At 68.6% G+C, this 56,111-nt stretch carries 58 protein-coding genes and 5 pseudogenes (1 of these 63 running past the window's edge); 36 read left to right on the forward strand and 27 right to left on the reverse strand.

Annotated elements, in window-relative coordinates:
• The first annotated feature begins 752 nt into the window (after positions 1–752).
• The 10 genes from ACSMXV_RS00005 to ACSMXV_RS00050 all read left to right on the forward strand — a co-directional run bounded on the left by ACSMXV_RS00005 (position 753) and on the right by ACSMXV_RS00050 (position 6,725).
• Positions 753–1,100: a hypothetical protein gene (locus tag ACSMXV_RS00005; protein ID WP_473175626.1), complete on the forward strand. Its 348-nt coding sequence runs from the start codon at positions 753–755 to the stop codon at positions 1,098–1,100.
• Between the two features lie 83 nt (positions 1,101–1,183).
• A complete protein-coding gene (locus ACSMXV_RS00010; protein WP_473175627.1) occupies positions 1,184–1,558 on the forward strand; it encodes a hypothetical protein in 375 nt (124 codons plus the stop codon).
• Between the two features lie 158 nt (positions 1,559–1,716).
• On the forward strand, positions 1,717–1,995 hold the full coding sequence (locus ACSMXV_RS00015) for a hypothetical protein (RefSeq protein WP_473175628.1): 279 nt from the start codon (positions 1,717–1,719) through the stop codon (positions 1,993–1,995).
• Between the two features lie 204 nt (positions 1,996–2,199).
• Positions 2,200–3,204: a DUF932 domain-containing protein gene (locus tag ACSMXV_RS00020; protein ID WP_473175629.1), complete on the forward strand. Its 1,005-nt coding sequence runs from the start codon at positions 2,200–2,202 to the stop codon at positions 3,202–3,204.
• Positions 3,205–3,478: 274 nt separating this feature from the next.
• Positions 3,479–3,649 (forward strand): hypothetical protein, encoded by a 171-nt coding sequence (locus tag ACSMXV_RS00025; RefSeq protein ID WP_473175630.1) that lies wholly within the window; start codon positions 3,479–3,481, stop codon positions 3,647–3,649.
• A gap of 666 nt (positions 3,650–4,315) precedes the next feature.
• Complete coding sequence (locus ACSMXV_RS00030; protein ID WP_473175631.1) at positions 4,316–4,612, forward strand: hypothetical protein; 297 nt, start codon at positions 4,316–4,318, stop codon at positions 4,610–4,612.
• 83 nt (positions 4,613–4,695) lie between these two features.
• Positions 4,696–4,974: a hypothetical protein gene (locus ACSMXV_RS00035; RefSeq protein WP_473175632.1), complete on the forward strand. Its 279-nt coding sequence runs from the start codon at positions 4,696–4,698 to the stop codon at positions 4,972–4,974.
• A 195-nt stretch (positions 4,975–5,169) separates the two neighbouring features.
• On the forward strand, positions 5,170–5,733 hold the full coding sequence (locus tag ACSMXV_RS00040; protein WP_473175633.1) for a cysteine hydrolase family protein: 564 nt from the start codon (positions 5,170–5,172) through the stop codon (positions 5,731–5,733).
• A gap of 323 nt (positions 5,734–6,056) precedes the next feature.
• The gene (locus ACSMXV_RS00045) at positions 6,057–6,284 is read left to right on the forward strand and encodes a hypothetical protein (RefSeq protein ID WP_473175634.1); all 228 of its coding nucleotides are present in this window, start codon (positions 6,057–6,059) and stop codon (positions 6,282–6,284) included.
• A 78-nt stretch (positions 6,285–6,362) separates the two neighbouring features.
• The gene (locus tag ACSMXV_RS00050) at positions 6,363–6,725 is read left to right on the forward strand and encodes a hypothetical protein (protein WP_473175635.1); all 363 of its coding nucleotides are present in this window, start codon (positions 6,363–6,365) and stop codon (positions 6,723–6,725) included.
• Between the two features lie 593 nt (positions 6,726–7,318).
• Here the strand turns inward: ACSMXV_RS00050 and ACSMXV_RS00055 are convergent.
• Together ACSMXV_RS00055 and ACSMXV_RS00060 are read right to left on the reverse strand one after the other, a co-directional pair.
• A complete protein-coding gene (locus ACSMXV_RS00055; RefSeq protein ID WP_473175636.1) occupies positions 7,319–8,050 on the reverse strand; it encodes a 5-formyltetrahydrofolate cyclo-ligase in 732 nt (243 codons plus the stop codon).
• 286 nt (positions 8,051–8,336) lie between these two features.
• Positions 8,337–9,242 carry a helix-turn-helix transcriptional regulator gene (locus ACSMXV_RS00060; RefSeq protein WP_473175637.1) on the reverse strand — a complete coding sequence of 302 codons (906 nt, stop codon included), beginning with the start codon at positions 9,240–9,242 and terminating at the stop codon, positions 8,337–8,339.
• Positions 9,243–9,434: 192 nt separating this feature from the next.
• Between ACSMXV_RS00060 and ACSMXV_RS00065 the strand changes: the two genes are divergently transcribed.
• Genes ACSMXV_RS00065 through ACSMXV_RS00095 form a run of 7 tightly spaced genes read left to right on the forward strand, consistent with a single transcriptional unit; the run spans position 9,435 to position 14,140 of the window.
• Positions 9,435–9,875, forward strand: a complete 441-nt coding sequence (locus tag ACSMXV_RS00065; protein ID WP_473175638.1) for an ATP-binding protein — start codon at positions 9,435–9,437, stop codon at positions 9,873–9,875.
• A 44-nt stretch (positions 9,876–9,919) separates the two neighbouring features.
• Positions 9,920–10,447, forward strand: coding sequence for a hypothetical protein (locus ACSMXV_RS00070; protein ID WP_473175639.1), 528 nt, complete (start codon positions 9,920–9,922; stop codon positions 10,445–10,447).
• Positions 10,444–10,590: a hypothetical protein gene (locus ACSMXV_RS00075; protein WP_473175640.1), complete on the forward strand. Its 147-nt coding sequence runs from the start codon at positions 10,444–10,446 to the stop codon at positions 10,588–10,590. The genes ACSMXV_RS00070 and ACSMXV_RS00075 overlap by 4 nt, the downstream gene beginning before the upstream one ends.
• A 27-nt stretch (positions 10,591–10,617) precedes the next feature.
• Positions 10,618–12,411, forward strand: a complete 1,794-nt coding sequence (locus tag ACSMXV_RS00080; protein ID WP_473179196.1) for an albusnodin/ikarugamycin family macrolactam cyclase — start codon at positions 10,618–10,620, stop codon at positions 12,409–12,411.
• Positions 12,404–12,691, forward strand: coding sequence for a PqqD family protein (locus ACSMXV_RS00085; RefSeq protein WP_473175641.1), 288 nt, complete (start codon positions 12,404–12,406; stop codon positions 12,689–12,691). The genes ACSMXV_RS00080 and ACSMXV_RS00085 overlap by 8 nt, the downstream gene beginning before the upstream one ends.
• Complete coding sequence (locus ACSMXV_RS00090) at positions 12,688–13,107, forward strand: lasso peptide biosynthesis B2 protein (protein WP_473175642.1); 420 nt, start codon at positions 12,688–12,690, stop codon at positions 13,105–13,107. The genes ACSMXV_RS00085 and ACSMXV_RS00090 overlap by 4 nt, the downstream gene beginning before the upstream one ends.
• 19 nt (positions 13,108–13,126) lie before the next feature.
• Positions 13,127–14,140: a protein-L-isoaspartate O-methyltransferase family protein gene (locus tag ACSMXV_RS00095; RefSeq protein WP_473175643.1), complete on the forward strand. Its 1,014-nt coding sequence runs from the start codon at positions 13,127–13,129 to the stop codon at positions 14,138–14,140.
• Between the two features lie 546 nt (positions 14,141–14,686).
• Here the strand turns inward: ACSMXV_RS00095 and ACSMXV_RS00100 are convergent.
• Positions 14,687–15,498 (reverse strand): IS5 family transposase gene (locus tag ACSMXV_RS00100; protein WP_473175644.1). Its coding sequence is split into 2 segments (ribosomal slippage): positions 14,687–15,156 and positions 15,156–15,498, totalling 813 coding nucleotides; the frame shifts between segments, so codons are not numbered across the junction.
• 124 nt (positions 15,499–15,622) lie between these two features.
• The gene (locus ACSMXV_RS00105; RefSeq protein WP_473175645.1) at positions 15,623–16,618 is read right to left on the reverse strand and encodes an ArsR/SmtB family transcription factor; all 996 of its coding nucleotides are present in this window, start codon (positions 16,616–16,618) and stop codon (positions 15,623–15,625) included.
• 231 nt (positions 16,619–16,849) lie between these two features.
• On the opposite strand from ACSMXV_RS00105, the gene ACSMXV_RS00110 reads away from it, so the two are divergent.
• Positions 16,850–18,172 carry an amidase domain-containing protein gene (locus ACSMXV_RS00110; protein WP_473175646.1) on the forward strand — a complete coding sequence of 441 codons (1,323 nt, stop codon included), beginning with the start codon at positions 16,850–16,852 and terminating at the stop codon, positions 18,170–18,172.
• A 27-nt stretch (positions 18,173–18,199) separates the two neighbouring features.
• Here ACSMXV_RS00110 and ACSMXV_RS00115 read toward each other — a convergent pair.
• A pseudogene (locus ACSMXV_RS00115) lies at positions 18,200–18,337 on the reverse strand (IS256 family transposase); the annotation flags it as partial.
• A 230-nt stretch (positions 18,338–18,567) separates the two neighbouring features.
• Here ACSMXV_RS00115 and ACSMXV_RS00120 point away from each other — a divergent pair.
• Positions 18,568–18,921, forward strand: a complete 354-nt coding sequence (locus tag ACSMXV_RS00120; protein WP_473175647.1) for a hypothetical protein — start codon at positions 18,568–18,570, stop codon at positions 18,919–18,921.
• 110 nt (positions 18,922–19,031) lie between these two features.
• Entirely contained in the window at positions 19,032–19,937 is a 906-nt protein-coding gene (locus ACSMXV_RS00125) for a helix-turn-helix transcriptional regulator (protein ID WP_473175648.1), read from the forward strand.
• 175 nt (positions 19,938–20,112) lie between these two features.
• Here the strand turns inward: ACSMXV_RS00125 and ACSMXV_RS00130 are convergent, their stop codons facing one another.
• Both ACSMXV_RS00130 and ACSMXV_RS00135 read right to left on the reverse strand, forming a co-directional pair.
• The gene (locus ACSMXV_RS00130) at positions 20,113–20,286 is read right to left on the reverse strand and encodes a hypothetical protein (RefSeq protein ID WP_473175649.1); all 174 of its coding nucleotides are present in this window, start codon (positions 20,284–20,286) and stop codon (positions 20,113–20,115) included.
• Positions 20,287–20,789: 503 nt separating this feature from the next.
• Entirely contained in the window at positions 20,790–21,350 is a 561-nt protein-coding gene (locus tag ACSMXV_RS00135; protein WP_473175650.1) for a peptidoglycan-binding domain-containing protein, read from the reverse strand.
• 654 nt (positions 21,351–22,004) lie between these two features.
• Between ACSMXV_RS00135 and ACSMXV_RS00140 the strand changes: the two genes are divergently transcribed.
• Positions 22,005–22,220, forward strand: coding sequence for a transposase family protein (locus ACSMXV_RS00140; RefSeq protein ID WP_473179197.1), 216 nt, complete (start codon positions 22,005–22,007; stop codon positions 22,218–22,220).
• A gap of 248 nt (positions 22,221–22,468) precedes the next feature.
• Here ACSMXV_RS00140 and ACSMXV_RS00145 read toward each other — a convergent pair whose 3' ends face one another.
• Both ACSMXV_RS00145 and ACSMXV_RS00150 read right to left on the reverse strand, forming a co-directional pair.
• Positions 22,469–23,581 (reverse strand): hypothetical protein, encoded by a 1,113-nt coding sequence (locus tag ACSMXV_RS00145; protein ID WP_473175651.1) that lies wholly within the window; start codon positions 23,579–23,581, stop codon positions 22,469–22,471.
• A gap of 376 nt (positions 23,582–23,957) precedes the next feature.
• Positions 23,958–24,113, reverse strand: coding sequence for a hypothetical protein (locus tag ACSMXV_RS00150; protein ID WP_473175652.1), 156 nt, complete (start codon positions 24,111–24,113; stop codon positions 23,958–23,960).
• A 543-nt stretch (positions 24,114–24,656) separates the two neighbouring features.
• Between ACSMXV_RS00150 and ACSMXV_RS00155 the strand changes: the two genes are divergently transcribed.
• Together ACSMXV_RS00155 and ACSMXV_RS00160 are read left to right on the forward strand one after the other, a co-directional pair.
• The gene (locus tag ACSMXV_RS00155) at positions 24,657–25,070 is read left to right on the forward strand and encodes a GFA family protein (RefSeq protein WP_473175653.1); all 414 of its coding nucleotides are present in this window, start codon (positions 24,657–24,659) and stop codon (positions 25,068–25,070) included.
• 82 nt (positions 25,071–25,152) lie between these two features.
• The gene (locus ACSMXV_RS00160; RefSeq protein WP_473175654.1) at positions 25,153–26,196 is read left to right on the forward strand and encodes a phosphotransferase; all 1,044 of its coding nucleotides are present in this window, start codon (positions 25,153–25,155) and stop codon (positions 26,194–26,196) included.
• 3 nt (positions 26,197–26,199) lie between these two features.
• Here ACSMXV_RS00160 and ACSMXV_RS00165 read toward each other — a convergent pair whose 3' ends face one another.
• Both ACSMXV_RS00165 and ACSMXV_RS00170 read right to left on the reverse strand, forming a co-directional pair.
• Positions 26,200–27,237: a glycosyltransferase gene (locus tag ACSMXV_RS00165; protein WP_473175655.1), complete on the reverse strand. Its 1,038-nt coding sequence runs from the start codon at positions 27,235–27,237 to the stop codon at positions 26,200–26,202.
• Positions 27,238–27,240: 3 nt separating this feature from the next.
• Complete coding sequence (locus ACSMXV_RS00170; protein ID WP_473175656.1) at positions 27,241–27,387, reverse strand: hypothetical protein; 147 nt, start codon at positions 27,385–27,387, stop codon at positions 27,241–27,243.
• Positions 27,388–27,398: 11 nt separating this feature from the next.
• Here ACSMXV_RS00170 and ACSMXV_RS00175 point away from each other — a divergent pair.
• From ACSMXV_RS00175 to ACSMXV_RS00185, 3 genes and pseudogenes are all read left to right on the forward strand, one after another.
• Positions 27,399–27,992 (forward strand): annotated as a pseudogene (locus tag ACSMXV_RS00175) (transposase); the annotation flags it as partial.
• A 154-nt stretch (positions 27,993–28,146) separates the two neighbouring features.
• On the forward strand, positions 28,147–29,652 hold the full coding sequence (locus tag ACSMXV_RS00180; protein WP_473179198.1) for an ISL3 family transposase: 1,506 nt from the start codon (positions 28,147–28,149) through the stop codon (positions 29,650–29,652).
• A 38-nt stretch (positions 29,653–29,690) separates the two neighbouring features.
• Positions 29,691–30,401: pseudogene (locus ACSMXV_RS00185) on the forward strand (IS256 family transposase); the annotation flags it as partial.
• Between the two features lie 183 nt (positions 30,402–30,584).
• Here the strand turns inward: ACSMXV_RS00185 and ACSMXV_RS00190 are convergent.
• Positions 30,585–31,265 carry a class I SAM-dependent methyltransferase gene (locus ACSMXV_RS00190; RefSeq protein ID WP_473175657.1) on the reverse strand — a complete coding sequence of 227 codons (681 nt, stop codon included), beginning with the start codon at positions 31,263–31,265 and terminating at the stop codon, positions 30,585–30,587.
• Between the two features lie 286 nt (positions 31,266–31,551).
• On the opposite strand from ACSMXV_RS00190, the gene ACSMXV_RS00195 reads away from it, so the two are divergent.
• Positions 31,552–31,965 (forward strand): NUDIX domain-containing protein, encoded by a 414-nt coding sequence (locus tag ACSMXV_RS00195; RefSeq protein ID WP_473175658.1) that lies wholly within the window; start codon positions 31,552–31,554, stop codon positions 31,963–31,965.
• 70 nt (positions 31,966–32,035) lie between these two features.
• Here the strand turns inward: ACSMXV_RS00195 and ACSMXV_RS00200 are convergent, their stop codons facing one another.
• From ACSMXV_RS00200 to ACSMXV_RS00240, 9 genes and pseudogenes are all read right to left on the reverse strand, one after another.
• Positions 32,036–33,157: a hypothetical protein gene (locus tag ACSMXV_RS00200; RefSeq protein ID WP_473175659.1), complete on the reverse strand. Its 1,122-nt coding sequence runs from the start codon at positions 33,155–33,157 to the stop codon at positions 32,036–32,038.
• A 90-nt stretch (positions 33,158–33,247) separates the two neighbouring features.
• A complete protein-coding gene (fxlM, locus tag ACSMXV_RS00205; RefSeq protein ID WP_473175660.1) occupies positions 33,248–35,329 on the reverse strand; it encodes a methyltransferase, FxLD system in 2,082 nt (693 codons plus the stop codon).
• A 24-nt stretch (positions 35,330–35,353) separates the two neighbouring features.
• Positions 35,354–36,094, reverse strand: a pseudogene (locus ACSMXV_RS00210) (lanthionine synthetase LanC family protein); the annotation flags it as partial.
• A 215-nt stretch (positions 36,095–36,309) separates the two neighbouring features.
• Positions 36,310–38,865, reverse strand: coding sequence for an ABC transporter permease (locus tag ACSMXV_RS00215; protein ID WP_473175661.1), 2,556 nt, complete (start codon positions 38,863–38,865; stop codon positions 36,310–36,312).
• 93 nt (positions 38,866–38,958) lie between these two features.
• Positions 38,959–39,768, reverse strand: coding sequence for an ABC transporter ATP-binding protein (locus tag ACSMXV_RS00220; protein WP_473175662.1), 810 nt, complete (start codon positions 39,766–39,768; stop codon positions 38,959–38,961).
• A 348-nt stretch (positions 39,769–40,116) separates the two neighbouring features.
• Positions 40,117–40,242, reverse strand: a pseudogene (locus ACSMXV_RS00225) (IS5/IS1182 family transposase); the annotation flags it as partial.
• Between the two features lie 526 nt (positions 40,243–40,768).
• Complete coding sequence (locus tag ACSMXV_RS00230) at positions 40,769–41,305, reverse strand: SUKH-4 family immunity protein (protein WP_473175663.1); 537 nt, start codon at positions 41,303–41,305, stop codon at positions 40,769–40,771.
• A 124-nt stretch (positions 41,306–41,429) separates the two neighbouring features.
• Complete coding sequence (locus ACSMXV_RS00235) at positions 41,430–41,615, reverse strand: hypothetical protein (RefSeq protein ID WP_473175664.1); 186 nt, start codon at positions 41,613–41,615, stop codon at positions 41,430–41,432.
• Between the two features lie 160 nt (positions 41,616–41,775).
• A complete protein-coding gene (locus ACSMXV_RS00240; RefSeq protein WP_473175665.1) occupies positions 41,776–41,988 on the reverse strand; it encodes a hypothetical protein in 213 nt (70 codons plus the stop codon).
• Between the two features lie 294 nt (positions 41,989–42,282).
• Between ACSMXV_RS00240 and ACSMXV_RS00245 the strand changes: the two genes are divergently transcribed.
• The 7 genes from ACSMXV_RS00245 (at position 42,283) to ACSMXV_RS00275 (ending at position 44,361) form a co-directional block, all read left to right on the forward strand.
• Complete coding sequence (locus ACSMXV_RS00245; protein WP_473175666.1) at positions 42,283–42,639, forward strand: hypothetical protein; 357 nt, start codon at positions 42,283–42,285, stop codon at positions 42,637–42,639.
• 3 nt (positions 42,640–42,642) lie between these two features.
• The gene (locus tag ACSMXV_RS00250; RefSeq protein WP_473175667.1) at positions 42,643–42,855 is read left to right on the forward strand and encodes a GNAT family N-acetyltransferase; all 213 of its coding nucleotides are present in this window, start codon (positions 42,643–42,645) and stop codon (positions 42,853–42,855) included.
• An 84-nt stretch (positions 42,856–42,939) separates the two neighbouring features.
• Positions 42,940–43,155, forward strand: a complete 216-nt coding sequence (locus ACSMXV_RS00255) for a hypothetical protein (RefSeq protein WP_473175668.1) — start codon at positions 42,940–42,942, stop codon at positions 43,153–43,155.
• Positions 43,145–43,381 carry a hypothetical protein gene (locus ACSMXV_RS00260; protein WP_473175669.1) on the forward strand — a complete coding sequence of 79 codons (237 nt, stop codon included), beginning with the start codon at positions 43,145–43,147 and terminating at the stop codon, positions 43,379–43,381. The genes ACSMXV_RS00255 and ACSMXV_RS00260 overlap by 11 nt, the downstream gene beginning before the upstream one ends.
• 123 nt (positions 43,382–43,504) lie before the next feature.
• Positions 43,505–43,762 carry a DUF6093 family protein gene (locus ACSMXV_RS00265; protein ID WP_473175670.1) on the forward strand — a complete coding sequence of 86 codons (258 nt, stop codon included), beginning with the start codon at positions 43,505–43,507 and terminating at the stop codon, positions 43,760–43,762.
• A gap of 11 nt (positions 43,763–43,773) precedes the next feature.
• Positions 43,774–43,938: a hypothetical protein gene (locus tag ACSMXV_RS00270; RefSeq protein WP_473175671.1), complete on the forward strand. Its 165-nt coding sequence runs from the start codon at positions 43,774–43,776 to the stop codon at positions 43,936–43,938.
• Positions 43,939–43,947: 9 nt separating this feature from the next.
• Complete coding sequence (locus ACSMXV_RS00275; RefSeq protein ID WP_473175672.1) at positions 43,948–44,361, forward strand: DUF6093 family protein; 414 nt, start codon at positions 43,948–43,950, stop codon at positions 44,359–44,361.
• Between the two features lie 360 nt (positions 44,362–44,721).
• On the opposite strand, the gene ACSMXV_RS00280 is transcribed toward ACSMXV_RS00275, so the two are convergent.
• Positions 44,722–45,099 carry a VOC family protein gene (locus ACSMXV_RS00280; RefSeq protein ID WP_473175673.1) on the reverse strand — a complete coding sequence of 126 codons (378 nt, stop codon included), beginning with the start codon at positions 45,097–45,099 and terminating at the stop codon, positions 44,722–44,724.
• Positions 45,100–45,245: 146 nt separating this feature from the next.
• A complete protein-coding gene (locus tag ACSMXV_RS00285) occupies positions 45,246–45,818 on the reverse strand; it encodes an HAD family hydrolase (protein WP_473175674.1) in 573 nt (190 codons plus the stop codon).
• 83 nt (positions 45,819–45,901) lie between these two features.
• Here ACSMXV_RS00285 and ACSMXV_RS00290 point away from each other — a divergent pair, with 83 nt between their 5' ends.
• Positions 45,902–46,129: a hypothetical protein gene (locus tag ACSMXV_RS00290; RefSeq protein WP_473175675.1), complete on the forward strand. Its 228-nt coding sequence runs from the start codon at positions 45,902–45,904 to the stop codon at positions 46,127–46,129.
• Positions 46,130–46,579: 450 nt separating this feature from the next.
• Here the strand turns inward: ACSMXV_RS00290 and ACSMXV_RS00295 are convergent, their stop codons facing one another.
• The 4 genes from ACSMXV_RS00295 to ACSMXV_RS00310 all read right to left on the reverse strand — a co-directional run bounded on the left by ACSMXV_RS00295 (position 46,580) and on the right by ACSMXV_RS00310 (position 50,284).
• Entirely contained in the window at positions 46,580–47,200 is a 621-nt protein-coding gene (locus ACSMXV_RS00295; RefSeq protein WP_473175676.1) for a hypothetical protein, read from the reverse strand.
• A 403-nt stretch (positions 47,201–47,603) separates the two neighbouring features.
• Positions 47,604–48,137, reverse strand: coding sequence for an SMI1/KNR4 family protein (locus tag ACSMXV_RS00300; protein WP_473175677.1), 534 nt, complete (start codon positions 48,135–48,137; stop codon positions 47,604–47,606).
• 102 nt (positions 48,138–48,239) lie between these two features.
• On the reverse strand, positions 48,240–49,007 hold the full coding sequence (locus ACSMXV_RS00305) for a transposase (protein WP_473175678.1): 768 nt from the start codon (positions 49,005–49,007) through the stop codon (positions 48,240–48,242).
• Positions 49,008–49,246: 239 nt separating this feature from the next.
• The gene (locus ACSMXV_RS00310) at positions 49,247–50,284 is read right to left on the reverse strand and encodes a phage baseplate protein (RefSeq protein ID WP_473175679.1); all 1,038 of its coding nucleotides are present in this window, start codon (positions 50,282–50,284) and stop codon (positions 49,247–49,249) included.
• Positions 50,285–50,757: 473 nt separating this feature from the next.
• On the opposite strand from ACSMXV_RS00310, the gene ACSMXV_RS00315 reads away from it, so the two are divergent.
• Positions 50,758–56,111, forward strand: partial view of an RHS repeat-associated core domain-containing protein gene (locus tag ACSMXV_RS00315; RefSeq protein ID WP_473175680.1) — the 5' portion only. 1,036 nt of this gene lie beyond the right edge of the window; 5,354 of the gene's 6,390 nt are visible here — the first part of the coding sequence; it begins with the start codon at positions 50,758–50,760; the stop codon falls past the right edge of the window.

A 56,111-nucleotide genomic window follows, 5' to 3' on the forward strand; every position in this document is an offset into this window, starting at 1 on the left:
CCGCAGACACGCCGCGCCGCCGCTACGCGGCGGGCTAATTCCCTTGCCACGCAAGGGAATTGATATGCCGTCACTCCGTGACGGCGGCTCAAATCGCTTCGCGATTCGGCCCGACGGAATTCGCTCCGCGAATTCCTGAAAAGCGCAGCGAGGCGGGTGGCGGGGCCGCTCTTCTAGATTCCACAAACAGTCAGAAGCTTTCTATCCCTTCCCTCATTTGACTTCCGAGTCGGAATTCACGGGGTCCTCCGAATCTCTTTCGGAGTAAGACACATGAAAGCTCGTCAATTCTCCCTGGATTCCTCCCCGTTTTCGATCCGCGAGAAACGTACGCCCCTCGCACCATTCCCGGCAACCCATGACCACACCTTCACCCGCACACGCCCGCAGGCCACCGCCACAGCCCCAGTGCGCGCCTGCGCCCGGCGCGGAGGCCACCGCCGACGCGCAACCCAAGAACCCGGTCCCGAGGCCGCCGCGCCGCCCATGCCCGCCCCCACCTCTTCTCTCATTCGGGCAGGGAGTAGCGGCAGCAGAGGGGGTGTCAGCTCCCCGACCATGGCCGATGGTCCGTCTGACCTGGGACGACCGGAGGCCGGCCGCCGGGCAGGGTCAGGAGATAGCGCAGGAGCTAGCGCAGGAGTTTGCCGCGTGGGGTGGTACAACAGATCAAGACTGTTGTATTATGGAACATGTCGAAAGGTGGCTCCCTACCGACACCGCTGAACGTTCGTCAACAGAAAGGCGTAAGCGTGGAAATCGTCATCAGCGCAGGCAAGGTGACTCCCAGCACGGACGAATTCACGACCCCTCAGGCTGCAAAGGCCCGCCGGATCGCCAATTTTCTCCCGCGCCCGGAACTCCTCCGAGACGCCGTTATCGTGCACAACCAGGACGACAACACCACGTCCATTCGGTTCGATACCACGGCCGGTCCCATCCGTGTTCTTCTGCCCGTCGCTCAGGGTTTTGAGTTCCACATCATCCACGACAGCGACACCGGGCCCCGCATCCTCGGAACCTTCCGGGGCGCATCCCTTTCGGTGCGTGCCGTCGCATTCCGCATCAGTGAATTCCTGCGGACGCGCGGACTGAAGTAAAAGGCAGTTTCGGGGGCCCGGTCCACCGGGCCCCCGGGACAAGCCCAGCACCTACACCAACCGGAGGGACAGTCACTGTGAGCATGACGAGCGTTGAGCCCGCCCGCCGCGCCGTTCCGGCGACCGACGGCGAGCGAGAGCAGATGGAGGCCGCTTTCCGGGCCGCGTTGGAGCAGCTCCCCACGAACACCGGTTTCCCGTACGACGTGCGCGAGTTGGCCCCGCCCCTGTTCGAGGTGGGATGGATCTCTGGCGTACGGACCGGGCCCGCACTGGCCGACGTGCCGTTGCCGCCCCACACGTTCGGTACGGCCCTGACCAACCTGACCACCGCCGTGAACGCGGAGAGCGGCCTCAGTATCGGGCAACTGGTCAGCTACCACGGGTCGCAGGAGCGCGCGCACGGTCGGTACTGGGTGACACGGATTGACCGCCAACTGGACCTACGGGGCCCGTGAGTCCGTGCTGTACCGCCTCAGCGAGTACAGGAACGGCGCATTCGTCACCGCACTGACCGGAGTGCACACACGGAGGGCGTCACGGCCCTGCCTCAGCACTTCCTGATGTGAGCCCGTACGGAGGGGTAGTGATCATGAGCAAGAGCATCGTCGAGTAGTTGAAGACCCACGCGCGCGCCCATGTGGTCGAGCAGGATGGGCGCGACCGGACCAGTGCCATGCGCTATAGCGCACAGGTCAAGTACCTCGCAGTCGGTGACACACTCGCCAGCTTTGGCAAGGTGCTGAAGTGGTCGGAGACCGGCACGGCCGACGGATGGCGGATATTTCGCATGGTCACCGAGCGCCCGCAGCACTACCCGGTCAAGACCAACGTGTTTGAAGTGCCGGAGTACGTCTACTTCGGCGTTGCCTCCCTTGCCGAGCAGGAGGAGTGAGCGGGATGCGCCCCGCGCGGGCAACCTGATGCGGCACAGGCCGCCGCGGTCGTAGCAGCAGGTCGTAGCGTCGCCCGGAAGGTGGGGCGCACCGGAGATTTAATCGGTTGCCCCGCCTTCAAGATTAGGTATTATGGAACCAGTTCGGGAGGGTTGGCGCCCTACCGGGCCCGCCGAAAGTTCGTCACCAGAAGGGAAGCCCAAGTGGCTCACGAGATCGAGCAGTTCACCGACGGCACCGCCGCTTTCGCATCCGCCAACACGAGCGCCTGGCACAAGCTAGGCACCGTCACCGACGGCGCGATGACCGCCGAGGAGGCCATGCGCATCGCGTCTCTGTCCGGCTGGAACGTGCGTCTCCTGCCTCTGACCGCGACCGAGATCACGGCCGACGGCACCACGCCGGTGGAGGTCCCGCAGCACTTCGCGACCGCGCGCACGCACCCGAAGACCGGCCGCACGCAGACGCTCGGAGTGGTCGGCAGCGACTACCACCCCGTGCAGAACGAGGAACACGCTGAGTTCCTCAACCTGCTGGCCGACGAGTCCGGCGCCCACTTCGAGACCGCCGGATCGCTCAAGGAGGGCCGTCAGGTGTTCCTGACCATGAAGATGCCCGATTCCCTCACGATCGGCGGGAACGACGAGGTTGATCTGTACATCGCGGCGTTCAACAGCCACGACGGAGGCTCCGCGTTCCGGATCGTCGTGACGCCGGTCCGGGTGGTGTGCGCGAACACCCAGCGCGCGGCGATCCAGGGGGCCCGTTCCTCGTTCGTAGTGCGGCACACCGCCGGAGCCAGGGCCCGGATCGCGCAGGCCCGTTCCGCGCTCGGTCTGACGTTCCGGTACGCCGAGGAGTTCGAGAAGGCCGCACAGCGCATGATCGAAGCCGAGATGACGCTCAGCGAGCTGAAGTCGGTGGTCGACGAGCTGTGGCTGGTCAAGGACAGCGACAGCGCCCGCACCAAGACGAACCAGCGGCAGCGGTGGGGGGCGATCTCCAACCTGTTCGAGCACGCCGACACCCAGGCCGGTATCCGGGGCACGCGATGGGCCGGATACAACGCGCTCACCGAGTACGCCAAGCATGTGGCCCCGGCCCGGGGCAAGACCGACGCCGAGAAGGCGGCCGCCCGCGCCGAGCGGGTCATCGGCGGAGCGGCGAACGACCTGATGGAGAAGGCATTCGCCCTCACCACGGTCTGACCCCCTGAAACCGGGTGGGCACCCCGACTCCCCCACGGGTGCCCACCCGGCCCCCACGGGCCCGCAGCGGCCGCCCCTCCCGGACGCGGAGCGCTCACCCCGACTCAGGAGCGCGGAGCGCTCCCCGCCCGCCCCTGCCGCGTAGCGGCAGCGCGTCGCGTCTGCGGAGCAAACCGCGCGCCAAGAACACGTCCGCCCCTTCCTGCGCCCAGGCCGCGCCGGCGGATGCCTATCAGCCAGGCCACCCCACCCACCGCCCCACGGAAGGCCGTTCATGAGCATCCCGAAGTGGAAGATCAAAGGCATCGTTGACGACTTCGACGAGTGCGGCCGTCGCGGCCTCAAGCGCACGGTCGCGCTGATGCCGCTGGACGCCGACGGGACGAGGACGGCACCGCCGAAGACGTCGTGTACTACGGCACGTCCTGCGCGGCGACCGCGCTGAGCTGGACGCAGGGCAAGGTGACCCAGACCGCCCAGGCCGCCCAAGCCGAGCGGGACCAGCGCGACGCCTACGCGCGCCGGATCATCAGCATCTACGCCCCGGTGGAGTTCGCCCCCGTGCGCGACAAGGCCCGCGTCTACTACGGCCGCAACCAGCGCCAGCGGGACATGGGCGTGAAGGCGACCGAGGAAGTAGCGAAGCTGCTGGCCGAGGCCCGCGCGACGCTGGCCGACACCACGACCGGCCCGGCCTGCCCGTCGCGGATCGAGGACTTCCGCCGCTACATCGTGATCTTCACCAGCGACCGGCACATCCACCTCGTACGGCGCGTGCCGGAGGACGAGGCCAAGCGTCAGGCGCAGGCCACCGCCGCCCAGCGCCGCGTTCGACGAGATCCGGGGCAGCGTCCTGGTCGTCGCCGCCGTGGACGCCGAGGCCGCGCGCGAAGTTGCGTACGCCGACGACCTCACCCGCGAATGGAACACGAAGGCATGGCAGGCCGCCCATGCCTGAGCCCGAGCCCCGGTTGTACATCGGAAGCCACGTCACCTACAGCGGCCGCTTTACCGAGTTGCACGACCGCCCCTGTACCTCCTGCCGTGCACGTGGTTCGGCCACTGCGACGCCTGCTGGGAGCACGACGACGACTTCGGCGAGCGGCACCCGATGGAGCGCGACCACTTCATGGTGGTCGACCTCACGGCCGCTCGCCGGATCCACCGCGCCGACCGGGCGAGCCTGACCCGGATCGCCCACGTCTGGCCCGAGGACGCCGTTCCGTTCAACATCAACGGCTACTGGTACGCCGCCGCGTACACCACGGCAGGCGGAGGCGTCCGGGCCCGGACGGTGCACTTCTACACCGCCGAGCACTTCATGGGGCGCACTTGGTGCCACTTCCAGGAGCCCGCGCCCGACGTGCGCCGCCTGGACGAGCAGGCACGCCGCCGCCCCGTCATCTGACCGAACCCCGCGCGCCACGGCTGCGGGGCACCCCGCCCCGCCGCGCGCAGCCAGCCCCCACCCGTCGCCCCGCTGGAGCCACCGTGACGAGCCCGCACCCCGACCAGCCCTCCCGCGCCGACCGCCGCACCCTGCCCTATCCCGGAGACGAAGCGATCGCGGCCGCCCGCCACCGCGCGCACCTCGCATTTGCCCAGCTCTTCACCGCCCTCGGTGCCGGACGTCACCGCCTGCACTACGCCGCGTTGGACGTCGACGGCCGGTACGCCCTGGCCAGCGTCGACGTCACGACCGCCCCCGCATGGCGCCTGGACGCCGACCCGGACGAGTTCGCCGCCATCGAGGCCGCCGTGGCTTCGTAACTGACAGGCGACACCACTTATCACCGAGTTTGGACAGCACTTGGTGATCACAGGGCAAGAAAATGTCGATGAGAACCGACACCAGTCATGGGCGCACTGCGGCGCGACGCTGATGAGGATCTCCGAAACCTTCACCGCGGCTCGGTTGGTCCACCAGACTTGCTCTTGGTTCCCAACGGAGAAGGGACGGCAAGCATGGCAAACAGCGCACTTCTGGTGATGGACGTCCAACGGGACGTCGTGGCCATCGCCGACGACGGTTCCGGATATCTGCCGCGCTTGCGCAGCGCGATCGACGGTGCCCGGGCTGCCGGCATCCCCGTGATCTACGTGGTGATGGGGTTACGGCCAGGCGATCCGGAAGTCAGCCCTCGCAACAGGGTGATGACAAACGTCGTGCGGGCCGGCCTGTTCACCGAGGGGGCCCCTGGCACAGAGATTCATCACGATGTTGCGCCCCAGCAGGACGACGTGGTGGTCACCAAGAGGCGGGGGAGCGCGTTCTCGGGCAGCGACCTCGACTTGGTACTCAGGGCTCGCGATATCGACAGCCTTGTTCTCACCGGCATCGCCACCAGCGCTGTAGTGCTGTCCACCCTGTGGCACGCCATCGACCTGGACTTCGGCCTCACCGTCCTGGCGGATGCCTGCCTCGACACCGACCCCGAGGTGCACAAGATGCTCACCGAAAAGCTGTTCCCGCAGTGGGCAGATGTTGTCACCGTCGAGGACTGGCTCAAAGCCATCGCACCGCAATAGCGGGAGGCCGTCCGGACCCTCGCGTGCGGGGCAAGACGGCATGCATCGCCTCCCGCCAGCCGGGGGAGGTCAGCCAGCGGCGTTCTGTGCTGCTGCTCGGCCCGGTTCGACATCCCCGCCCGGGCATCGCGGCGGATCGCCGCGTACAGATCGACCTTGGACTTCGGTGGCACCGGCGCCCCTCACCACGCAGAGCACTCCAAGCGTCCCACCGCAAGCACCCAAGTGGTGTCGAAACTCAGCGATATCGCTCTCCGCCAACACCGGGCGGTGTCGCCGCCGATCGACAACCGGTGTCAGGACTCACTGATAAAGCCACCGCCGTGACCGCCGCCCTGGAAGGCAGCTGCACCGCCCTGGCCACCCTGGTCGTGCAGACCGATCAGGAACCGGGCCCGGTCGTCTGCGGGTGGCGCATCGATAACGGATGGCTGCACGGCATGAAGCCCGCCACCGTGCAGGCCGCCGTCCGGCCGTGCGCGAGCAGCCCCGCACCCGTCGCCCGCGCGTACCCCGCGCCGCTCCTGCCGGACCCCACCGGTACGGACTGAGCCGACCACCGGCCCCCGCCCCGGGGCCCGGCCCTCCGCCGACTCCCGCTTCCCATACGCCCCGTGAGGAGACGCCCTGTGATCACCATTGCCACACCGTCCGGCACCGTCCGCGCCGTCCCATCCGAGGTGGACCCCAACGGCGCCGTGCGCTACACGCTCACCGGCGCGGCCAAGGGGACCGTCCACGTGACCGCGATCCACAACCCCAGCCGGTGGGACCAGTTCGACGCCATCCGGGCGAGTCTCGGATCCGTCAACGACATGCGCGAGCTGCCCGCCGAGCCGCTGGTACGCGTCCGTGGCCGCGCCTACCTGGGCAGCATGGTCCGGCTGCTGGCCCATCCCGCCGACGTGCCCTGGGGGTGGCAGGGACCCACCCCGTCCCTGATGGACACCGACGACCGCGAAGCCCCCCCCGGCACGCCGCCCAGATCCTGACCGCCCTCATGCGCGCGTGCGCCAGCGACTTCGCCGCGCGCAGCGACCTCACCCGCCTCCAGCGCGCGGCCCGACGCCACGAGACCCCGCAGCTGCTGAAGCGGCACCGACCTCCTCGCCCTCCCGTGGGAACGCGCCTTCGCCCTCGCTGGCGTCGCCGCCGTGCTCTTTGTTGCGACCTCCCTCCTGGCGGTCGGCACCGGCAGCAACGGGCCTGGCATCACCGAGTCCCTGAACATCAATTCCGTGATCGAGGAGACCACCAGGTGCGGCAATCCGTGGCGACAAGCCGGTCCGGGCCGTCACCATCGCGGCCGCGGAGATGTACGGCGAACTCCGCGCCACCCGCGAAAGCGTCAGCCGTATCGAAGGCAAACTCGACGGCCTCTCTGGTATCGACGAACAGCTCGACGACCACGAGGAACGCATCCGCCGCATCGAGTCCCGGCAGTGGCCCTGGCCCACCATCGCCGCACTCGCCGCCGTAGCCGCGGTCCTCGTCGCTTTCCTACAGCCCACACTCAGACAACAGCGCGCCCCCGCCTCCGGCCAAGTCCCGGAGGCGGGGCGCGCTTTCGTGTGCTCTCGGCGTCTCAGCGCCCGCTTGCCGGAGCCCGAGCAGCGAGTACCGGAATGGCAGCGATCTTCTCAGCGTCCAAGTGCTCCCACACCAAACCGGTCGGCCGGTGCGGTGACGGGCAGGAAATGATCTCCTCTGGTGTGACGATCAGGTCCACCCCGAAGTCGTGGCCGGTCGCCGGAAGCTCCTCGTCCAGCACTTGGAGGGAGTGGACCGTAGACACGACTACCGTTCGCTCGCTGATCAGTCCGGCCTCCATCAGGAAGGCGAACTCAAGATCCGAGTATCCGGCGCCCTTGCCGATGCGTACGCCTGCGCGGTTCACCGCGACGCTGCCGACGACCACCATGTCGACGGGCTGAAGCTCGGCGACGTCGACCCGCGGAGCTACCGTCGCCGCGACCTTGCTGGAAGCCGCCTCCCGCGCCGGAACAGGAAGCTCTGCGGGGTCGAGCAGGTAGAAGGGGCGCGGGTCTGCGAGCTTCGGCACCGCCATGAACACCGTCTTTCCCTCGGCCAGCGCCCGGGCGCGCACCGGCAGCTGGGCCTTGTCCGGCACGGCCTTGACGAAGCGCGCGCTGTGCCAGACCGGGATCTCGGCGAGGCGGTCCGCGGCGGCTTCGGAGCCCTTGAAGTTCGGGATGCGGCCGTGGGACGTGGCGTCCAGGACGGCGCCCTGCGCATCGAGCAGATCCCAGACGCGCTCGCGTACCCGCTGCTTCTCATCGTCCACATATGTGCGCATGTCGGGCTCCTTTATGCCGTGGTCACGTCGCTTCCATCAGCGCCATCAGCCGGTCCTGGGCCTCCTGCACCGCTGGTTCGTTCCGCCAGGGACGAAGTTCTCGGGCGGCTCGGAAGACGATGTTCATCCCACCACCTCCTCGCGTGCCGTGCAGTTCGTTTACAGCGTCGTTGAACGCGGCGAGCGCGGCGTCCAGGTCCCCCCTGCCGGATCCAGGCCAGCGTGAGATTGCCGAGGACGATCGCCCGGGACTTGCGCCGGTCGTGGAGCTCGGCCGCTGTCTGCGTCAGTAGCTGTTCGGCCTTGCGATAGTCGCCGAGGGAGAGGTAGCAGGAGCCGGCCAGGCGGCCGAGGTGGGTGGGCGAGAACAGATCATGGGCCGCGTCTGCACCGTGTGCCTGTTCAAGGTGCCTCTCGGCGCCCGCCAGGGCACGCTCGCACTCGCGTCCTTCGCCGAGGTAGGCGTGGGCCTCCGCAGCGTGCAGCATGGCCAGACCAGTGAGGACGTGGCTCGTGTATCGGACAGTACGGGCGGCTTGCAGGGCGAGATCGAGTCCTTCTCTGTAGTCGCCGGCTCCGTACAAGGCCACGTAGCAGGTACGTAAGAGCGCGTGCCCTTCCGCGTTCGGGTCGCGCAGGTGGCGTGCCACCTCGACGCTCTGCGCGTAGTACGAACGGGCTGTCGCGTGGTCCCCCGGCGTTGGGAGGCATCCCAGACGAGCTGCCCCATGAAGGTCGCGGCATCCGCCTGAAGGACACGCATCTCCCGCTGTACGCGGCCGGCCGGCGCTTCACCGGCGAGGAAGGCGACGCGGCTGGCGTGTTCGCCGGCGTGGGCCAGCAGAGTCGCGGAGGGCATCCGGTCGTAGCGCTCGCCCAACGACTGTATGTTGTCCCGCAGTTCGGCCACCGTCGCGAGATCCACGCGCGAGGGATAGCGCATGGCGTACTGCGTCCGCTCGGCGGGGTCCTGCTCATCGGCCGACGACACCACGAGGAGATCGCTCAGCTCCTCGGTGCTCACTTGCAGCACCTCCGCCAGACGCGGCCGGATCCACGGCTGGGGTGCCGCCTTCCCCGACTCCCAGCGCGCGACAGTAGAGCGCTCCACGCGCAGCGCTTCCGCCAGGCGCTCCTGCGTGAGGCCCACCGCTCGGCGGCGGCGCATCAGGCCGTGCCGTTTCAGGGCCATGGGCTGGCTCTCCCCGCGTAGTTCGTCGCGATGCTCGAAGGCGAAGCATCACAGGTCATGCCCGGTAATGCGTCACGAATGCCTCATCCGTGCGCCAATTCTGCTCTGGTTCCCGGCCGCAGGAGGCGGTTCCGTGGAGCTCCACCGCACGGACCAAGGACCCACGCACCGCATCCCGGGACGGAGATCGTCATGGCACCAGCCACACACGGCCCCTGGCAACTCCTGCAGCAGCAACGGGTATTCGGCCATGAGGCGGCGTCTGTGGGTGCGGCACGGAGGTTCGCCGAGTGCACACTCGCCGGCTGGGGGATCGCCGACCGAGTCGACGACGTGCGGCTCTGCGTCTCGGAGCTGATCACCAACGCCATGGTGCATGGCGACCCCACCGCTGGCGACATCCTCGTTCGGTTCAGCATGAGAGACCTCCTGCTCCGTGTCGAAGTGCATGACACCGTGACGGCATTGCCCGAGCAGCGCGCCCCGGACGACGGCAGTGACACCGGGCGCGGGCTCCTGCTGGTGGCCGCGTGCGCCGATGGCTGGGGCGTCGAACCGCATACCAGCCACAAGATCGTGTGGGCGGAGTTCAAGGTCGACGCTGCGGCGAAGATCGGGGGGATCGCATGCTGACTCCCGAACGCATGAGCAACGCCCGAGGAGGTATCGGGGTCCCGATGCTCAGGCTCACGACCCCGCTGACCGCTCGAACGTGGATCGGAGCCGACTCGGGCGGGTACGCGATCGGCTTCGCTCTCGTAGCCCATCCGCCCGCGCGCTGGCTCGATGCCACCCTTGTAGACATCAACCGCCGTATGCGCGCGCTGGCCTCCGCCGCCGGACTGCGCCCGCCCGACCGGCCCGTAGCCGACCTGGGAACCTGCCTGACGGTACGAGGCGGCTCCGTACAACTACGGTTCGACCGCATTCGTCAGCGCCTCGCCCTGCCTGCACACGAGAACTGGAAGCGGCTGCTCCTCACCCGCCCTGAGATCGCGCTCATCATCGGCCTGGCCCCGCTCGACGTCAGCGCCACCGCGGACGAAGCCAGTCGCTATCTCGACCACGGACTGACCAACGGCTACCTCATGCTCGGCCGCGTCCACGCCGAACACCCCATGCGTCCGCCTCCGCGCCGCGCCCTCGTGACCGGCGCCGAGACGGCAGCCCCATCCCAATCCAGCGACGAAGGGAAGCCCAGATGATCGACCACACCGAGACCGCAGAGAGCACCGAGCCCCGCCCGCGCTACACCGCCCCGCAGCTCATCGAGCTCGACGCGGTGTCGAAGGTGACGCTCGGCAAGTACGCCGAGGACAGCGCCGACCAGGGCCGTTACTTCGAGTAGGCCCGACGAGCGGTCCGGGGCGGATCCATCTGTCCGGCTCCGCCCCGGGCCCCACAACCAGCAGAAGGGGAAGGCATGTTCCATCCGAGCAGCCTCCGCACAGAGATCGACGCCTCCGAGCCGCGCCGGGTTGTGTTCGAGGGGGACACGCGCCTCACGGTCGTGGGCCCGTGCTTCGCCGACGCCACGCAGCTGCGGGACGGTCTGCGGCACGTCCGCGCCGGGCGGTGGGCGGCACTGACCAGGTGGCCGGGCAGCTACTGGGCGGTGGCTCAGCACGGGCAGACCACCGCGGTCATCACTGATGTCGCGGGAACACGGCCTGTGTACCTGGCAGAGACAGAAGGAGAGAGGACCTGCTGGTCGGTCTCAGCTCGGGCTCTCGCCGCACGCATCGGCGCCGGCTACGACTACGCGACGCTGACGGCACGCCTCCTCTGCCCCACCGTCCCAGAGGTCGCAGAGGACGGGACGGCGTTCACCGGCGTGCGGCGAGTGCCGGGCGGCCATGCGCTCGTCATCCAGGGGGACGGCTCGCACACTGTCACCGCGTACGAGCAGCCTCGCCGACTCCCTTTCGCCGAAGCAGCGCAGGAACTCCGCGAGGCACTGGTCACCGCCGTACAGGCCCGCGTGCAGGCGGCCGACAGGCCAACCGCCGACTTCTCCGGCGGTCTGGACTCCACCTCCCTCGCGCTGCTGGCCACGGGCATGGCAGACATGGAACTGCCCGCCGTCACCCACGCCGACGCCACCAGCCGCAACGAGGACGTGGTCTACGCACAGCGCGCCGCCGCCAGCCGACCCGGCCTGCACCACGAGCTCGTCACCGACGCCGAGGGCCTGTTCTTCGCCGATCTCCTCGACGCCCCCGCAACCGACCAGCCGTTCCCCGACGCCGCGCGCTGGCGCATGCGCGCCGCTTATCAGCGCCCCTGCATGGAGTACGGCAGCGACCTGCACCTGAGCGGTTCAGGCGCCGACACCCTGCTGTCCGCATCCCCGTACTACCTCGCCGACCTGGCCCGCGAACGCGAGACTGCGGCCCTCCTCCGCCACAGCCTGGCCCGCGCCCGACTGCGTCACCTGCCGCTGTACGCCGTCGTCACCGGCGCCGTCCGCCTCTCCAGGACCACCCATTCCCTGGCCTTGCAGCGTCTTGCCTACGACATCGCGGCGAACCCTGTGACGCGCCCCGATCCGGCCGCCCGACTTCACTGGGTCCGTGCCTCCGGTATCCACGCCTGGCTCACCCCGGACGCCCGACGCCACCTCGCCCTGCGCGCCGCCGAGGCGGCCGAGCGCTGCTCCGTCGAGCCCCAGGACACCAGCCGCCACCGGGCGTGGGCGGAGCTGCGCGAGTTCGGCACCTATGAGGCCGAACTGCGCAACCAGGCAAACGGTATGGGGCTCATCCACCAAGCTCCCTTCCTGGACAACGCCGTTGTACGCGCGGCCATGGCCATCCCCGTCGCAGCTCGTGCCTCCACCACCGCCCAGAAGCCACTGCTCGGCGCTGCACTCGGCGGGCTGGTGCCCGAGTGGCTGCTGGCACGCCGCACCAAGGGCGCCTACGACGGCAACGCGTACACCGGACTGCGCCGCCACGCCGACGTACTGCGCGGCCTGCTCACCGACAGCCGACTCGCTGCCGAGGGGTGGATCGCCGCCCCGGCGGTCCTCGCCGAACTCGATCGCCTGGCCGCTGGCGTACCCGGCAAGCTCGCCGCACTCGAAGCCCTCGTCACCACCGAACTCTGGCTGCACCAGCAACGCACCGCGAAGCCGGTCAACCGCCGCGCGGAGGTCGCCCATGCCTGACCTGCGCCCCGCGCGGACCGTCCGCGCCACCATCACCGACCGTGGCGCCATGCTCCTCGACCTACGCGGGCGGGGTCGTTGGTACGCGCTCACTCCGTCCGGCGCACAGTGGTGGCGTTACCTCGCTGAAGGCGCCACAGTGCGCGAGGCCGCCGACCGAGTGGCTGAGCTCTTCGGAGCCGCCCCGGAGGAGGTACGCGCCGACATGGCCACTCTCGCCGAACAGCTCCTCGCCCGGCGCCTGTTGCAGCCTCCAAGGCTGAAAGGGTGGCATCGATGAGCATCCCCATGGCTGTACCCGCCGAGGTTCCGCGTCCGCCCCTGGCCGACCGGCTCACCGCCATCACGGCGCTCGCTCTTGCCACAGCCTTGGTGCAAGCTGCCCCGCTGCGGATCACACTCGCTGTCGCACACCTCGCCAAGCGCACCACCCGCCGTGCCTCAACCGCAGCGGAGGCCGAGCACACGATCGCGGCCCGCGACTGGGCAGCCCGCTTCTTTCCCGGGCGCGCGGCCTGCCTGGAGATGTCCCTTGCCGCCCACCTTGCCTCCTGCCTACGCAGGCGAGCCGTGGACTGGTGCATAGGCTGCCGCTTCGACCCCTGCGCGTCGCACGCCTGGATCGAGGCGGACCAACATCCCGTCGGCGAGCCTGACACCCCCGACCGCCCCTTCCACGTCACCCTCCGCGTCTGACCGTAAGGACCCTTCTCAGATGACCGCCACCCACAGCGGCCCCGACGCCGTCGACCGTGCCGCCCAGGCCGTACCCGTCTCCCGCTTCCACGGGGCCGACGGCACCGCCGTACGCCCCTGCACCCCCGCCGCCGTCACGCACCGGCACCTGCGCATGCTCGACGTCCCGCCGGGCGCCAACATCCTGGAGATCGGCATCGGCTCCGGCTACTCCGCCGCCCTCCTCGCCCAACTCGCCGGATCCGACGGACAGGTCACCGCCCTGGACATCTCCCGAGAACTGACCGACCGCGCCCATGCTCTCTACGCCCAGCACGGCGACCGTGTCACCGCCCTCACCGCCGACGGCATGCTCGGCCACCCCGACTGCGCCCCCTACGACCGGATCTTCGTCGGCGCCACCCCACCCGCCGTCCCCGCCGCCTGGCTCGACCAGCTCGCCCCCGGCGGCGTCTTGTTGACCGGGGTCAAACTCTCCGCTCTCCCCGGCTCCTACGCCGTCACCCACATCACCGCCGACGCCCCGGGCCGCCCCCACACCGCCACTGTCCAACACGGCGGATACACCCCTATGACCGCCGATGCCGGCCCCGACGCCTGCACCCCCGTCCACGCCCCGGACGCCCCGCACCACTGCCTCGCCGCCCCGGACATCAGCGAGGAGACCGCCCAGAGCCTCCTCGCTCTTCTCCTCGCAGCCCCACACGCGGAAAAGACCCCGGCCACAGACGATGAGTACTTCCACCTCAAGAACTGGCTGATCGCCGAGAACCCGCCCGGCCTCCTTGAAGCCACCACCGCCCACGGCACCGGCATCGGCTTGGGCATCCGCACCGCTGACGGCACCTACACGGTTGCCCTCGCCACCGACACACACCTTCACGCCGACGCCCAGGTCTCGCCTGCCCTCGACGCCCTCCGCGCTCTGATCCACCGCTGGCAGCACGCCGGCGCGCCCCGGACCCACCAGCTTCCTGCCCACCTGATCCGCACCGGTGAGTTCTGGAGTGTCCGTCTGGGCCGCACTCCGTAATGCGCTTCGGCCCGTCGGAGGAATGGGCTCACTCGAACCAACTGACCGGCGGCAGTACGGCCACGCCCCGCCCGGCGACGGGCGGGGCGACGCGGATCGGGCTACCGACCGGGCGGCGCAGATGGTCCGCCGCCAGGAGCTAGGCCACGAGCACGTCGAGGCCCAGCTCATCGCGCTGGGCGCTCCGGTGTCGCGGGCCGACTGCAACCCGGCCGTCTGGCTCCGAGAGGCCCTGGCTGCTGTCGGCGCCCGCAACATCCGACACCGCGGCGCGCACCGGCCTCCCTGCCCCGACAGCCCGTGCCCCAAGCGCCCCGACCCGCTTCCGCGCGGACTGGCGCATCACCGACCTGATGCGTCACGCCGAAAACCTGCGGCGCGCCCGACCCCGGCGTCGTCTGCCCGGACGACGGCCCGGAGTTCACCGCCCTGCAGGAGTAGGTGCGGGCGGCACTGAAGAAGGAACCCTGCAAGGAACCCGAGCTGGCCCGCCGCGGCGGCCGCGCCCTGTGTGACGGCTGCACCGCTCACAACTAAGACGGTGTCCTATGTGGTGAGGCGGACCAGTCGCTTGTAGCAGCACAGGGCTGCGGCGAGGCCGAGAAAGGCCAGGTAGTTGCGGGAGTGGCGTTCGTAGCGGGGGCTGAGTCGGCGGTAGCCAGACAGCCACGAGATCGTCCGCTCGATCACCCACCTGCGGCGGCCCAACCGTTCGCTGGACTCGATGCCTTTGCGGGCGATGCGCACGCCGATGCGCTTGCCTCGTAACCATTTGCGCAGGTGGGGGATGTCGTAGGCCTTGTCGGCGTGCAGGCGCTGGGGCTTGAAGTGGCGACCGCGGTGGGGGTCGTGTCTCGTTTGGTGACCCTCGGGCTTCAGTGCTTCGCTGTCGTGGGTGTCGGCGGCCGAGACGCCGACGAGAAGGGGCAGTCCGTTCGCGTCCGACAGGATGTGCATCTTGGAACCCGGCTTGCCCCGGTCCACGGGGCTCGGACCTGTGAGTTCGCCCCCTTTTCAGCCCGCACGTGAGCGGAGTCGAGGACCACGCGCGAGACGTCGATGAGGCCGGCGTCATCGAGTCGGTGCAGCACCGCCTCATGCAGCCGGCCCCACACCCCGGCCCGCGACCAGATCACGAACCGGCGATGAGCTGTCGACTTTGATATCCCGAAACACGGCGGCAGAGCCCGCCAGGCGCAACCGCTGACCAGCACATAGATGATCGCCGCGAACAGCGTCTCATCAGGCGTGTCCTGCGTTCCGCCGCCCTGTGGCCGCACCTTCGACGGTGGGATCAGCGGCTCGGCGATCTCCCACAGCCCGTCCGGAACAATCCAACTCCACGTACCCCGCCCCATAGACAGCCCAACGAGCGATCACCACATAGGACACCGTCTTAATACCGATCTTGCCTCAAGGAACCAGATGCACCTCGGGTCGCAGGGCTGGCGTGGTTCGCGGGGTGTACTGCTGCCGACGTGGTCACCGGAGGGCTGGAGTGTTGGCGCGGAGCAGTGCGGCTCCGAGAGGGGTGAGGGTGTGTAGTACGGATGCGGCGTGGCGGTGGCTGGTGATCAGCCCTGCGTCCCGCAGGGCGGTGGCGTGCTGGCTGGCCGATGATGCGGAGACGCCGGTGGCGCGGGCGAGTTCGCCGGTGGTGGCGCCGGTGGCGACGGCGCGCAGGACGGCGGCGCGGGTGCGGCCGAGCAGGGTCGCCAGGGGGGCGCCGGAGCCGAGGTCCCCGGGGAGCGCGGCGTGGTGGGGCTCGTGGCTGAGAGAGTAGATCAGGACGGGATCCAGCGCGGTGTCGCCGAAGGCCACCGGATTCCCCCAGCAGAAGTATGACGGGACCAGGAGGAGCCCGCGGCCGTTCAGGTGCAGGTCGCGGTCCTCGGGATAGACGGTGTGCAGGACGGGGCGCTGCCATCGCAGGCTAGGCCCCAGATTCTGGAGGATTCCGTCGATCCCGCCGTCGAGCACGGCGCGTGTGCGGGCGGACCGTTCGGCTTCTATGCGGCCCTGGATGTGGTCGTTGTACGGGCGGATGACCGTGTCGTGGTAGGTCCGTATCGCCTGTACCAGTTCCTCGCGCATGCCCCCCTCCGCCAGCCGCGGTGCCCAGGTAGGGGCTCCGCTGGTGCGAGCGAGGATGCCCGCCTCGTCCAGGACCCGGCGCTGCGGGGTGGCCAGGATGGCCTCCAGACCGGCGTCGAGTCCTTCTGCGGCCTCGGGAGGGGTGAGGAAGTCAGGGAAGTAGGTGGCGCGCGGGACCAGCGGTAACAGCAGAGTGCGCAGGGTGCGGGCGAGGTCTGCGGCATGCAGCCGGGCGCGGGCAGTGCGATACCACTCTGCGTAGGCCCAGCGCCCCTGGCGGGACTGGAAGCGGTGCAGGCTCGCGCAGATCTCCCACAGCGGATCCGGTGCGGCCGCAATGCGGGTCCGGGCCAGGTCGGCATCGGTGAAGTGGATCCGGAGCATTCGCTTCCCCCTTGTGGCCTGGGCTTTTCGGGCAGAGTGAAAAGCCCTGGCTGGCCATGCTCGCGTCAGAGATGCTCAAGGAGCAAACAGGCGCGGGGGAATTCGAGGCGGCATCCGGCCGCCGTGCAGTCGTGCACTCGGCTGTGAACGGGGGTGGGCACGGGGGTAGTTCCTCACCTCATGCGCGTCTTCTTCCTTCGTCGGCCGAGAGACAGACAAGGAGAGCGGGACATGAGACCACGTAAAAGAACGATCGCGATCGCGCTCGGCGTAGCAGCGGCGCTGACGTTACCGGCCGCTCCGGCGGGCGCTGCCGATGACGATACGGACCTGCTTCACCTCGAGCTGAGCCTCGGCCTGCACGGGGAGAAGGCCCGTGTGATGAGTGTCGTGTACGACTACTTCGAGGCCCGGGACAAGGGCTGGCTGGACCCACAGGAGTCGAGCACGGCTCTGTCCCTGCTCAAGGAGAACGGTGGCGCGGTCGCCGAGCAGCCCGAGAAGTTCGCCGCAGGACCGGCTGCCATCGCGGACGAGGCCGCGGAGGAGAAGGGGCTGCAGGCCACAGAGGTGCTGACCGGTTTCGGCCGGGACAGCCGGGTGAAGTTCCGCGGACGCACCGCGACTGTGACCGTCACCTCGGGCACTGCTATCACCTGGAACGACGAGGCGCTCGGTGAATCCACCCTCAACGACACGTACACGGTGACGCTGAAGCGTGAGAAGAAGACCTGGCATATCACGGACGTCGCCTACGCGCCGATCCCGAGCACCGAGTCGGAAGGGTTCAGTGTGCCCACCGGCGTTGCGGACCTGCCCCCGCTGTCGGATGCGGCCCCAGCCGGGGACGAGGTGAGCGTTCTCGCTGAGGGCACGTACGACCGCGACGCCGCCGCAGAATACGCCGACGAGTGGTCGTCGCAGTCGTCGTATACCTACTTCGACCCAAGCGGCATCCAGAGAACCGTCATGGAGCCGGCGTACAACCCGGAGTACGACATACAGGACAACAACTGCGCCAACTTCGTCTCCCAGGCTCTTCATGCCGGCGGCTGGCCGAAGGCCGGTGGATGGAACAAGGACGACGACAACAACTGGACGGACAACCTCACTGGCCCCCGGGGCCCTTCGACTACCTGGTCGGTCGCCTACCGGCTGTGGGTCTACGCGATCAACGACAAGCGTGGGGAACGTCTGCGCACCTGGCCGCCGGAGGACGCCGACGGGTTCCCGGGCGACCCCAACGGGGACAACCAGGACGTGTGGTCACTGGAGAAGGGTGATCTTCTGTTCGCGGACTGGGATCCGTACGGCGCAGCAGACGGCAAGATCGACCACGCGATGATCATCACGGGGACGGTCGGCGAGGGATTCGAGGAGGAGCCCGTTTACTCCCAGAACACGCCGTTCCGGAACAACCTGCCACTGAGCATCGGAATGAAGATCGCCACTGGCGACAAGCCCGACGTGGAACCAGGCAATGGCATGGGCGGACAGGCGCGCGCGCCGATCTACTACCCGGTCCACATCAAGGACACGTTTGAGACCGACTGATCGCCTAGCCTCAGCCTTTGGCTCCACCGAGGTGCAGGTGCCGGAGTGCTCGCCCGACTCGGCACCGATGTGAGCGGTGGCCTCAGCCTCGATCAGCTCCTGCAGGATCCGCTGGGCGAGAAACCCGATCATCTCGATTCCGTCGGTCGTACGTAGTGACTCCATGAGGCGGAGTAGGTCTGACTAGGGCAGGGCCATCGCGCATTCTCTCGTTTGAACGAGCTTGCTGCTCGGAGAGTTGCGCGATGGCTGTGCTGTGACCAGGAGCTATCCCAAGATCCCTGCTACGCCCTGCGGGGCACCATCGGGTGCTTAAAGACCTGCCGCAGGGCGGGCCGGGACCTGCCTGGATCCGGCCCGCCCTGCGGCCCCTACAGTGGATGAAGGAGATGACCATGGACGCCAACCCCACCGCCCTGCTTCTCGACCTCGCTGCCCGCGCTCAGAACCTCGACGACCGGGACTCGTTGAACGACCTCCTGGCCACGGGCCACCGCGCCTGGTGCGCGGGTGTCGCCGACATCCGATCCGGCATCGAGCGGGAGACCGGGAGCTTGTCCGGCCAGCAGCTCGCCGAGCGGTGCGCTGCGGCAGGCGTGCCGTGGGAGAAGGAGATGACGCGCGGCGAGGCGGTCTCCGCGCTCGCGTTCGCCACCTGGGAGGCCGCGCCAGCCGCCATGGCCTACACCGAGCTGGAAGAGCACGCCGCGCGCTTCGGTGCCTGCCTGCTTGGCGAGGAGATGCGGTAGGCCGGCGCTCGCAGCGGCTGGACACCAACCCACCCGCTTTGGCATTATCGAACCTGTCGCGCTCATCCGGGAGCCGGCATCGCCTTGCCGAACCTTCCAAAGGGGTTGTGATGTCTCAGGCCGAACGGCTCGTGGACACCGCGCAGATCGTGGCCGAGTTCGGCACGAGCAAGCCCCGGATCAGCGAGTGGAGCAACGACCCGACCAGCGGCTTTCCCGAGGTCGCGCACACCGAAGGCCGCAAGCGGTTCTGGCGCTACGACCAGGTCGCCCAGTTCTTCGCCCAGCGAGCCCCGAAGAAGCGCACGCTGCCGGCAGCGGTACTCGAGGCCGACCAGGACGAGCTACTGACCAAGCGGGAGGTGGCCCAGCTCCTCGGGTACACCCGCACCTCGACCATCGACGGCTACATTCGCGACAGGCCCGGATACTTCCCCGAGCCCGACCAGGACGTCGACGGCCCGCTGTGGCGCCGCGGCACGATCGTCGCCTGGGCCACCAACCGGCCCGGCAAGGGCCGACGGGCATCCGCCCCGGGCGCTGCGCTGCCCAAGGTGTCGGCCGAAGGGGACCCCGACGATCTACTCGGTACCGCCGAGGTCGCAAGCCTGCTCGGCTACGGCAGCGCCGCCTCCTTCTCCAGCGCCCTCTACCAGGGGCGCATCCCCGAACTGCCCGAGCCCGACGTCCTGGAGAAGGGGGAAGGCGGCCGCGGCCGGGCCCGCAAGAAATGGCGCCGGGCCACCGTCGTCGCTGCCGCCCGGCAGCGTGGCGTGCTGCCGGCCGCCGACCAAGACGCGGACGAGGACCTGGTCGGCGCCGCGGAAGCGGCCCGGATCCTCGGCTACACCAACGCCGACAGCTTCATCAGCGCGCTGGGGCACGGGCTCCTGCCCGACCTCGAGCAGCCCGACGGATACGAGTACCGCCGCGGCAGCGCCGGCCGTCCCCGTCAGCAGCGATGGAAACGCTCCCGCCTCGAGGAGCTGGCAGCCCGCCGCTCCTCGACACCCTGACCGCACCGATCCCGCGGCATACGCAGGTACCGTAAGACCGCGGCCTCTGGTTGAAGGGATCGACGAACATCCCGGCGGGCCAGACGCCGCACGATGGCCGGTATGGAGAGGCCAGCCACCTCTCCCCCGCGAAGCCCCTGGCTCCGCGGAACCGGCCATCACCACTACCCCAGCCCTAGAGGGCGAGGAGGCGGCTCTTGCCGAACACGTCGTTGGCGATCTGCGTGAACTGATCGGCGGCCGTCACGCCGCGGAAGATTCCGTCCCGTCGGCGCCCACCAGCCGCCCCCGCGCGCGGCGTGCCGGTAATGAGGCGACTGGCACCAAGGTCGAGGAGAACGAGGTCCATGCCGCCAGTCCAGGAAGCAATACCACAGTCCGCCTGAACACACGATCGCTTCGCACGGGCCCGTGTCGGAGCTGGGCACGGGACACGGCATGTTGCCGTCGGAGACCGGCTCGGGGTGTTCGCACTGGTCCCGCCACACTTTGGCCCGCTGCGCCAGGTCCTCGAGAAACCGCCCTTGATCATGGTTGACATGGCGGCGCAGCACGGTGGTCTCGTGCCGCAGCACGAGCAGCTCTGCGTCCTTCGCCGCATCGTGGCGGAGTGGCTTTATTCACCAGTAGTGACGGCGGTTGTTCACGAGTTGGGGAGGCACCCAGGTCCACGGTCGGGTGATGTTCACAAGTTTGGACAGCACTGAGGTACTTGCCAGGGCAGCATCGGGGTGCTCCTGGTGAAGGGTCCTGGTCATGCCGCAGATGTCCAAGGCCGAGGTGGCGTCGCGGGGGCCCGCCGGTCACCGACCGGCGGGCCCCGCGCTGTGTCTCGCGGTGTCTTCCTGTGTGTCAGTCGCAGGTCTTGTACGTGTAGCTGCCGTACTTCAGCTCCTGGTCCTCGTAGAAGCTCCACCGCCCCGTGTTCGACCGGTAGAACCCGAACGACTGGTTCGCCTCGCCCACGTACCTGAACTCGATGCGCCGCTGCAGCTGGTCGGTGTGGGTGGCGACGTAGAGGAGATGACTGTCCGCCTGGCCGAACGTCGCCTTGCCGACCTTGCCATCGGCAGTCAGGCCCCAGCGCTTCTGGAGGTTGATCGTCGCGGCCTTGGTGAGGGCGCCGAAGTTGCCGTCGATGTCGTGCTCGGAGAAGCGGCCGCCGCTGCTGTTCACCTCGGCGCCCTCGGCCACCAGGATCCGCTGCCACAGGCAGGTGGCGTTGGAGTTGTTGTACGACGTCGTCGACAGTGTCCCCTCGTCACTGAAGTCGTCGTAGTAGTAGCCCGCGCCACTGACGTAGCCATCGGAGGCGGCAGCCGACACGGGCGAAGCGCCCAGCCCGAGGCTGACCGCCGCAATGACCGCGACGGCTCCGGCCCCCCAACGGGTGCTTGCTGTACGGATGTTCATGATCGGATCCTCCCCCGACGCCCCGTGAGTGCGGGGCGCAGCTGATGCGGCATTACACGGATGGGGGCAATCGGCCTCAAGCCGCCCCCTCGGCACTTGGCAGCTTGTCAGCCGCAACTGCCGCTCCGCCAACCTTTTCAGCCCTAGCGAAAAAGTCCAGCTCACCCCGGCCAATCTGGTGTTCGTTTCCCAATGAAACGGTGCCTGGGGTCAGGCCGGGGTAGCGCCGGACGAGGCTCGCTCGGCACGAGGGAGTCCCGGCCCGTCGCCAGTTCCGCCATGTACTTGTGCATGCCGTCATTTCTCGTGAATAACCACCGGCTCGCCGCCCACCGTCTGTTGCTCAAACCCATAGACAAACGCTGCTGACGAAAGTGAACGAAGCCAGCGGAGTAGCGCAGATGGGACGGACAGCAGCTTCCGAGTCACCTTGTACACCAGGGACACGCTCACCCGGACATGCTCCCAGTCAGCGCAACATCATCGCTGCCACCTGCGGCGATGACTTTTCGAGCGGCACACGGGGCGGACCCACGACGCCACCGCCGCCCGCCACTACAAGATCGTTGAGCACTTGAAGACGGCCGGCCTCGGGGCCTCGCCGACCTGGGCTTCCTCGGCGGGGACAAACCCGAGAACCCCGACGACCTGGTCATCGTCACTGGCTTCAAGGCCACCCGTGCCCGCAAGCTCACCCCGGGGAAGAAGCAGGCCAACCGCGTCCTGGCCGCCGGACGAGCCCCCGTCGAACACGGCTTCGCGAACCTGAAGGCCTGGCGCGTCCTCACCAAGCCCCGCACCGACCCCGGCCGCGCCACCGCGCTCCTGCGCGCCCCGCTCGTCATGACCAACTTCGAAGTCAACCGGTGATGGACGATCAGACCACAGACCCCGCCCGCGACCAGCACAAGCACACCCGATCGAGCGTCACGCCATCCCCTCCGACCAGCACTTCGAGTATGCCGAAGGTTCCAGGAAGCCGTAGACGGATGTCTGACGGCCTATCTGCTCGGTTCGTTGCACATGCGTGAAGCTCCAAATGAAGCCGCGAGTCTGCCAGCAGGCCACAACTCACAGCGTCAGATCTTCGCCGTTGTGGGAGGTAGCGCATGACGGCGTCAGACTCGGCGGCAGCGATCTCGAAGCTCGGAGATGACGGCTCTCTCGCGCGCGTTGACGGCACCGTCCACCGTGGCCACCCGGTCGGCCACGTCGAGGAGGTCGCTCAGATCCCCTGGCTCGGCGTCTATGCGCTGCCACACCTCGGCGGGGTCGATATCGACAAGGTGAGCGAGCTGTTCGTCGACCACCTGGTGCTGATCCCGGACCAGCCGCACCAGGTGCCGCATCAACAGCGCCTCATCGTCGGCGACCTCGCGGTTCGCCCTGATGACGAGCCATGCGACCCACAGCATCAACTGCGGATGCTGACTCCGCTTGCTCAGATTTTCGGCGAGTTCGATCACCCGCGCCTCGTTCCGGAAGACGGCCTGCGCGTGCCGCCCGGCGAGTAGCGTCGTATAGCGGTTCAGAACTACCGCAAGGGGAACGCCGACCAAGGGGATACCGATCTTGATGATGTTGCGCTGCAGGAGATGCTTCCCGACGACGGGGAGCCCCTTCGCGGCGGTCAGTACCGCTCCGGAGTAGAAGCGCTTGATCATCGGCCGCACTATGGCCGGGACCGCCTTGACCACGCTCTCCCGGACCACTTCCCCGCTCTTGATCGTGAAGGCCACTCGAATGAGCTTCCACATGTCATCGGGGTCGGACAGGTCGAGCGGGACCCGGTAGAGGACTGCGATGTCGTAGGCCAGGCGGAGCTGGAGCCGGGTGATGAACGCGACATCGACCATCAGGGTCGCGACAGCGGCCGGGACAGTCGCCGGCGAGGCACCACCAAGGCTCCCGAGGGTGGCGACGACTGCCGCCGAGTAGGCCCCGGCGGAGAGCCCGCCTTCGAGCGCGGCGTACCGAGCCGCCATCTTGATCCGCTGATCGACGATGGCATCCGCAGGGACGCCCGCGTACCGCTCCTGGAAGTACTGCCAGTCGACCTTGGCGGCGTAGGAGCTCATGGCCTGAGCGCTGAGCTTGGTGAACCAGCCGCCCGACTTGATGTCGTCCGGGCTCAGCCCTTTGACGAACTCCCGTATCTCGTCCCGCTCATGCTCGACAGCCTCCCGGTCGGCATCGCCGGCGTCGACAGCGTCAATCGGAGCTTCGGTCATGGCGAGTTCCCCCAGGCGATTCAGCGTATAGCCAGGTTGCCAGGTTTGGACAACCCCGCTGACGTCTCAACACGGCGGCTCAGTAACCAGCACATCTGCCGACGGATGCCCCATTGAGCTGCAACCCTAGCGCGTCATCCTGCGGCCGGTGCCATCGCGTAGACCTCCGTCGTGATCGCCTTCACTGGGGTCAACTGCGTCACACACCAAGCAACCCCGAGTGAACAGCACCGTGTCGGCCGCCTTCACCGCCTCGTCCGCCGCGAGCTCCTCGGCGATGCAGTCGGGCTCACCCGCGTACGTCCGGCCGAAGCGCGACCGGACCCCCTCGAGCAGCCCGATCTGGTCTTCCTGTTCCTGAGTGTCAGCGACCGCGTCAACGTCGTTCGGCGGCGGCGAGTTCGTCGCGCTCGGCCCGCACCTCCTCCAGCTTCTTGGCCAGCTGGTCTTCCAGCTCGTCCAGTTCCGCGCGTCGCGCCGCGATCCGTTCCGCGATCCCGGATCCACCATGGGACCGGATCGTAGGCGGCAACGGGCCGTCGCCACGGGGAACCGGCAAAACCGCCCCGGCCCGCCCCGTCAGACGATCAAGACCGCAGACTCCCGCTCGCAACCTGCACGAGCACGCCCATGGAGCGTCACACCAGCCCCTCCGACCAGCACGTTCGAAAGATGGCGAAGGCTCGAGGAAGCAACCTCCGCCGCTTGGGTTCCTTCACGCGTGTCCCGTCTCACCGATAGTTGAGCGGTTCTCAGCAAAGGTTGGCTGACCCCTTTCGTCTCAGTGAAGCTCTTGACTGCGCCGCTCGGGCCGCGACTGACCCGGAACAGCTGCGATTCCGGGCTCGGCTGACAGGCCTTGCTGGACTGTGCCCAGACGGACGCCGGCCCCCGCGCACCCGCGCCGGTTGCCACCCTCGTCGGCAGCAAGTCGTCCGCGCCGCCGGGCCGTTCACCGCGAGGAGTGAACATGATCCCGCCCGCAGGGCACGGAACCCCGCACACCTGCCCGGGATCCCGGCCCGGTAGCACACTGGCACTCCCAACCCTCCTCTGCATCAAGGGAGATGTTCGAATGATCGGACCGACCGCCGCACCCGAACTGCGGACGGGCCGCTGCCAGTGCGGCGATATCGCTTACGAGGTGACCGGCACCCCGGACGACCCCCACCTGTGCTCGTGCAAGCACTGCACGCTCATCTCAGGCTCGCCGGCGATGGCCTGGGTCGGGTTCCGCAAGGAGGAGCTGACCTGGACCGGCCCCGGAGGCGAGCCAACCTGGTATGGGACCTGGCCGACCTTGCACCGCGGCTTCTGCCCGCGCTGCGGGACCCACCTCGTCTCCGTCGCAGACGACTCGGAAACGATCATGGTGACGTTCTTCAGCCTCAACGAGCAGAGCGGCCTCGAGCCGGTCGGGCACAGCTTCCGCCAAGTCGCCGTGCCGTGGATGACCATCACCCTCGCCCCCGACCCGCTTCACCAGTAGTGCGCACGGCCGCTCCCCGGCCCGCGCCGCAGTGACAAAGCTTCGGCTGGGCGGGGAGAAATCCGGGCGTATGGTGGTCCGCGTGACGGACGTGACCCGCGAGGATCTTGACGACGTTGCCTCAGTGCTTCCGGCACTGGTACGCGCCTTCGGACTGAGCGAGGCCACGAGCTGGAGGTTCCTGACCACGGGGCTGATGAACCGCAACTGGCGTCTGGAGAGGCCCGAGGGCACGTTCGCGCTGAAGGAGATCAGCGACGTATCGCTGGCCAAGGCCCGTCGGAACCTGGGGGTGCTGTCCCGTCTCGCAGACGAGGGGTTGCCGGTCTGTGAGCCGGTGCACAGCGTCAGCGGGGATCCCGTCGTCGAGGTGGACGGACGCGGATACTGCCTGCTGCCCTGGGTGCACGGGAAGCACGTACGGGGCACCGAGCTGTCACTGGATGAGGTACGGAAGCTCGGTGGGCTGCTGGCACGGCTCCATGAAGGGCTTAACGGCGCGGTGGTCCGCGACGGGCTGTTGCCCGGGGCGGACGAGCGGCCCCGCGCCAGGGTGACGACGCCGGAGGCCGCAGCTACGAAATCCGACCGCCTCCTACAGACCATCGGGCGATCCGGCTCGGAGGCTTTCGATCGGTTCGCGGCCGAGGCGCTGGAGCAGCGCAAGCTGCTGCTCGACAAGTACGCGCCGCTACGACCGAGCGCCGAGGTCCCGCTGGGGCCGTTCGGCTGGACGCACGGCGACTTCCAGTACCGGAACATCCTGCGGCGCGACGGCACCGTGGTCGCGGTACTGGACTGGGACCGGATTCAGGTGCGTCCCTACGGGGAAGAGGTGGCGCGCACCGCGCAGGTCCAGTTCGGCATGGACGGCCGCCTGGACCTGGAGCGCATCGCCGCTTTCGTGACCGGGTACCGCACGGTCGCCCCGCTGGGCGTGAACGATCTGGCCGACGCCGTGTCCCGTCTGTGGTGGAAGCGGCTGACCGACTTCTGGCAGCTGGAGTGGCACTACGACCGGCAGAACTCCAGCTGCGACGACCTGTTTCTGGCGGACGAGCCGGTCGTGCAGTGGTGGAGCGAGCATCTGGACGAGGTACGGGCCGCGTTCGCGGCGTGCCCGTGACAGCTACCCGTCGAGAACTCCGGCCGCGGCCAGCTCCGGCAGGCACGGCCGGGTCAGCTGCTCCGCCCGCATGCGGGCTCCGGCTCCCAGTTCCGCGTGATCGGCAGCCTGGATGGCGTGTGCCCATGCCTCGGTGTCGTCGTAAGGCAGGGCCATGCCTGAGCCTCCCAAGGCCTCCGGGATGCCTCCGCGGCGGGCCCCGAGGGTGGGCAGGCCGCCCAGCCCAGCCTCGATGATCACTCGGGGGAAGGCGTCCTCGACGGCGGAGGGGACGAGCAGCAGCCGGTGGCGGGCATAGAGCGGCGTCATGTCGTACGTGCGTGGCACGTAGGAGACGTTGTCGTAGCCCGCGAACTCCTCGGCGGTGTCCCACCAGCCCTCGACCAGGGTGAAGTGCCGGTCCGGTAATCGCCCAATCAGGCGGTGCAGCAGCGCCGAGCCTTTCGCCGGAACTGGGTTGATCATGAGGAGGTCGCCGGTTGGGGGTTCGTCTTTCAGCACGGGCCTGACGAAGGGCGGGTGCAGCACAGTGAGGCAGGTGTCCGGACGGGGCCGGGCGCGCGTGGCGACGAACTGGGAGACGGCCAGCGCGTGGTGCGGCGCCCCATGGAGGACGCCGAGCCCGTTCCCGGAGACCGAGTGCAGGATGCCGACGACTCGCGAGGTGCGGCGGCCCATCGCGCACAGGTCCGCGGCTCCCTCCTGTGCGGTGATCACCAGGTCCGGGGACAGGCGGTGCAGCGCGTGGCACACAGCCGCTTCCAACGCCGGCTGAGGCACGGCGCGGCACGTGAGGCCCTTCCACTGGTAGTGCAGCTCGTCGTCCTGCTGCTCGCAGGGAACACCGAGCGAGGCCAGGTGGCGCCGCATCATCGGCAGCTCGGACGCGGCGGCATCCCAGGGCGGCTGGTGGGTGCCGAGGTAGACGACGGACCAGCCGGCAGCGCGGAACTCCTCGGCCAGGAGCTGCTGCGTTACTTCCGCGCCGCCGATGAGGAACGGTGGCGGCGTACGACGCCAGGCGAACAGGACGGTGGGCACGCGTCACCGCCCATTCAGCACGAGGTCTGTGACGGCCTGTGCCACATCCTCGGGGGGCTGGTCGGCCGAGACCACCTCGAGGCGCCGCGTGATCACTGGCTGCTTGCCGTTGAGGGGGAGTGTCCAATAGACGGCGGATCCGATGATCAAGGAGACGCCTGATGAGCGAGACCATCACCGAGCACGAGGCCGTGGAGGAGCCGGTCGTCGAGTCGGCCGCGGAGGCGGTGTCGGACGAGCAGTTGATCGGGATGCTGGTCGACCGTGCCCGTTCCGACGGGCTGCAGTTGACCGGGGAGGGCGGGCTGCTGCAGCAGCTGACCAAGCGGGTGCTGGAGTCCGCGCTGGAGGGCGAGATCACCGATCACGTCGGCTATGACAAGCACGACGCGACGGGCAGGAACAGCGGCAACAGCCGTAACGGCACCCGGTCGAAGACCGTGCTGACCGATGTCGGCCCGGTCGAGGTAAAGGTGCCCCGCGACACCGCCGGCACCTTCGAGCCGCAGATCGTCCGCAAGCGGCAGCGGCGTCTGACCGGCGTGGACGAGATGGTGCTCTCGCTGTCCGCGAAGGGCCTCACGCACGGGGAGATATCGGCTCATCTGGCCGAGGTGTACGGGGCGGAGGTGTCCAAGCAGACCATCACCACGATCACCGACAAGGTGATGGAGGGCATGGCGGAATGGCAGTCCCGCCCGCTCGACCGCGTCTATCCCGTGGTCTTCGTGGACGCCATCAACGTGAAGATCCGGGTTCTGTCGACGATCTTGTGATCCGGACGCTTGAGCGGGTCGTGTCAGCTGTTCGCGATCATGCATCGCGTGCTCTCGTGATGTGCTCTTGGAGCTGTTTCCGCACCTGTCCGCGTTGCTGATCGAGGAGGTCCAGCGGCGGCCGGACAAGGTGGTGCTGAGGACGCGGGCGCGAGCGACGACCGCGGCCTGCCGGTGCGGCCAAGGCTCGACACGAGTGCACGGCCAGTATGTGCGCCAGCTGCGTGATGTCGCCGTGGGCGGGCTCGGCGTCGTGATCGAGTTATGCATACGCCGCTTCCGCTGTGAGAATCCCGCCTGCTCCGCGGTGACGTTCGCCGAGCAGATCGCAGGACTGACCACCCCGCACAGCCGCCATACCCCAATGCTGCGTGTGGTGTTGACGCAGATCGCCCTGGCCCTGGCCGGCCGGGCAGGAGCCCGCTTGGCGGCCGCGGTCGGCATCTCCGTGGGCAGGGATACGCTGCTGCGGCTGGTCAGAGCCTTGCCCGAGCCCGATGTCGGCCACGTGGAAGCGCTGGGCGTGGACGACTTCGCCTTCCGCAAGGGCCGCCATTACGGCACGATCCTGATCGACATGGCCACCCACCGTCCGCTTCACCTCTTCGACGGCCGCGAGGGCGAGGACCTGGCCGCCTGGCTGCGCGATCACCCCGAGGTGAAGGTCATCTGCCGGGACCGCTCGGGTAGTTACGGGGAGGGCGCACGGCTCGGGGCGCCACAGGCCGAGCAGGTCGCTGACCGCTATCACCTGTGGGCCAACCTCGGCCAGGCGGTCGAGAAGACGGTGAACGCCCATCGCGCCCGCCTGGCCGAACCGCCTCCTGGATCAGCCGACACGCCCGACGAGCCGGAGGCGGAGCCGCAGGAGGTCCAGCCATCACGGGAGCTGAAGATCGTGACTCGGCTGCGTGAGCAGCATGCCGCCGTCCACGAACTGTGGGAACAGGGGATGTCGAAGGCGGCGATCGGCCGGAAACTCGGGCTGCACCAGGCCACAGTCCGCAAGCTGGTCAACGCCCGCTCTGCCGACGATGTCGTCGCCAAGAGCCTCCAGCGGGCGCACATCGTCGATCCGTACGTCGGCTATCTCCACCGGCGCTGGAACGAAGGCGTCAGAAACGCCGCCCAGCTTTGCCGCGAGATCCAAGAATTGGGTTACACCGGAGGCGAGTTGGCCGTCCAACGTCACCTGCGACGCTACCGAACCGGGCGTGGACACGCACCGGTCCCGGGACCGAAGCCTCCGTCGGTCCGCGAGGTCACTTCCTGGATCATGACTCACCCCGAACACCTACGGGACGAGGACGCGGACAAGCTGCACCGCCTGCGGGAACGCGATCCCGAGCTGGACCGTCTCACCGGCCACGTCCGGAAGTTCGCCGCGATGATGACCGCGCGCCAAGGCGAGCGCCTCGAGAACTGGATCGCCGACGCCGAGCAGGACACCCTGGCCCCGCTGGCGTCCTTCGCCCGCAACCTCCGCCGTGATCTCGACGCCGTCCGCAATGGCCTGTCGCTGTCACACAGTTCTGGCGCTGTCGAGGGCAACATCAACCGGCTGAAAATGCTGAAACGCCAGATGTTCGGCCGAGCCAGTCTCGATCTCCTTCGCAAACGCGTCCTGCTCGCGCGATGAGTTCAGACCGTCCGGATCACAAGATCGTCGACAGAACCAAGATCCGCGACGGCAAGGTCGCCAACAGACCGATCTATATCGCCATGGCGCTAACCGTCGACGGCACCCGCGACATCCTCGGCATCTGGGCCGGTGACGGCAGCGAGGGTGCTAAGCACTGGCTCCAGGTCTTCACCGAGCTGAAGAACCGCGGCGTCGAGGACGTCCTCATGCTCGTCTGCGACGGCCTGAAGGGCCTGCCCGACGCGGTCGAGACCGTCTGGCCCCGAACTGTGGTCCAGACCTGCATCGTTCACTTGATCCGCAACAGCATCCGATACTGCGCCCGCCAGGACTGGGACAAGATCGCGCGCGATCTGAAGCCCGTCTACACCGCGCCGAGCGACGCCGCCGCGACCGAGCGGTTCCTGGAGTTCTCCGAGAAGTGGGGCACCAAGTAACCGGCCGTGATCAAGCTGTGGTCCGACGCCTGGGCCCAGATGGTCCCCCTCCTCTCCTTCGACGTCGAGATCCGCAAGGTGATCTGCTCAACGAACGCGATCGAGAGCGTCAACGCCCGCATCCGCAAGGCCCTCAGGGCCCGCGGCCACTTCCCCTCGGAAGCCACCGCGTTGAAGTACGTCTACATGACGCTGATGAGCCTGAACCCGACCGGCAAGGGCCGCCGCCGCTAGACGATGCACTGGAAAGCACCACTGAACGCCTTCCAGATCGCCTTCGAAGGCCGCCTCACCCCCACCAGCCACTGACCCTCAACAACCAAGATCAGCCGTTGATTGGACAGACCCGCTTCTGATGCTCTGAGCGGGTCTGTCAGGTTCTTCATGACATTCCCGGCCACTACATCCGCCGGGCAGAGGCTTGGTCACCGACGAACGAGTCGGGCGATGCATGACCGACACGAGGTGAAGGCTGCTTGGGTGCGGGAGCCTTCAGATCTTGCGTGCTTGCACGACGACGCCTCCCCAAAAGGCGTTGACGGGGTCGTTTGGCCGGAACACATAGTCAGTGGTGAACCCGCTCTTGGCGAGGATGCGTAGCCAGCCTTGGAGGTTGTACATCCACCGGACGGTCCACATGGACTGGGCGGGGCCGGTACGCACGAGCATGCGGCGCCGCCCTTCGGGCATGCCGGGTGAGCGGATGAGGCAGGAGAACACCAGCCTGCCGCCGGGCTTCAGCCGCTCGGCGATTCGCGGCAGGAGGAGATGGGGGTCGCTGAACCAGACAGCGCCGTAGTTGGAGAACGCGGCATCGAGGGTCGGCAGGTGCGGGGTGATGGCCACGGCGTCGCCGAGCCACCATTCCAGCGCGTCGATGTCGGCAAAGCTGCTGTTGGCGTGGTGGATACGGACGGGTGAGACGTCGATGCCGATACCGCGGGCGATGCTGTGATCGGCGAGGCCGGCGAGTTGCGCGCCGTGGCCGCATCCGAATTCGGCGATGGTCGCGTCCTCGAGCGGGCCGAGGAGTTCGTGGCCGGGGCCCGGCGCGGTCCGGAACATCCAGTCCATGGCTTTGGGGCGGTCACGGTTGGGCCGCCCGATGAGATCCCAGGTGGCGGCGTTGAGCCGGGCATCATGTGCCTGCCGCGAAGCCGCTGTCGTCGTCACGGCGCCTCCGGCGGCGTGGAAGGCGAGCGAAACAAGGGGATGACGTCGTGTCGGGCGGCGGCGTATGTGCCGTGGAGTAGGCGGGGATTGCCCAGTACGAGCCATTCGGTGGGGTCCGAGCCGGTGGTCATCATGGGGTCCAGTCCTTTCAATGCATAGGGTGTGACGAGTGATTCACGGTGAGCCTGGACAGGTGACCTTGGACGCGGCAGTAGCCGATGCCCGTCTTGCTGTACTGGAATTCGATGACGCTCGGGCCTGGCTGGAACGCGCCTGACAAGAGCGAATGGAGCCGCTCGCAGCCGAGGTCTGGGTGACTGATCCCGCCTTCAGCCACGTCCTGCTCGTGAAGCATCGCTGGCGCGGATGGGTACCGCCTGGAGGCAAGGTTGAGCCAGGTGAGACGCCGCGGTGCGCCGCGGCCCGTGAACTCGCAGAGGAGACCGGTCTGCGGGGTGAGCTTCTGCCGGTGCCGGCGGCTGTCTCCGTCCGTTCCTACCGTGCCGACTGGTCGCCGACCCTGGGGCTGTCGTACGCCGCGATCATCGACCGTGATGTGCCACTCGTCGGGGAGAGCGGCCAGCCGCCGGCATGGGTCGATCTCGACGACGAGTGGGAGAGCGCGTTCCCCGAGGACCTCGACCGCATCCGTGCGCACGTGGGGCGGCTGGCGGCCGGGCACTCGGTCGGGCCGCGCTGAGCCCCGCCATCGAGTCCCGGTCAGGAGCGTGTTGACGTCGACCGTCGTGCAAGGTCCCACAGTCGGCCCCTTACCTCGGTGTGGCTGGCAGGGCCGGACCGGGGAGGCTTGCGCGGATGACTCGATCGCTCGTGCACAGCGCGGCTGCGATGTCGTCCCGCAGTCCTGCCGGGATGGCCTGCGTTTTGAGAGCGCACGCGTCCACCAGGTCGCGGCCCTGCTGCGCCTGCTGGTCGGTGACGAGTGCGAGGCATAGCGGGTGCGAGAGGACCTCGCGGGCCGCGTACCCGTCGCGCGCTTCCAATGTGCGGCCGACCAAGTCGTCGGCAAGACGCTGTGCTGAGGGGTGGCCTGTGGAGGCGACGGCGTCGAGGACGGTGAGGCCGAGGCGGATGTCGAAGACCGTTAGGCCTGGTTCCGCCTGGCGTGAGAGGTAGGTGTTCAACAAGCCCTCGAGGTCGTGATCGACTGGTTGGTCAGTCTCGCGGTGGCACAGCACGGTGAGGCACGCGGTGACGGCCTGCTCCCAGGGATCACCGGGAGCCGTGTGTAGGAGGAGTTCCGCAGCCTGGTCGGTGTCCCCTGCGGTGAGGGCGGCGAGGACGGCGACTTGGCGGCCGTCGAGCATCCGTTTGCCGACGCCGCGGTGCTTCTCAATGTGGGCCAGCGCCTCCTTCCAGCGTCCTTCGGTCGTGAGGGTGCGGGTGCCGTCGGCGAGGAGGACGCGCCACAGCCAGGCGCGGACCTCCTGCAGGTCCTCCGCGCTGGCAGTGAGGTTGGCCGGCACGAGGATGCTCTCGAAGCGGGCGGTGGTGCTGGTGCTGACGGTTTCGTACAGGGCGAGGAGGCGCTCGCGGCCGTCGTCGGCGCGGCCGGCGCGGATCTGCAGGCGGGCGAGGTTGACCACCGGTTCCAGAGCGCGGATCGCGGTCATGCCGGGCAGGGGGCACGCGTGGAGGTAGGCGTCGGCGTGCTGGTGGCACATCTCGCGGGCGAGCTCGGGAACGCCGACGTCAGAGGCGACGAGCGCAGCCTGGTTGTAGACAGCGGAGGCGAGGCCCTGGTCCGCCTTGCTCGCGGCGGTGGCGGCCAGGTCTACGAGGCTGGCGACACGCTCGGGCAGGGGCAGGCAGGCGGGGCGGAATCGGGCGACGAGCGGGAATCGCTGGGCTATGGGGCCGTGCGGGTCCATGAGTCCCCCAGGGGGCGAAAGTGACGAGGTGATGAGCCAGCGGTGCCCGCCGGCGCACGCCGACGGGCACCGTCCGTGGGAGTCGGCGTGCTACTGCCAGTCGACGATGATGCGGTTCAGCGGGGTGTCGAGAACGAAGCGGCCGGGCCGCTCCTCGATGGCGGGTCCGTGGAGGGGCTGGATTTCGAATGTGGCCTCCCGGTCGCGGTACTCGCGGTCCCAGGTGCGCAGGGCTTCGGCGACGCGGCTGGCCAGTGCGTCACTGCCGGGGCCGTGGCCGATGACGCCGAACTCCCACAACTTGCCGCCCTCGGGGGTCTTCTGCTGCTGCGAGAGTCGGCGGGCGAGATAGGTGATGGCGCCCTTGTCGACGGCGGCGGTCGACGAGGGGTAGGGGTCCTCGGTGAGCACACTGCCCTTGGCGGACTGTGGGAACAGCATCCGGATCAGGCCGCTGGGCACCGAGCAGGTGACGAACAGCTCCATCCACTCCGGGGATTCCATGGCGCGGAACATCACGCCGGTCCACTCCTCGGTCCGCGGCTGTTCCAGCACTCCGGCCAGGGCGTCGGCGTCGATCTGCTGCCCGTTGGGCGCCTGGAGCCGTACGGTGCTGTCCGTGCTGAGCGGGATGACGCGGCGGTCGTCGTCGGCGATGCCTTGCCGTAGCGGCATGAAGGTGTTCATCGCGCTGCCGAGGGACATCCACCTGCCGTCGCGCTGCTCGTAGGCGATGGAGCGGGAGACGCTGCCCTTGAGGCGCTGGGGGGTCAGGAGTCGGCCGCCGGGGGCGAGCTGAAGGAGCCAGGCGTGGGGAATGCCGTGCGCGCCTACGGTGGCGATGATGTGGTCGTACGGGGCGCCCTCGGCGTGGCCGAGGGCGCCGTCGCGGGTCAGCGCCTCGACGTTGGTGAATCCGGCCGAGGCCAGGTGCGTGCGGGCGCCGTCGACCAGGTCGTCGTCGACGTCGATGGTGGTGACGTGGCCCTTCTCGCCGACGAGGTGGGCAAGAAGGGCGGCGTTGTAGCCGGTGCCCGCGCCGAGTTCGAGGATGCGTTCGCCGGGTTGGGCTTCGAGCTGGTCGAGCATGAGGGCGACGACGTCCGGCTGGGAGGCGCAGGAGATCGACGTGCCGTCGGTGTCGTACTTGATGTTCACCGGCGCGTTTGCGTAGGCGTCCTCAAGCGATGCCTCGGGCACGAACAGGTGGCGGGGCACTGTACGCAGCGCGGTCTCGACGCCGGGGGTACGGGCGTGTCCTGCCGCCTGGATCTGGTCGACCAGGGCGTTGCGGAGCCGTTCGGCGTCGGCCTCGTGGGCGGCGATCGTGTCGGTGGTCACCGCGCTGACGCTATCGGCCGCGAGGGTCGTTCCGGCCGCTGACGCGGTGTTGTCACTCGATCCCATGACTACCTCTCGTGCGATGTGGGCGATGGCGTGCTGGTCCTCCCGGGAGAGGCCGGCACGGTTGGCGTGGAAGATCAGGTGGTGTGCGATGACGGCGCGCAGACCGCGCGTGAGCCCGCTGCGGACGGCGAGGTGGGCAAAGGTTGCGCCAGCGCGCTCGAACGCGGACACCCACTCGGCGTGCCCGTCGAGCGGGCCGCCGGGGCGGCACAGGCTATGCGCGTCGGCGGTCATGAGCTTCAACACCGCCGGGGCCAGGGCTGCGGTCGTCTCGGGGGCCGGCGGTTCGGCGGCTGGCCGGAGGGCGGCGTACTTCGCCCAGACGTCGCCTTGCTCGTACCAGTCCAGGCCGGCGGCGCGCATCATCGCGCTCACCAGGAGCACGGCGGTTTCCCGGCGTCCGAGGTGCCCGGGTCCGGGCTGGTAGGCGGGCAGGTGCCGACTGTCGTAGTGGAAGAGGTCGTGCGCGACGTCCATGGCCGCTGTGCCGCCGAAGGCGGTCGTCTCGGGCTCGTAGATGCCCGGCAGCCACTGAACGACCTTGCCCTCTTCTACGAGTTCGCTGAGCAGGGTCTCAACGGCGGGACAGGCCGGGCCGTGGTGTCGCAGGGGCCAGGGCTGCTTGTTCATGAACCAGAAGCCGGCGAGCTGCCCTTCTGCCTCCGCACCGAGCAGGGCGGGACCGAGACGGTTGGCAATGACGTGCTGTGCGGTCTCGCGGTCGGCGAAGACGATGTTGTGCTGGTGCCAGTGGTCGGGGGGCATCCGGCATCCTCCGGTCGGTCGAAGTCAGGCGATGAGCAGGCAGGCGTCCCAGGCGGAACGGGACGGTGTTGCGGTGCTGGGCGCGAGCACTGCCAGGGCGATGCCGGCGGCACCGAGCAGGCCGGGGCCCCGCTCCTCGTCCTCCAGGAGCGCCGTGGTGGCCGATATCGGGTCGGTGCCCGGCGGGTGGACGGCGGCCAGGAGCGCGAGTATCACGGCCTGAAGCTGCCTGGCGGTCGCCGGGTGGGCATCTTCGGCTGCGCGGGCGGCGACGTGGGCGAGCCCGGCGAAGCCGTGGCACCGGGCGCTGTCAGTGGTCGCTTTGAGCCGCGCGGGGTCGGTGAGGGCGGCCACGAGCGCGTTCTCCGCGTCGAGTTGGCGGCCGGTGTCGCCGAGGGCGAGCGCCGCGAGTTGCTGGGCGCGCGCGAGACCGGCGGTGCCGTAGCACCAGGACGGCCGCCGCGGGGCGAACGGGGTGATCTGGCCAGTGCGCAGCTCGCTCAGCGTGACCCAGTACGGCCAGGCCGGGCCACGTCCGGTCTCCTGCTGCCAGCGGTCCAGCCACGCCAGGATCGTGCGCAGCGCCTCGTGGTGGCCGTCGACGAGCGTGCCACGCCGGGCGGCGAGGGAGAGCAGCGCGAGCACGCCGCCGATGCCGTGCGCGACGCCGGTGTTGGCGTGTCCGCCGGGGAATCGGTCGTCCGGTCGGCCGGAGGGCCCTGTGTCGGTCCACCAGCCCGGCAGGGCCTCCCCGTCGCGTGTGATCGCCCGTCTGCGGCCAGCCACGCCCACGTGTCCCGGATCGTGTCGGTGATCGGCGGGTAGCGCAGGCCAGCGGCGACGGCGCGGCTGGAGTCCACGGACCAGACGCCTGCGTGCGTACGCCATTGTGGCAGCTCGGGAGCGAGCGACCGTGACACGAAGAGAGGGCCGGGCCTTCCCCCTGGGGAAGGCCCGGCCCTCTCGTCGTACGACAGCCCCTACTCGGTCTTGATCGCGTTCAGTATGTTCAGCTTCGCGGCGCTGCGGGCCGGCCACAACGAGGCCAGCACGCCGACGAGTCCCGCGAGCACCAGGAAGATCCCGATCCGGTCCCAGGGCAGGACCAGCTCGTAGCCGGGGATCGACGCCCTGATGGTCTCGCCGATCGCCCAGCCGAGAAACACGCCGAGGCCGATGCCGATCAGTGCGCCGAAGAGGGAGATGACCACGGCCTCCAGCCGGACCATCCGCTTCACCCGGCGCCGGTCGAGACCGATCGCGCGGAGCATGCCGATCTCCTGCTGTCGCTCGAAGACCGACATCGCGAGGGTGTTGACCACGCCGAGGACGGCGATGAGGAGGGCCATCGCGAGCAGGCCGTACAGGATGTTCAGCATCAGGTTGATCATGCCGCCGAACTGGTCGCGGATGTCCTGGTGGTCCATCGTCGTGATGGCCGGGTTCTCACCGAGGGCGCTGATCAGGGCCTTCTCGTTCGCCGCGGTCTGACCGCCGTCCATCTTGACGAAGATCTGCGGGATGAACGGCTTGGCCTCGTGCGGGTTGACGACCTTGGTGCTGACGACGACGGGGGACAGGAACTCGCTGTCCTTGTAGACCGCGCCGACCGTCAGGGTGCCCTGCTTCTTGTCGCCGAAGGTGACGGAGATGTCCGTGCCGACCTTCCAGCCCCTCTTCTCGGCCGTCTTCTCGGCGACCGCGATCCGTCCTTCGGCGAGCGATCCGAGGCCGCCCTGCACGACGTCGATGTTCAGGACCTGCTCGATGGCGCCCGGAGTGACCGCCGATGCCGACACGAAGCCGTCCCTCTCGGCCTTCCCGCCCTTTCCGAGCTCGAAGTACACGGACTGCTGCGGCGAGACCGCGGACACGCCGTCCGCCTTCTCCAGGGCGGTCAGCGCGGACTGGTCGAGGTCACCGCCGTTCGCCATCACGACCATGTAGTCGGCCTTGATGTTGTCGGTGGTCATCTTGTCGAGGGCCAGGCCGACCGTGACACCGAGCACCGACAGACCGGTCACGAGCGTCAGACCGATGGCGAGCGCGGATGCCGTGGCGCCGGTGCGGCGCGGGTTGCGGACCGCGTTCTGCCCGGCCAGCTTGCCGGAGACCCCGAACGGGCCGGTGAGCAGCGGGCGGATGAGCGCGATGACGGGCCGCGACAGCAGCGGGATCAGGATGATGATGCCGATCAGTGCGAAGAACGCGCCTGCCGCGATACGGATCCTGCCGTCATCGCCGCCCATTCCGGCGCCCCACACGATGGCGGCCGCGCCGAGCGTGGTGATGAACGCGCCGATGGAGTTGCGTACCACCAGGGACTTGGTGGTGGCAACCGCGTGGACGCTGCTCATCGCCGCCACCGGCGGGATCTTCGCGGCCCTGCGGCCTGGCAGCCAGGCGGCGAGCATCGTGATCAGGACGCCGACGGCGAGCGCGGCGATCACCGGGGTGGCGGTCACGACCAGCGGTCCGGGCGGGACGTTCATGCCGAACGTGGCCATACCCGAGCGCAGCCCGAGCGCCAGACCGACGCCGATGACGAAGCCGATCGCCGAGGCGATCGCGCCGACGACCGCGGCCTCGATGAGCACCGAGCGGGTGATCTGCTTGCGCGAGGCGCCGACGGCGCGCATCAGCGCGAGTTCCTTGGTGCGCTGGGCGACCAGCATCGAGAAGGTGTTGGAGATCAGGAAGACGCCGACGAAGAGCGCGATGCCGGCGAAGCCCAGCAGCACCTGCTTGAGGGCGCCCAATCCCGACTCGATCTCCTTCGCCTGCTCTTCGGCGATCGCCTGGCCGGTCTTGGCCTCGGCGGACTTCGGCAGCAGGGGTTCGATCGCGTCGAGGAGCTTCGCGTCGTCGGCGCCAGGGGCGGCGGTGACGGTGACGTCCCGGTACCAGCCCGCCTTGAGGTACTGCTTCTGGGCAACGGCCGTGTCGAAGAGCACGAGGCTGCCGCCGGCTTTCACCTCGCCGTCGTCGGTGATGAAGACACCGCTGAGGGTGAACTCCTTGACCGGCCCGTTGGTCGCGACCCGGACACGGTCGCCGACCTCGTAGCTGCCCTTGGCGGCGGTGCCCTCGTCCAGCGCGATCTGACCGGCCTTCAGCGGGCCCGAGCCGTCGGTGAAGGCGTAGGCGGGGTCCTTGCCGTCCTTGCCGGGAGCGAAGTTGGAGCCCTTGGGGCTGCCGAACGTGCCGTCGATGAGCTTCCCGTCGGTGTCGGCGACCCCGGCGAAGCCCTCGACGCGGCCGTACGCGGCGGCCACGCCGTCCAGTGCCCGGATCTTGTCGACGGTCTTCTGGGAGACGCCGGGGTCGGACTCGGGGTCGTTCGGGTCGCCGAACGAGGTGACGGCCACCGCCACGTTGTCGTAGCTCTTGGCGGACTGGCTTCGGAAGGCGTTCGAGAGGGTGTCGGTGAAGACCAGGGTGCCGGAGACGAAGGCCACGCCGAGCATCACGGCGAGCACGGTCATCAGCAGCCTGGCCTTGTGCGCGAGCACAGTGCGCACGGCGGTACGGAACATGTGGGCGTCCAGGTGATGGGGCGTCCGGTCCCACGGGGACCGGACGAAGTGACGGGAGCGGGGGCTGGGCCCCGGAAAGGGGAGCCTGAGGGCTCAGCTCGTGCGGCCCTTGGCGTCGAACGCCTTCATGCGGTCCAGCACACCGTCCGCGGTCGGGGCGAGCATCTCGTCCACGATCCGCCCGTCCGCGAGGAAGACGACGCGGTCCGCGTACGAGGCCGCCACCGGGTCGTGCGTCACCATCACGACGGTCTGGCCCAGCTCCCCTACGGAGTTGCGCAGGAAGCCCAGCACCTCGGCGCCGGAACGGGAGTCGAGGTTTCCGGTCGGCTCGTCGCCGAAGATGATCTCGGGCTGGGAGGCGAGCGCGCGGGCGACCGCGACGCGCTGCTGCTGGCCGCCGGAGAGCTGGGCGGGGCGGTGGTGGAGCCGCCCGGAAAGCCCGACCATGTCGATGACCCGCTCCACCCACTGCTTGTCGGGCTTACGGCCGGCGATGTCCATCGGCAGCGTGATGTTCTCCAGCCCCGTCAGCGTCGGCAGCAGGTTGAACGCCTGGAAGATGAAACCGATCTTGTCCCGGCGCAGCTGGGTCAGCTGCTTGTCCTTGAGGGAGCCGAGCTCGGTCTCGCCGATCCGCACGGAGCCGCTGCTGAAGCTGTCGAGCCCGGCGACGCAGTGCATCAGCGTGGACTTGCCGGAGCCCGACGGGCCCATGATCGCGGTGAACTCGCCCTGCCGGAAGTCCACGGTGACCCGGTCGAGCGCGACCACCTGGGTCTCACCGTGTCCATAGACCTTGGACAGCTCCATGGCGCGGGCGGCCACTGCGGTGGCACGGTGGGCGGTGGTGGTGGTCACGTGACGGCTCTCCTGGTGGCTGATCCTGAGGGACCCCACCATCCTGCTATCCGCCAGGCCCCCGGATCGTCCGTCCTGGTGCCCGTTCCCGGGGCCCTCTTGGGTCTGACGGCGGTAGCAACCCGTCCTCCTTTGGTATGACGGCGCCCCCCGGACGGCCTCGGGGGCGCCCTCGGGGTGCGTCCCGTGCCGCCGCGCCGCGAGGGGCGGCGACCTTCCGTCATTCCGGGGCACGGTGCCCGACGCGCGCCTGGGGGCACGGCTTGAGCACATCACCGGTCACTTGCGCTGACACACCTTCAGACATCAATGAGTGAGACAACAAGCGGCTCGGCACTCCGCTCACTGAGCTCTTCTCCGTAATGTCTCGTGACGGTTCGTGATCTTCGTTCAGGTGGTGCGACCGTGTTCCAGTTGGAGCAGGACGAGGGCGGCGCCGGCGATTCTGGTGATCCCGCTGGGGTCGAGGCTGATGCGGCGCAGGGCCTTGAAGGTGACCTTGAGCAGGGCGTTGGCATGGGCATCGAGGGCGGGCCGCGGGACGGCGGCGAGATCACCGTGACGGTCGGCGACCACGGCCGGCCGCCAGGGGTGCAGACACTCGACGGCGCCCGGTACGTCCCGCGCATGTGGGGCGCGCCACCACACGAAGGCGCAGATTGGCACTACTGCTGGGTGCGGCCGTAGCAGACGGGCCTCGGCCGCGGCGCCAGCACCGCATGGCCGCGACGGTGCCGGTCTCGAACCGGTCCGGTGGAGGGCCGGGTCAACCACATCAAGCACTCAAGCGGGCCATGTACGGCCGGGCCTCGTTCGAACTCCTCGGCACCCGCATCCTCACCCGGCCATAACCGTCAGGGAAGTACAGTCCACCGCATCACACGGAGTTCTCGCGGATCAGCTGGATCCATACCGAGGGCTGGCCCTCGGCCTCAGCCTCAGGATCGATATGTCGCGCCGCATCAACCACAAGCTCCACGCACGAGTAGAGACGGTCGTAGTGCCACAGGTACTCTGTCTCCGACCGCGTTCTCAGGCTCCCTCAATCTGCTGGAAGAACTGTAGGGCCGCATGCCACCGCCAGGCCATTCTCGACGTACTGCACGACCGAGGAGCTGAAGATGGAGACCGCAGGATTGTGACGTCCCTGGTTGTACGGCCTGCGAACCTCCGGCAGATCGTCGACGGTGATCGGGGCCGGGAGAAGACACAGCACGCGCCCTTCTCCGGGAACCACACCGACCACAAGGCTGCTCGCATCGGGCCCCCAATAGCCCAGTTCGTAGAGCCGTTGGCCAGCCCTGACCAGGCGGCGTTCGTGCTTGCCAGCCCGATTGGGCAGGAGAGCAGGGAGCGTGCCGGCCTGAGGGCGGGGCGTGAAGAGCGGCATCCGTGGCAAACCCCACTCACGCAGGGCAGCCCGGTCGCCCTCCGGGAGATCCCATCGCTCGGCAGCCTCGACGGCGACGCGGGACCCGGCGGTTACCAGGCACGACACGGGCTGTGACAACACCCGTCCAAGGGCCTCCTGGATCGACGCCCACCTATCTGCACCGTTGCTCTCCACCCGCGTCAGCATTCCGGCAATGCCCCTCGCCTTCAAGATCGTTCACGGAACTGCGGCCAGAGCCCTGAAACTGGCCAGGCGCTGCTCCCTCAATCCCCAGATCTGCTCATCGTGAAGAGTCCGGCGGCGTCAGTGGTCAGGCGACCCACGGGCCGGGTAGATCCGTGCGGATGGCCTCCAGGTCATCCGCCGTGTGTCCTCGTGCGTGGATCCAGCACTGGTCGAGCAGGCCGTCGCGGCGCAGCAGCCGGCCAGGCGCTGCGTGCCAACGCAGCGGCGAGTCCTGCTCGCTTGCCCACATCGGGTGGTCGGGCAGGTCCACTCGCGCGTAGCGCGCATGGAGGTCAGAGACGAGGTGGTCCGGCAGTTCGCAGCGTCGTAGAGCCTGCCGGTGGCGAAGAGGGACTCGCTGAGCACCGACTCCACCCAGGCCAGGGACATGCGGTCGAGGAAGGGGATCCAGCCCTCGTGCGCCTCCACCATCACCGGCGGATCGTCCTGCTCAATCCGATCGAGGGAAGCTCGAATCCCAGCTCGCCCTCCGCGGCATCGAGTTCGGCCGCGGTGCAGCCGTCCTCGGGCCGCAAGGGCCGCTCCGCCCACTGGTCGGCGTAACACGCTACGAAATCCCAGGCGTGGGATCGGCCGGTTACCCCGCCTCTCAGCAGCACAGACACGTCAAGGGCGTCCGACATGGCGCAGACCCTACCGCTTCCCGTTGTACTGGCAACGGTGTGGGGAACCCAAGCAGCCCTGGCCGTTTTCAGGGCTCTGGCAGAAGGAATGATCTTCGCCGATTGACATTGAGATTCCGGGCTCGGCAACAGCGGCTGCGAGGTGTCGACGCGGCCCCGTGATCGCTGACACGATGTTCCGATGCCCTCCCCCTTGGTGGAGCCGTGGCTGCGCGGCGTCGCAGCCAACCCAGCCGCGCCGTCTGAGGTACTGCGACGCCTGCTGGACCCGGCTGCAGCCGCAGCCTGGAAGGTTTGTGTGAAGGGCGCGAGCTTCCCGCCGACATCGTCGACCACGCGGCCCGGATGGTGCGGCCCTTCGGCCCTGAGGCGCAACGGCACGACGGCGTGCGGATCCAACTGCAGGACTTCTCTACCCGCGCCTTCCTCGCCCCCGAGGGTCCTGTTGCCCCGTTCTCGCAGTGGCCGCCGCAGGCAGGGGAAACCTTCGGCGTGTTCGCCGAGCGGATGCGCGCGGATGGCTTCGCGTTCCTATGGGAGGCCATGCAGGCTGGCCAGACCGGGCCAGTGCTTGTCGCCGCTGTGAGTGGCCAGCTGGTGGGAGCGATCGGCCCGATGGAGGTCCGCCGCGACCCTGTCGGCATCGCCTAGCTGATGCCGCAGTACTTCGGCGCACTCCCAGAGGAGCGCGGCCACGGCTTGGGACGACTGCTGTGGCGGGCGGCCATGCACTGGGGGCAGAGCCACGGAGCGGCCTATCAGGTGTTGCAGACGGAGATGGGTGGCCCATCGGACGTGTTGTGCCGCCGCGAGGGCTGCACGTCGTTCGGATTCGTGGTCACCCGGACGGTGGCGGTGGGGAGGTGACCAGTGGGTCGGGCAAGTACGAGGCCCGCAAGAGGGGATGGGAGTAGCGTGAGACCGGACGATGACGCGCGGAAGGGGATGGCCATGCGGCTGATCTTTGATGAGCACGAGAAGCCCGCGATCCTCCAGCAGGCCGACGAGGCCGAGCAGGCCGGGGAGCAGATGCTGGCCGACTCGCTGCGCGGCATGATCGAGCACGGCGTCGACCTGTCGAACACCTGGGAGAAGCTGCGTGTCGAGCTGTACGCCCGGCACGGCATCGACGTGAGCGGGGACGGCGGGGACGCCCGTGTCGCCTAACCATGGCCCTCGCCGCGCGGCCCTGGCGTTCACCCCCGAGTGCGAGCCGTACCTGGCGAAGCTGTCGCCTGCGGAGGTGGTGCGCCTGGACCGCGCCCTGGTGGCGATCTCCCTGGACCCGTGGATCGGGCAGGAGCGGCCGACCCGAACGGGACAGGTGCCGCTGCGGGAGTACACCGAAGGCCGCGCCCGCGTGGTGTACCACGTCAGCGCCCTGGCACGTTGATCACCGCCTACTTCGAAGCCTGACCTGCCCCCTGCTGGCCTCGCCTCCCGGTCCCCCCGTCCGGGAGGCGAGGCCCTTTTGCTACCAGGGGAGTTGTCCGCAGCTGGTCATACGCTCGAACTCATGACCACACCCTCTGAGGGCCTTTCGCTGGCCGCCGTCGCTCCGATCGTCGAGACCCGCATCCTCGTGGACACCGTCGAGATCTTCCGCCCCGGCCCGCTGGTCTTGGACCCGGACTCCGGTGAGTACGTGCCCGGCCCGGACACGATCGTCTACCAGGGCTCGGGGGCGAACTTCTCCCAAGGCGGGCCCGGCCTGGTCTGTCCCTGGAAGGGCAGGCGTACGCCGACGACACCCGCAACCGGTACCGGCTGCTGACGCCGCTGGACGTGCCGCTAGCGTCGCGGGAGGACAAGGTGCGGGTCACCGTCGCCACCCAGGCTCCTGGGCTGCTGAACCGGACGTGGCGGGTTCTGGACATCTCCGACGCAAACTCCCTCGCGGTGGTGCGCACGACGTGGCTGGACGAGCTGACCCAGTCGACAGGAACGTGAGACGAGCCGGTGGATGTCACACAGGCCAAGGCCGACCTTGAGGCACAGTTGACCGACACGGTGCGGATCTCCCGCACCGCAGGGCAGCCTGTGCTGGACCCGATGACGGGAGAGCCGGGCCAGACCCCGACGAGCGTCGTGTATGAGGGGCCGGGGGCGGTGCTGTCCACGCACGGGCAGATCGTGCTGCAGCAGTTCCTCGGCGTCGACTGGCTGTCGGAGGGCGCGGCCTGGTACCGGCTCGTCACCCCTGTGACGGCGCCGATCGCGCTGAACGGCGACCTGGTGGAGGTCGTCACCGAGACGGGCGGCCTGGCCGGCCGCACGTGGCTGGCCGACGACAGCACGGAGGCATCCACGGTGGAGATCTGCCGCTCCACCCGGCTGACCGAGCGCATCACCACCGCGCCCGCCGCCATCTGAACTTTTCAGAGAGCGGTTCGTGGTGGGCCCGGGACGTCTGCGAAGCGCAGTAGCTGACGAAGCTCCGCGACCAGCACCTCTGCCCAAACCTCACCCAGAAACAGTCATGCTGACCCACGCCGAGGAGAAGCTCGCTCAACTCGACGCGCAGGTCTCCCGGCTGCAGGAGTCTGTCGACCTGGGAATTCCCACCTCCGGGAGATCGTTGCTCGCACCACTGCGGTGGCCGCATCGCCGGAGCCTTCGTGACCTGGACGGTTGTCACCTCCGGCGATGGTCATGCTCAACACCGAGTTCCTGCAGGGATAAGCAGCCGCCCCGGCTCCATTCGGAGTCGGGGCGGTTTCTCGTCGTGTGCGGTCAGGACTGGGGAGGGTTGCGGCACAGGCAGAACGGATGCCCGGCCGGGTCGGTGTAGACCTGCCAGCCGTAGCCGGACTCGCCGACGAAGCTCTTTTGGAGGGTGGCGCCCAGCTTGATCACCCGGCGCTGCTCGGGCTCGAACTCGTCCACTTCGAAGTCGAGGTGGAACTGCTGCGGATGCTCCTGGCCCGGCCAGCCGGGCCGCTGGTAGTTCTCCACCCGCTGAAACGACAGCTCGACGCCGTCGTTGCGCAGGTTGACCCAGTCCTTCTGGCTGATCTCGGTGTTGATCTCCCAGCCCAGCAGCTCGGCATAGAACTCGGCCAGCTTCCAGGGGTCGGGGCAGTCGAGGATGACATCGGTGAACGTCAGCATTCGATCATCGTAAACCGCGGCGCCGGACGCCCGCGATGCATTAGATCGGTGCACCTCAAGACTTAGTTCGAAGAAGGGAGATCAAGCGCAAGCATGGGTGACGTGGCGGACGGTCCGTTGCTCAACTGCCATGGACTGCCCTGGTCTCAGGGCCTTGCCAGAAGCCCTTGTGTGGTCAGCAGGTTTCGAACCTCCGCCAAGGAGGCGGCACACATGTGCGCCTGCCTGAGTGATTCTTCCCGGTGGGTTGTCGCCCAGCCGATCACGGTGCAGCCGGCCGCCACAGCCGCGCTTATGCCCGCGGGGGCGTCCTCCACGACCAGACATGCCGAGGGGGCGAAGCCGAGCCGGGAGGCCGCCAGCGCGAAGCAGTCCGGCGCGGGTTTCGCGTGTTCCACGTCGCTGCCGTAGACCTGGACGGCGGGGAGGGGAAGGCCAGCCGCCGCAAAGTGTTCCCCGACAGAGGTCCGGTCCCCGGAGGTCACGATGGCCCACGGGCTGTCGGATAGCGCCTCCAGCAGATCAGCAGCTCCGTCAATCGGCGGGAAACCGTCCTTCTCCTGGGCCAACAACTCGTCGAGCACCCGTCGTTCGATGGCTGGGTCCAGATGCGGAGCCGCGTCCTTGACCGTGTCCTCGGGGCGCCGCCCGAAGGTGAGTCTCCAGACCTTCTCAGGATTCAGGCCCAGCTGATGCAGGTGGGAGTGGTTGGCGGTCATGCCTGCGAAGATGCCGCCCAGCCGCCGGGCGGTTCGGGCTCGGCCGAGGCTTCACCTGATCGGGACGGCACGGTCAGCAGCAGGTGACGCCCCCAAGGGCGGGCAGCGACCGGCCGCTGAGTGAGCCGGCCGGGGCGATGCGGGCCGGTTCAGCCGCCGGTGGTGGCGTGCCCGCCGACCTGTGCGAGGCACTGGACCTCGGCTTCCAGCCGAAGAACATCGAGGGCATGCGATCCAAACTCAAGCGTCTCGTCGCCCGCGGCATCCTTACCGAAACCGCACCAGGCTTGTTCACCCAGCCCCGGCCATAGATAGCCCACCGGGAGTCCCCTGATCAGGGAAACTCGCCCCAGACCAACGGCGAAATGCACACGAACTCGCGAACCGCCCTCTGAACGCGGCCGAGACTCCAGCCGAGTTCGGCACCGTCCTCAATGCCCTGCTGGACGCAGTCGAACCCATTCCTCAACGCGGTCATCGAGCACCTCGACGCCACCGCCCGGTGGAAGGGCCAGAACTGCGGCGCCGAACCCGGGTCCCCGCCTTGGCTGCTGGGCCGCCAGCAGAATCGCCTCGGCGCTGGCCATGGCTGCCGACGCGGACCTGAAGATCCTCCGCGCGCACTACGCCCGCCCCCGGACCTCGACGCGCTCACCAAGCAGGGAAGAGGAGACGCCGGCAGTGGTACCACCCCGCCGGAGTCGACGTTCTCGGAGTGACCCGGTGGCACGGCCCCGGCGGGGTGGCGGATTCCAGGGCCCTCAGGATGTGGGCGCGTCCAGCTGCGGCTCCAGCCGCACCTCGGTCACGCTCACGCCCTCCGGAGCGCCGAACGCCTCGACCATCACGCCCAGGTAGGTACCGGTGACCTCCAGAGCCAAGTGGTCGGCCCCCACGCGCAGGTCGAGCCTTGCCACGGGCTCGCCTGAGAAGTCCGGCATGCGGTAGATCCGCGCCGCCGGGTAGTCAAGGCCCGTGAGCTTCTCCTGCATCTCCTCGTACGTGGCCGTGTCCGTGCCCGAGAACGTCCTGCTGATGCGCAGTGCGTGCCTCTCGGCGGCGCACTCCTCTTCCGCGGTCAGCGGCACCTCATCGACCAGGATGGGCATGGTGGAGTCGGGGGTCGGCTCCGCTGCCGTGGTGTCGGCCGTGGAAGCCGATGCGACATCATCGGTGCCGCTGGAGACGTCCGGAGCGCAGCTCTGCGAGATGAGGTTCGCCAACTCGAGGAACCGCATCTCCCCATCGTCGTCGGTCGCCGCGACGACGCTGACCGTAGAGGATTGATCGGCGGTGGCGTTCTGCGCGCCGAAGCCGGCCAGGACGACGACGCCGCCGAGCGCGGCCGCCAGCAAGGACTTCGGGAGGAGCTTCGATCGCATGTCCGTACCGTGCAGGCTTCTGGCCACCGCCCACATGAGTACCCGTACTCAATCCACCAGAGCATCAGCTCACCAGCGATCCTCAGTCCACCAGATCCGCCGCCGTCAGCAGCCGCGTCAGGTCCGTCCGCGAACGTGCGTGCAACTTCCGGCGGGGCACACGGCAGATGGGGTTCCACCGTCTTCCGGGACATGAACAGCGAGGCCGCACCGAGATCGACACCGGCAGCTTCGCCAGGAAGCAGTAACCGACCAAGGCTCGCGAGCAGCAGCCCTGCTCCAACCCGCTACGACACGGACATCAAAGATATGTCGCGCAGTCCCGCCCTCCAGGCGAGTCAAGTCGATCGACTCCTCAGCCATGAGGGGCACCTCCCAGCTCGGCTCCAGATACGACACACCGTCACTCCTTATCGCCGGAGCCGGGCTTGAAGGTCGGGTTGAGCGCGTATCGCGCGATTCCGTACGGCTGGAAATCGGCATCGGCAAGGACGCGGTAGAGGAACTCCGAGGTGGACATGTCGTACCGGTGCCACGCGCCGTCCTCGGCGCGCGCGAGGACGGGGTACTCGCCCGGCCGTTCGGCATCGATCAGCCAGCAGTACTCGTCGGCCCACTCGGTAGAGCCCCAGGGGACCAGCCCCTTGCCGCCCGGCGCGTAGATCGCATGGGGCTCGACGGCGGAGAGGACTCCGAGCTTGCTGTCCTGGTCGACCGACAGGGCGACCCGCCACTGTGTCAGGAAGTCGAACGCGAGGCCCTCGTCGCGCCCCAGAAGGTAGACGGAATCACTGAAGACGCCGCCGCCGAACGCCTCGTAGAGCTCCTTGTAGTCCGCCGGCAGTGGGACCCCCAGCTCTCCCTCGATCGCCGCCCAGTCGACGGAGATCCCGAGCGGTTCCCACCCGGTCAGTTCGATCACTCGCTGAACCCACATACAACAATCTTTTAGCACCGGTTTTCGTTCCGATGTCTTTCAACCACCCCCTCGTCGCTCACGTCACGGTCCGCTACGTCGTCGACAACGGCGTCAAGTGAGTCAAACTGCCTTGTGACTTCCCGCCGTACCGGCGGGTGCACGCGTTCGCCCGCCGCTGGCAGGTGACAGGCTTGCTCGCCGAGCTCCACGACCGGCTGCGCGACAAAGTGCGCCAGAAGGAGGGCCGTGAGGTGGACCCGACGGCCGCCGTCGTGGACTCGCAGTCCGTGCGGGCAGCGGCGAACATCCCGGCGCTTCACGCCCGGCTGGGACGGCGGCAAAAGGGTGGGCGGGCGCAAGCGGCACCTGGTGGTGGACTGCCTCGGCCTGGTCCTGGCCGTCGCGGTGACCGCAGCGAGCCTGCAGGACCGGGACGCCGCAGTGCGGACGGGCCAGGCGGCGGCTCATGACCATGCTCATCGGCCAGAGGATCATCGCCTCGGCGCTGTCGGTGCGTGCCTCGTAATCGCGGGCCAGGCGCCGTGAGCGCATCAGCCACGCGAACGTGCGCTCCACCAGCCACCTCCTGGGCAGCACCGTGAACCCCGCGAGATCGTCGCTGCGTTTGACCACCGTCAGCGCGATCCGCAGGAGGCCGCGGGCGAAGTCGACCAACTGCCCGGTGTAGCCACCGTCGGCCCACACCCGCGTGATCCGCCAGTGCCGCTCGCGCAGCCGGGCCAGCAGTTCCCGGCCCGCGTCCCTGTCGGTCACCGACGCCGCCGTGACCGAAACGTCCAACAGCAGCCCGAGCGTGTCCACCACGATGTGCCGCTTGCGCCCGTTCACCTTCTTCCCGCCGTCGAAACCCCGCGTCGCAGCAGGCACCGATGCGAGACAATCACACGGCAGCAACCGAGTTGGACTCACCCGACAGTTGCGCGGAAGACTGCAGCACAGGGCCTTCTGACGCTCGAAGGGACTTCAGCAATCCCGAGCTGGACAGGAGGCCCTGCCCTCATGCACGTCCCCCCAGAAGATCACCCCACCGAGTCGCCGCACTCGAACCCACGCTCACCGCGATCGATAAAACGGCTTCTTAGTCCGCTGGGCCTGCTGAGCCGCGCTCAGATCAGCTTGTCCTTGTAGTAGAAGCTGGCCTGCTTGGGAGCGGAGGAACTGGCGCCGGAGGCGAAGCCGGTGACCAGGCGGGCGGCGGTCGGCGTGGCCAGGTCGGGGATCTGGATGGCCATGCCCTCTGGCTCGCGGTAGGGCAGGGACTTGCCGGCTTCGGTGAGGCGGCGGTTGACCTGGCCGCCGGTGTTCCAGTCCACGATGGTGTGGTACGTGTTGCCGGGCGCCGGGTTGGTCTCGCTGTACTGGTTGCCGTCGAGCAGGTACAGGTACTGCCCGAAGGACGTGTAGCCCTGGAACGTGCCGAGCCCGGTGGGCTGGGTCACGGTGGCCAGCGGGGTGAAGGTGCCGGCCTTGAACTGGGCGAGGTCGTACAGGCTGTACTTCCAGGTGCCGCTCAGGTAGTAGCGGTGCGCGATCTGGCTGTTGGCCGGGTCGATGGCCACGGTGGTGTTGGTGGAGCCGGAGACCGGGGTGTACTTGGTCAGCGCGGCGGAGTCCTTGCGCAGCACGGCACCGTTGGCGAACTTGAAGCGGGCGATCTTCGCGCCGTAGGAGCTGCCGCTGGAGTCGGGGGTGCCGGCCTCTACCTCCGTCCACAGATAGGCGCTGTTCCCGGAGGGCTCCGCGGCGATGGACACGCCGTGGCCGAAGCCGAGCAGATACATGCGGCCGATGATGTTGCCGCCCCAGTCCAGGCGCGTGATGCAGAGATCGCCCTGCGCGGAGCGTTCGGTGCCGGTGTAGCTGCGCGTCTCGCCGGGCAGTTGGCGGCCGGCACGGATCAGCTGGGCCGTGTACAGGTGCTTGTTGGTGTTGTCGAAGGCGAAGGACTGCAGCACACGGTCCTCCTGCAGCCAGATCTCCCGGAACAGTTCGTCCGATTCGTCGGTGAGGTCGAAGCGCTGCGACGCGCCCACGGCCGCGCTGGCGTCGCGCGCCGCGATGACGGTGGCGGTCCCGGCGGCGAGTGCCCCGCCTCCCCAGGCCAGTAGCTGCCGTCGCGTCAGCCCTGCGCGCACGTCGACCATGATGAACCCCCGCCCCTCGGCTGTACGTTGCCGTCCCCTGGTGATGCGCTGTGGTGCCCGCGGCGTGAACGGCGGGTGGCGCGGCGGTGATTCAACCATCACTTCGCTCGCGAGCGCCACCCTTCTCCGCCCTTGCGTGCCAGGTCAGAGCCATGTCGGGCGCGCGAGGGCCTTCATGTGAGGCAGGTCACATGCGTAAGGGGCCGGATGCGGTCGGCTATGTCCGCCCTGCCAGTTTTACGGACCTTTCCCCCGCTGATCACCAGGCCTTAATCTCAGCGCTCTGCCATGCCCGCTGCGCGCCCCGCCCGCCGTAACCCCCACGACGGCACCCGGGTTCGGGAGACACAGCGGTGCTTCGGCGTGCATCAGCATGCGGTCCGGCACGCCCCTGACAGAGAAACGGGGTGGTGCTGGATGCGCTCCGAGAGACGGGGGGTTGCGCCATGTCATGGCGAAGACGCCAGTTGTCCATGGCCGTTGCGACGGCACTGACCATCGGCCTGCTGGGCGGTCAGGTCGCGACCGCATCGGCCGCCGGCAAGCCCAAGCCGCCGGTGAACGTGCCGACGCAGCGGGCGGGCGCCGTGCCCGCGGACGACGCGGCGGAACCCACGATGACCAGGCCGGACCGCCCGGAGTGGCCGAAGGCCATGCGGGCCGGCGTGGACCTGAGGGGCCTGCGCCCCGGGAAGTCCCGCCAGGCCGCTCCCTCGGCCCAGGCGGCGGACGACTCGATCGTCCGGGTCGGACCCGCCCCCAGGCGCACGCTGAAGGACACCACCTCCCCGTCCCCGTCGCCGGCCAAGGTGGACGTCAAGGTCCTGGACCGGGCGCAGTTGGCACGTGTCGGCTCGGCCGGTGTGGGCCTGCAGCTGACCCGTAAGGACGGCAAGGCCGAGCCCGGCCCCGTACAGGTCGAGCTTGACTACTCCGGCTTCGCCCACGCGTACGGCGGCTCCTTCGCGTCCCGGCTGCGGCTGGTGAAACTGCCGGCGTGTGCGCTGACCACCCCGCAGAAGAAGAACTGCGCCGCCAAGCCCATCCTGGTCAAGTCCAGGAACGACGTCAGGGCCGGCAAGCTCACCGCCACCCTCGACACCGACGGCGACCCGACCGGCGTCCGCTCGCCGCTCGGGACGGACCCGATGGACTCCTACAGCACCCAGCCCATGCCCCGGGCCCAGGCCACGTCCGGTTCGGTCTACGTGATGTCGTCCACCTCGTCGTCCGACGCCGGGGACTACCGGGCGTCGACCCTCAACCCGACCGGAACGTGGAACGTGTCCACCGGTTCCGGCGCGTTCACGTACAGCCTGCCGATCCAGGTGCCCAAGCCGCCCGCCGGCCCGGCGCCGGAGCTGGGACTCTCGTACAACTCGCAGGCCGTGGATGGTCTGACGTCCCAGCAGAACACGCAGGCCGGGTGGGCCGGGCTGGGCTGGGACCTCGGCATCGGTTTCATCGAGCGGCGCTACCGCAGCTGCCAGGACGACGGCACCGGCTCCGGTTGGGTCGGTGACCTGTGCTGGGACTCGCCGAACTCCACACGCGAGATCGACGGCGCCGCGTACGTCATCAACCTCAACGGCGTCTCCTCCGAGCTGATCCAGGACGACCACGGCACCGGCTGGTACCACGTCAAGGACGACCCGGGGTGGCGGGTGCAGCGCCTGGACGGCGGGCACGGCTCGGACGACGAGTACTGGGTGGTCTCCACCCAGGAGGGCATGCGCTACTACTTCGGCTGGGGCCGTTCGGAGCGCGTCGACGAGGCCACCGGCACCCGCCGGGCGACCAACTCGGTGCAGACCGTGCCGGTGTTCGGCAACGACCCGGGCGAGCCGTGCTACTCGGGCGGCGTCGGGGTGTGCAACCAGGCCTACCGCTGGGGCCTGGACCGGGTCGTCGACCCGCGCGAGGTGGAGACGGCCTACTTCTACGAGAAGGAGAAGAACCACTACCGCTCGGTGCTGCTGAGCGACACCGCGCGCTCCTACGACGCGGCCGCCTACCCGGTGCGGATCGAGTACGGCTGGGCCTCCCAGATTCCCGGCGCGCAACTGCCGGCCAAGGTGGAGCTGCGCTACGTGGGCCGCTGCGTGGAGCGGATGAGCGACAAGGACCCGCTCGCGAGCGAGCCGGCCGCCTGCCCGTCGATCTCCGACTATCCGGACTCCTATCCCGACACCCCGACGGACCTCATCTGTGACGGCACGGCGGCCGACAACGGCTGCCGCACCATCACCGGCGAGACGTACTCCCCGACGTTCTTCGCCCGGCAGATGCTCTGGGACGTCAAGACCTTCGTCCGGGACAACGACTCCTCCGCGTGGGACCCGGCGATGCAATACCAGATGAAGTACGGGCTGCCGAACCCGGACGGGGTCATCGACGCCAATCTGTGGCTGGACTACGTCCAGCGCAAGGGATACGGCGACGGCGACGACATCACCCTGCCCACCATCAACATCAACGGCGAGTGGCGGGACAACCAGCTCGGCGGGGGCGTGCTCAACTTCCGCCGGGTCACCCAGATCCACGGCGATCTCGGCGCGTTCACCAACGTCACCTACCGCAACTACGACGCGCAGGACACCTGCGACATCAACAACCCGCCCACCGAGTCCAACAACACCAACGCCTGCTTCAAGCAGCGCTGGGTGCCGGAGGGGTCCACCGAGGAGCGCAGCGGCTGGTTCAAGAAGTACGTCGTCGCCCAGGTGAGCGTCGACCCCGGCCCCGGACAGGGCCCGAACAGCGACGGCGACCCGGTCATGACGACCACCTACGACTACGTGGGTCAGCCCGCCTGGGCCTTCCCCAATGACCCGCTGACCAAGGACGACAACGAGTCCTGGACCGACTGGCGCGGCTACCAGCAGGTCGAGGTGCACACCGGCACCAAGGACAACGCCGCCTCCACCTACTACTGGCTCTACCGCGGCTTGGACGGCGACCGCACGTCCAAGACCGACCCGTCCGCCACCCGGTCCGTCACGGTGTCCGACGGTGACGGCACCACCGCCAACGTCACCGACCACGCCTGGCTCAACGGCAAGGTCCTGGAGACCAGCGACCGCGACGGCAGCGGACAGTCGCACAAGCGGATCTGGCACCGCTACTGGAGCCACAACACCGCCCACTACGACGGTCTGCCCGACGCCCGCTTCGTGCGCGAGAACAGGACGATCACCCACGAGAAGACGTCCACCGGCTGGCGCGAGCACGTCGTCGAGGACCAGTACGAGGACACCGACGCCCGCAGCACCACCTACGGCCGTCCCGTCCGCACCAATGACTGGGGCCTGTCCGACTTCGACGACAACCGCTGCACCACCTACGGCTACGCGTACAACACGGACCTCTTCCCGAACTCGAACGTGCAGCGCTGGATGGTGCTGGAGGACGACGTCCGGCACTACGCGGCCGACTGCGCCGCGACCGACCGGCTGAGCAAGAAGGACGGTCACACGGTCACCCTCTTCGACGGGGCGCAGATCGCCACCGGGAGCGAGCCTGCCGCCAACAACCACCCCGCCGACGCCAACCCCACGTCGCAGGTGAAGTACACCGACGGCACGAACTACCGCCAGACCTGGACGGGTTACGACGAGGCAGGCCGGGTCATCTCCACCAAGGACGGCCGCGGCAAGATCACGACGACCACCTACCAGCCGGACACCTCCTGGCCGGTCAACGGTGTCAAGGTCACCACGCCCGATCCCGACGACGCCGGACCGGGCACGGCCCACTCCACCACCACCTGGTCCTCCCGGTTGTGGGGCACCCCGTACCGGATCGAGGACCCCAACGGGAAGACCACCCGGATCGTGCACGACTCGGTCGGCCGCTACGTCCAGGTCTTCAAGCCGTCGCAGATCGCGGCCTACCCGGCCGGCACGCCGTCCCTGGAGTTCGTCTACACCGTCACCGCGGCCGACAACGCCGAGGGCGTGCCCGATCTGGTGTCCACCGTGCCACCGAAGATCACCACGAAGACCCTGCAGTCCGGCACGGCCGTCCTGACCAGCCATGCCTACCTGGACGGTCTCGGCCGCACCCGTGAGACCCAGACGCCCGCGGCCGGCGGCACCGGCCGCACGGTGGTCTCCACCCGCTACGACACCTCCGGCAATGTCACCGGCACCAGCGCGGCGTTCTACAACTCCGGCGTCGCCGGCTCCGGCATGGTGCTGCCGACCGTGGCCGATCTGCCGTCGTACACCGACCTGCTCATCGACCACGCGGGCCGCACCACGCAGTCCCGCCTGCTGACCATGGGCAACCCGCAGATCCAGAAGCAGACCTTCGCGAACTACCACGGTGACTACGTCACGAACGTCTCACCGACCGGCGAGCGCACGAACGTCTACTCCGACGTCTTCGGTCAGACCACGAAGGTCGTCGAATTCGGCCCGTCCACGTACACGACCCAGTACGAGTACTCCAGGAACGGCACGCTCACCAAGATCACGGACGCGAAGGGCAACATCACCACCTACACCGCCAACTGGCTCGGTGACCGGCTGACGTCCACGGACCCCGACACCGGCACCACGATGACCACCTACGACGAGAACGGCAACGTCGCCACCACCCGGGACGGCAACGACGCCGTCACCCTCACCTACAAGTACGACAACCTCAACCGGCCGCAGACCGTCCAGAACGGCACCACCGTCCTGACGCGTACGACGTACGACACCGCCACCAACGGCAAGGGCCGGCAGGCGGCCACGACGACGTACCAGGGCGGCTTCGCCTACACCACGGAGGTCACCGCGTACGACACGGACGGCCACCCGACCGACACCAAGACGACCATTCCGGCCGACGGCAACGGCCTGGAGGGCACCTACACGCTGAAGTACGGCCACGACGCCGCGGGCCACCAGACCACGGTCAGCTATCCGGCGACCGCGGGACTTCCCGCGGAGACCGTCACGACCGCACATGACGGCCTGGGCATGGTGGACAAGGTCACCAGCGACCTCGGCGGCACGACCTACGTCGACGCCACGGACTTCGACACGCTCGGCCGCCTGACCGGCCGGACGTACGGCGTCTCCGGCGCGGCCAACGGCACGAAGCGCACGTACAGCTACGAGGACACGACAGGCACCGGCTGGCTGAGGAACATCACGACCTCCACCACGGCCAAGGGAACCGTCCAGAACGACGACTACACCTACGACGCGGGCGGCCAGATCACCGATCTGACCGACAAGACCACCGGCCAGCACCAGTGCTTCGGCTACGACGAGCTCAACCGCATCTCCCGCGCGTACACGAGCGCGGGAGCCTGCACGGGCCCGTTCGCACCCGACCTCGCCACCGGGTCCGACCCGTACCAACTCGACTACACCTACGACGGCATCGGCAACCTGCAGAAGGTCACCAGCACCACCGCCTCGGGCAGCAGCGTGCGCGACTACGTCTACCCGGGCTACTCGGCCGACCAGTCGACCTACACGCCCGGCGCGCCCCGACCGCACGCCGTCAGTACCGTCAAGACGTCGTCCGGCAACGACAGTTACACCTACAACAACGCCGGCCAGATGATCACGCGTACCGTCGGCGGGGCGAGCACGACGTTCGTGTGGAACGAACTGGGCCGGGTCACCCGGACCACAGGCGCCTCGACCACCAACTACGTCTACGACACCGAGGGCAACCTGCTGATCCGCAAGAGCGGTGACGAGGCGGTCCTCTACCTGGCGGGCCAGGAGATCCGCAAGACCGGTACAGGCACCCCGCGCGCGACCCGCTACTACACGGCGGGCACGACGACTGTCGCCATGCGCGAGGCGACCGGCGGCAACGG

The organism is Streptomyces sp. DSM 42067, assembly GCF_055792885.1.

Coding starts and splice junctions, on each gene's coding strand:
- ACSMXV_RS00130 (WP_473175649.1), bottom strand. CDS start 20,286: ATGGACCTCGTTCTCCTCGACCTTGGTGCCAGTCGCCTCATTACCGGC.
- ACSMXV_RS00200 (WP_473175659.1), bottom strand. CDS start 33,157: ATGGACCCGCACGGCCCCATAGCCCAGCGATTCCCGCTCGTCGCCCGA.
- ACSMXV_RS00195 (WP_473175658.1), top strand. CDS start 31,552: ATGGAGCCGCTCGCAGCCGAGGTCTGGGTGACTGATCCCGCCTTCAGC.
- ACSMXV_RS00010 (WP_473175627.1), top strand. CDS start 1,184: ATGACGAGCGTTGAGCCCGCCCGCCGCGCCGTTCCGGCGACCGACGGC.
- ACSMXV_RS00135 (WP_473175650.1), bottom strand. CDS start 21,350: ATGAACATCCGTACAGCAAGCACCCGTTGGGGGGCCGGAGCCGTCGCG.
- ACSMXV_RS00285 (WP_473175674.1), bottom strand. CDS start 45,818: ATGACCGCCAACCACTCCCACCTGCATCAGCTGGGCCTGAATCCTGAG.
- ACSMXV_RS00105 (WP_473175645.1), bottom strand. CDS start 16,618: ATGCTCCGGATCCACTTCACCGATGCCGACCTGGCCCGGACCCGCATT.
- ACSMXV_RS00220 (WP_473175662.1), bottom strand. CDS start 39,768: ATGGTGGGGTCCCTCAGGATCAGCCACCAGGAGAGCCGTCACGTGACC.
- ACSMXV_RS00295 (WP_473175676.1), bottom strand. CDS start 47,200: ATGCGATCGAAGCTCCTCCCGAAGTCCTTGCTGGCGGCCGCGCTCGGC.
- ACSMXV_RS00060 (WP_473175637.1), bottom strand. CDS start 9,242: ATGGCCCTGAAACGGCACGGCCTGATGCGCCGCCGCCGAGCGGTGGGC.
- ACSMXV_RS00030 (WP_473175631.1), top strand. CDS start 4,316: ATGGAGCGCGACCACTTCATGGTGGTCGACCTCACGGCCGCTCGCCGG.
- ACSMXV_RS00155 (WP_473175653.1), top strand. CDS start 24,657: ATGATCGGACCGACCGCCGCACCCGAACTGCGGACGGGCCGCTGCCAG.
- ACSMXV_RS00025 (WP_473175630.1), top strand. CDS start 3,479: ATGAGCATCCCGAAGTGGAAGATCAAAGGCATCGTTGACGACTTCGAC.
- ACSMXV_RS00120 (WP_473175647.1), top strand. CDS start 18,568: ATGGACGCCAACCCCACCGCCCTGCTTCTCGACCTCGCTGCCCGCGCT.
- fxlM (WP_473175660.1), bottom strand. CDS start 35,329: ATGCCCCCCGACCACTGGCACCAGCACAACATCGTCTTCGCCGACCGC.
- ACSMXV_RS00065 (WP_473175638.1), top strand. CDS start 9,435: ATGGCACCAGCCACACACGGCCCCTGGCAACTCCTGCAGCAGCAACGG.
- ACSMXV_RS00070 (WP_473175639.1), top strand. CDS start 9,920: ATGCTCAGGCTCACGACCCCGCTGACCGCTCGAACGTGGATCGGAGCC.
- ACSMXV_RS00145 (WP_473175651.1), bottom strand. CDS start 23,581: ATGACCGAAGCTCCGATTGACGCTGTCGACGCCGGCGATGCCGACCGG.
- ACSMXV_RS00090 (WP_473175642.1), top strand. CDS start 12,688: ATGAGCATCCCCATGGCTGTACCCGCCGAGGTTCCGCGTCCGCCCCTG.
- ACSMXV_RS00255 (WP_473175668.1), top strand. CDS start 42,940: ATGCGGCTGATCTTTGATGAGCACGAGAAGCCCGCGATCCTCCAGCAG.
- ACSMXV_RS00055 (WP_473175636.1), bottom strand. CDS start 8,050: ATGCGCACATATGTGGACGATGAGAAGCAGCGGGTACGCGAGCGCGTC.
- ACSMXV_RS00110 (WP_473175646.1), top strand. CDS start 16,850: ATGAGACCACGTAAAAGAACGATCGCGATCGCGCTCGGCGTAGCAGCG.
- ACSMXV_RS00265 (WP_473175670.1), top strand. CDS start 43,505: ATGACCACACCCTCTGAGGGCCTTTCGCTGGCCGCCGTCGCTCCGATC.
- ACSMXV_RS00085 (WP_473175641.1), top strand. CDS start 12,404: ATGCCTGACCTGCGCCCCGCGCGGACCGTCCGCGCCACCATCACCGAC.
- ACSMXV_RS00280 (WP_473175673.1), bottom strand. CDS start 45,099: ATGCTGACGTTCACCGATGTCATCCTCGACTGCCCCGACCCCTGGAAG.
- ACSMXV_RS00075 (WP_473175640.1), top strand. CDS start 10,444: ATGATCGACCACACCGAGACCGCAGAGAGCACCGAGCCCCGCCCGCGC.
- ACSMXV_RS00095 (WP_473175643.1), top strand. CDS start 13,127: ATGACCGCCACCCACAGCGGCCCCGACGCCGTCGACCGTGCCGCCCAG.
- ACSMXV_RS00040 (WP_473175633.1), top strand. CDS start 5,170: ATGGCAAACAGCGCACTTCTGGTGATGGACGTCCAACGGGACGTCGTG.
- ACSMXV_RS00300 (WP_473175677.1), bottom strand. CDS start 48,137: ATGTGGGTTCAGCGAGTGATCGAACTGACCGGGTGGGAACCGCTCGGG.
- ACSMXV_RS00230 (WP_473175663.1), bottom strand. CDS start 41,305: ATGCTGACGCGGGTGGAGAGCAACGGTGCAGATAGGTGGGCGTCGATC.
- ACSMXV_RS00125 (WP_473175648.1), top strand. CDS start 19,032: ATGTCTCAGGCCGAACGGCTCGTGGACACCGCGCAGATCGTGGCCGAG.
- ACSMXV_RS00250 (WP_473175667.1), top strand. CDS start 42,643: ATGCCGCAGTACTTCGGCGCACTCCCAGAGGAGCGCGGCCACGGCTTG.
- ACSMXV_RS00215 (WP_473175661.1), bottom strand. CDS start 38,865: ATGTTCCGTACCGCCGTGCGCACTGTGCTCGCGCACAAGGCCAGGCTG.
- ACSMXV_RS00310 (WP_473175679.1), bottom strand. CDS start 50,284: ATGGTCGACGTGCGCGCAGGGCTGACGCGACGGCAGCTACTGGCCTGG.
- ACSMXV_RS00240 (WP_473175665.1), bottom strand. CDS start 41,988: ATGTCGGACGCCCTTGACGTGTCTGTGCTGCTGAGAGGCGGGGTAACC.